The following is a 57,671-nucleotide window of genomic DNA, read 5'->3' as shown; positions in this document are numbered from 1 at the left end:
CCATGTACATATAAGCCGTGATTGGCAAACATAACAGCTGTCGGTAAACCTATATATCCTAAACCAACTACACACAATTTCTTTGTCATTGCAGAAAATCTCCTTTATATGACATGCTTAATAAATAAAACCTATCTGATATTATATCGAAAAATGTCATTTCATGATAGCATTTATATAAAAACATGAAATAATTTCTTTTACTTATTATGTAACATTTTATGAGAATTCATCAATAAACGATATAACCATCTTTTATACAACGAGCTCTAACCCAAAAGAACTATTGAAAATCTCCTTGATTCCCAATAGTTCCCCTAGTAAATATATTTTACATATGCCCTTCTTTTCCGACAATTTCTCTAAAATAGCTCACTAACTGTTCTCGCAGCGGTTCTCTTTGCAGAGCTAAATCAATTGTTGCTTTAATGAATCCAAATTTATCTCCAACATCATAACGTTTTCCTTCGAAATAATAAGCAAGAACACGTTGAAATTCATTCAGGCGTAAAATAGCATCTGTTAATTGAATTTCTCCTCCTGCGCCAATCTCTTCTCTGCTCAAGATATCAAAAATTTCCGGTGTTAAAATATAGCGCCCCATAATTGCATAGCCTGAAGGGGCCTCTTCTGGATTCGGTTTTTCAACGAGCGTTTCTACGTCTAATAACCCTTTTTCAAGAGGCTCTCCTTTAGGACCTACAATTCCGTACTTTGAAGTTTCTTTTCTAGGCACCTCCTGTACACCAACTACAGCGCATTCATATTTTTCGTATACGTTCATCAACTGTTTCAAACAAGGTGTTTCTGATTGAACTACATCATCGCCTAGCATAACAGCAAAAGGCTCATCTCCGATAAAACTTCTTGCACAGTGAATGGCATGACCTAACCCTTTAGGTTCCTTTTGACGAATGTAGTGAACATTAGCCAAATTCGAAATCCCCTGCACTTCTTCGAGCATGTCCCACTTTTCCTTTGCAGCCAATGTTTCTTCTAACTCATATGATTTATCAAAATGGTCTTCGATTGCTCGTTTTCCTCGACCGCTTACAATTAAAATATCTTCAATACCTGATGCTACTGCTTCTTCCACAATGTATTGAATCGTTGGTTTATCTACAATTGGCAGCATTTCTTTAGGCTGTGCTTTTGTAGCCGGCAAAAAGCGTGTCCCTAATCCAGCTGCTGGAATAATAGCTTTACGAATTTTCACTTGCTTTTCCTCCTGTCAATGTCAATCGTGCTTATTGGTTATAGTATAGTAAGTCTGCGATTGAGTATGTACACAAAGTCATGTTGAATCCATTTCTTTTTATAAAGAGTCATGTTGGATTCTGCTTTATCATAACAAAAGATTTTGTATAATTCTATTTTTATCATTTATAATGAAAAGAAAATTAATCACTTATAAATATAATTTTATGCTCCACTTATGTATAGAAAGGAATGGGATTATGAGTTCGTTTTCAGATCACTTACAGCACCAATTTATACATCATTTCCCGTACAGTGATGCACGCTATCGCATGAATGCCCAAGCAGGGCTAGACCTTTACCGTACCCATTCATTCTTCATTTTGCACAATGATGAACAGATATTAAATGTTAAAATCGATTCGTTTTATGTGGAACTAAACAAGCAGCTGCTCCCTGAAAGTACCTGTTCTTGTCAGCATAACGGATTTTGTGAACACTGCTTTGCAGCGTTTTTTTATATGTACTCATTAATAGAACCGCTTGCGCCCCTATTCAAAGAATGGCGAAACCATGAAAAAGCAGCTTTGACTATGCTATCTGCCAAACAAGTGTTAAAAAAGCCGAAGGCAACTTTTCAAGAGTGGAGACAAACTTTTGAGGAGCAGTATACGCTTTTTATGCAGGGGCGGAACGAAAATGACCGTTCCATTTATCATGAATATTATCAGTACTATTACCGTGCTTTAGTGAAAAAGGCTCCTGAGCACCCATTTCTTTATGCTTTATTTTGTATGTATGGAGCGGTTCATACATTCTATAAACTATCAGCTCAATTACAGGCACATCAGCTTTCTACTAACATCGAGGAATCATTCGTATATAGTCACGTCTACAAAATAACAAATGAAATTTATGCTACCGCTGATTCATTAAAGCAAATGAAATACGATGGAGATGCATTATCTATTATAGAGGATAGTATTCCATACATCCGAGAATTATTGCATAAAGATATGCCTTTACAATATGAACGCATTGAGATTTATCGCGTTATTTGGCAAAAAATCTTCACGTTAGAAAAGTGGCGAAAAACTGAGGAAAGCAAATTAAAAGCTAAGTACGGTTCTTTTATAAACAATACAGCTCTTTCCTATCTTTTATTCCTTCAAGAAAAAGATGGGGAAGCAAAAGAACGTTTGAGCGATGAAACACTACAAACAATTCCCTATCTTATTCCTTGGTTAAATGATTTATTGCATGAAAAAGAAACTGACCGCTTTGCTCAGTGGGGCTCTTATATAATGACCTATATAGGAGATTACGTACGCACCGTTCCGACTACTTATCAAGGAAGCCGAAACATGGTCTCCATGATTGTAAATTTATTTCAGCACTATAAAGACTTAACGAACGATCAAACTTTGTATATTGAAGCATTGCAAACATTACTTCCCTATAGTTTTATTGAATACAGTGATTTTCTATATGCTTCTGACCAATTGAAAAAGTGGGTTGAATTACAGGTGCTTCTTCAATATGACAGCATCAAATATGACGAGCAAACGATAGAATCCTTAAAACAAAAAGATGAAAAGCTGGTTATTCCTCTTTATCATCAAATGATCTCAAAGCTGATTTATGAAAAAAAGAAAAGCAGTTACCAAGAAGCCTATATCTACTTACAAGAATTAAAGAGACTTTATCTACAAATGAATCGCTCTCTACTATGGGAACATTATATGGAAGAATTAGCAATAAAAACAAAGAAACAACGCTCATTTCAACAACTATTAGAAAAAGGAGATTTACTGAATGTTTGATTTGTTTCATTTAACACTTGAAGTCGAACCTGTACACGGTGACTTTTTTCTCTACTGTGTATCACCTAGCGGCCAAATTTTGCTCCCTGATACATGGAAAGATGCGCTGTTTCTATGGCATGAACAGACCTATTACGGAAGCGAAGCCACACAGGTTGAGATTAATGGAAAAAAAGGAATTCTTCTTCCTGCATGGCAAATGTTCACTTTCATACAATTACCTATTCAACAGCATGTGTTGAAACCGGCTTTGTCCGCTTCAGCGGAAGCTTATCAGCAAATTGCAGTCGATATGACAAAGAGGATTATCAAAGGGAAATTTCATTCTCTTCCTTTTAAAAAACAAATGACTGGCTCGCTTTCACAAGCTGATGAGCAAGAGTGGCGAGCACAAATTAAAGAGAGCCTATTAAAAAAAGAAGGAAAGGACTTTTTAATAAGCATAGAAGGCGAGAGCTATAATCCTCCCTTTGACCTTTCATTGCGTATTGTAGAGCCAACGACTGATGGAGATGTATGGACGGCTGAAACATTCGTGATTCCCCACGATGAAGCCAAAGAACCTTTTATACTGGGAAGAACGCTTCCTAAAGAGTGGAATCACTACGAATCATATATCGCTTATGAACACGAGCGATGGAAAGCATTGGCTCCTGCTTTATATCAAAAAGGAGCGTTTATTCAGTCTGTCCTAACAGATGAGGAAGTATGGGAATTTCTAACTCAAGATAGTGCAGCATTGATTAAACAAGGTGTCTCTATCCATTTGCCAAGCTGGTGGGAATCATTAAAAAAAGCCACCATAAAAGTATCTGGCACTATAGAAAATACTTCATCTGCATTATTTGGTAAACAAGCTATCAGCAGCTTCCGCTGGTCATTTTCTATTGGCGATCAAACTTTCTCAGAAGAAGAGTTTCGGAAATTAGTCGAACAAAAACGCCGATTATTATCTATTAACGGACAGTGGATTCAACTGGATTCTAGATTAATTAAACAAGCGCAGAAAATTGTTAAAGAAGCTAGTAAAAAAGGCGTCTCAATTCATGAAATTTTAAAAACGAAGCTAACCTACATGGCAGACAGTAAAACCGATGAAGAAGAGGTAAAAGTTGAGTTCCAACTACCCGCTTCCTTTCAATCATTCATTACATCCTTAACGGATTTAGAACGGCTACCGGAAGTGCTGCCTCCCTCTGAATTTAAAGGTGCATTAAGACCTTATCAGCAGCAAGGTTTGAATTGGCTCATGTTTTTGAGAAAGTTTAACTTAGGAGGATGTCTAGCAGATGACATGGGGCTAGGTAAAACCATTCAATTAATTAGTTATTTAACAAATATTCATCCGTTACATAGCTCTCCTTCTCTTATCGTTTGCCCAACTTCTTTAATTGGAAACTGGGAAAAAGAATTACAGAAATTTGCCCCTTCTCTTCGTGTTCATGTTCATTACGGGCCGAAAAGGACCAACGGATACGCATTTGAGAAGATATGTGAAAGTACTGACGTTGTGATCACGACTTATCAAGTTGCTCTTTTGGATGTCGAATTGTTGAAAGGGTTTATGTGGAACAGCATTTCCTTAGACGAAGCACAACATGTTAAAAACCCGCAGACTAAACAGGCGAGAGCCATCCGTCAGCTGCAAGGAAGACACAAAATTGCGCTTACTGGAACTCCAATTGAAAACCGTCTGCTGGAACTATGGTCATTATTTGAATTCATCAATCCTGGTTATTTAGGAACAATTAATTCATTTAAAAACCGATTTGTAGCAGGTATTGAAAAAGGCGAGAAACCTGAACGAACTGTTGAGCTTAAAGCACTCATTCAGCCTTTTTTATTGAGAAGAACGAAACAAGATAAAAACATCGCCCGCTCACTGCCTGATAAACAAGAACAAAAAGAATATATCCCGCTGACAGCGGAACAAGCTTCACTTTACCAGGAGCTAGTTCAAGGAATGCTTCAAGAAACAGAGGAAAAAACAGGATTTGAACGAAAAGGCATAATTTTGCAAACACTAAATAAGCTAAAATTATTATGCAACCATCCAGCTTTGTACTTAAAGGAAAGTGCAGCTAAACAAACGGTACGGCGATCTCATAAAAGTGAAAAAATTATTGAACTCGTAGAGAGCATTCGCACACAGCAAGAAAGCTGTTTAATCTTTACTCAGTATATTGAAACAGGACTCATGCTGCAAAGAACCTTAGAAAAAGAAATCAACGAGCCGGTTTTATTCCTCCACGGAAGTTTGTCAAAAGAACAACGAGATGAAATGGTTGCTCAATTTCAGGCAAGGAACAAAGCCATCTTTATCCTTTCTCTTCGCGCAGGTGGAACTGGATTGAATTTAACAGCTGCAAATCACGTTATTCATTTTGACCGATGGTGGAACCCAGCTGTTGAAAACCAAGCAACCGATCGCGCCCATCGAATTGGGCAGAATAAATTTGTTCATGTTCATAAGTTTATTACAAGAGGAACGATTGAAGAAAAAATTGATGAAGTGATCAATCAAAAACAACATCTAAACAATGAACTCATACAAGGAGATCAATGGGTAACAGAACTTTCTAATAAAGAACTACAAGAGCTTCTTGCATACAGAAATGAATAAGAAAAATTATAAAATGTGTTACAACGTTACTGAAAAGAGGACTTTTTTACTTGTCCTCTTTTTTCATTAGATCATTCGACACAAAAAAATAAGCGTAAATCATTCTCCAGCTACTTATAAAGATACAAAAAACGCAATAAATAGCGTTTTTTGTATAAAAAGGTATTTTTATAGCGAAAAAGACCCTTTACTTTCTCTTTAAATTCCAGCATATTTATACATATAATATTTTTGTAATTTAATAGACATATTGGAAAAATAAACACGAAACATTTACATAATTAGGGGGATTTATTAATGAAAAAAAGACAGCTCGCTTTATCTCTAGGCGCTATTGTTGGCGGGACATTCTTATATCAAGCTTCGGCTGAAGCATCTGCTTCAACTGTTCAAGTGAAAGCTGGAGATACACTTTGGTCATTATCTACCAAATACCATACAACGGTAGAAGCTTTAAAAAGCGTAAATAAGTTATCTTCAAATACAATTCACATAGGACAAACGTTATCGATTCCTTCTGCTTCAACCTCTCAACCATCTAATAAGGAAGAACAGCCTTCAGCTCCTGCTACTGGTTCGACCTATAAAGTTCAAAGCGGCGATACCCTTTGGAAAGTTGCTACTCGTTTTAATATGAGCGTAGAAGAATTAAAACGTTTGAACGCTCTTTCTTCTAACATTATTTATATTAACCAAACGTTAAAAGTAAATGGAAGCAATAGCGCATCGACTCCAACTACGAGTAAACCAGCAGAAACTCCTTCTAAGGATGCAAACGGAACTTACAAAGTTCAGCGTGGAGATAGCCTATCTAAAATAGCTTCGACATTTCACATGAGCGTGAGTGAGCTAAAACAAATAAACGGATTAACGTCTAATACGATTTATGTAAATCAACAATTAAAGGTATCAAAAAGCAGCCAAACAACTACGCCAACAACAAAACCAAGTACATCCACACCTTCAACTTCTAACGGAACATTAAATGTATCGCAAATGATTTCAGATGCAAAACGTTATATAGGTGTTCCTTACAAATGGGGTGGCACAACTCCTTCTGGTTTTGACTGCAGCGGATTCATTTATTACGTAACGAAACAACAAATTTCTACAACGCGCTATACGACGGCTGGTTATTGGAGTGTATCAACACCCGTCAGTAATCCACAGCCTGGAGACTTAGTGTTTTTTAATACATATTCTAGCGGTCCTACACATATGGGCATTTACCTTGGTAATCGTCAATTTATTCATGCTGGATCTTCTACGGGTGTAACCATTGCAAGCTTAGATAACAGCTACTGGAGCAAGCGCTACTTAGGTGCAAAAAGATTTTCTAAATAATTGATAGAAGCTGAAACAAAAGTATTTTAGTTGAAGGAAGATCCGAACGAGTTTGATTCTTGATGGAGAATCAAACTCGTTCGGATTTTTTCATTGGTAGGGTGGAAGTAGTTTTCATATATGTAGGTGCTTCTAGCTGTTGAGCGGAAGGCAAAGCGAAGACTCCTGCGAGAAAAGCAGAATAGATGATCCTGCGCGCAAGTGACGAGGAGGCTCATCGGCCGTCCGCGGAAAGCGAAGCCTTGCACGGAAATCAACAGTGGTGTAACAAATGATCCATACTAGCTCATCCCATTTGTTTGTCTTTAGATTGCATTAATTCAGTTATGTCTCAATCTCTTATATACAGAAAAAAACCGTTAAATGATTTAACGGCTGAAATAGAGGAATAGTTCGGGGATAGTGAATACTTTAATTTTCTCTCTTGAGAACATAGAAAGAGCCTTGCTCTTAAAAAGGATCTATCTTCTATTATGATAGATAAGAGGAATTAAAACCTTAGCTGAACTAATCACCCCCTTTCATACTAGATAACTTTATTCTTCTTGTTGATTTGAATCAAATGAAGAAAAACCGGATGGCTTTCCACTTAAAAACTTAACAGCATCAGCCACAACGTCGGTCATATATACTCGTTGCTGAAGATTATTTTCAAATGTTCGCGTTTGTACACGCCCTACTACACCTACAACCGCTCCTTTATCACAGTAAGCAGCCGTATTTTCTGCATTTTTTCTCCACAGAGTAATGTTGACAAAATCAGCATCATATTCACCTTCAACATTTCGAAACGTTCGATTAATTGCTAAAGTAATAGTAGATACTGCAATCCCTTCATGGGTATATCTAAGCTCAGGTTTTTTTGTCAGTCTTCCTACAAGAACAACATGGTTAATCATAGTCTACCACTCCAACTGATTGAATAATGGGAATCTTTAAGCTCATTCATGTTATAATATGGATAACTTACTATTTACGTAAAGGAGGAAACATCAATGAAAACATTTAAACTTGTGTCATTTCAATTGGTTGATGATCAAGAAAAGCGTCAGTCTGTCTCACTCACTAATGGCCTTATTATTAATAAAGAAGACGGCGAAAATAACTGGATTTTAGAAGCAGTTATCGATAAGAAATGGTACGATGAATTTCATGTTTTGTTGAAAGATAAACAAAAAATAACGGTAGAAGCTAAAATTACGAAAGAAACAAATGATCCGGCTACCTTTATAGCTACCGTGGCTTCCATTACTTCAATTGGTGAAAATCGTATTAGTTTGTTGATGAAAGGTGTTTTAAAAGAACGGAGACTTCATTATGCTGAAATGCTCTTAGAGGATTTAATTAACCAAGGGTTATCAGGTCAAGATTTACTTCAACAGTTCAAACTGCAGCTTCGAAACAGACCGATAAAAAGTACATCTAAAAAATAAGTCAAGTCATCTCAAGGTGTCTGGATTTAAAAGAGAGGATTATTGTTTGCGGTCTTTTTCGTTGGTCCATGAGAAGGGTAAAGAAAAGAGAACTCACTGGAGAGGTACCTTTCTTTTTTTCCTAAAAATAAATGAGCACAACTAGAACGTTTGAAGCGATTATCTCTTATGCGAGCGCCTTGCCTTTTCAAATAAAAATTTGTCATTTTTTCACTCCCTTTTCTTTGTAATTCGTATATTAATGCATTTTTCCTCATTATTCAACCATTTTTTTCAATATACCGAACAAAAAATAGGATTTTTTCACTATAAAAACCTCTATTTTTGTTCTTTTTTTTATATCTATGCAGAAAAATGAATCTTTTGAGAGAAAAAAAAGAAATAAAAACAGGTTTTATTCCCTTTATTGCAGAAGGTAAAGTGTATATGTTTCATATTGTGCGAATTCAGCATGTTACAAAGAATATGAACTACATTCGAACAATAAGACATATATTTATCTTTACGAAATCAGGTGAGGCATATGAAGGATTTTGGAGAAAGAATTAAACAGTTCAGACTAAAAGGAGGATTTTCACAAGAAGAATTAGCAAATCAGTTGAATGTTTCTCGTACAACTATTTCAAAATGGGAATGTTCGAAACAAACGCCTTCCATTTTTGATTTTTTATCTCTATGTAATTGTTTTCAAATTACGCTGGACCAACTTATTGAGCCTTCCTCTTATAAACAAGATCATTTACATGACTTCCAACTTCTTTACTTAACAAGAAAATGTGAATCGGATTCACACGACGAGACCATTTTAACCCTCATAGATAAACAGCCCTTATTGAAACATGTGCTCTTACAATTTTCATCTCTGTCACCAACACTTCAAAAAGAGTTGCTAACGGATATTATACCTTTATTAAAGAAACTTTTTTCTGCTTTGCAACGCCAATAAAAAAAGCTGCATCAGCAGCTCTTATGTACTATTCTTTTTTATCGCCTAAAGCAAACATAATATCTGTTTCGCAGACTAACTCTCCATCTACAGTTGCGATACCTTTTCCTTTGCCAATAGATCCACGCGCACGTACAATTTCAACCTCTAAACGCAGTTGATCACCAGGTCTTACTTGCTTTTTAAAGCGGCAGTTGTCAATGCCTGTAAAAAATGCTAAACGTCCTTGATTCTCTTCTTTTTTTAGCATAGCTACTGCTCCTACCTGAGCCAAAGCTTCTACAATTAAAACCCCTGGCATCACAGGATAGTCAGGGAAATGCCCGTTAAAAAATTCTTCATTGGCAGATACGTTTTTTAAACCAACTGCTTTTTTTCCATCTTCCACTTCTAAAATACGATCGACCAATAAAAATGGATATCGGTGTGGAATAATTTCTTTAATTTGTTCAATATCAAGCATAAATAAGTCTCCTTTCAAACCGCATGTAACATACGATACTATTATCAATATACAGAATGCTCAATTGAGAAGCAACTACTTGCTTAAGCTCTGATTCCATTAACCAAGCCCATCATTTGATCTGCAATTGAAATAGAGCGGGAATTAAATTGATACGCACGTTGAGCAATGGACATATCAGTAAGTTCTTTACTCAAATCTACATTTGACTGCTCCAAGTTCCCTTGCTCTACGCCTGCTGTTTCTCGAGCTTTTCCAGTCAAATCTGTAAACATATTCGGTTGGTTCATTTCTGCTGGAAAGGCAAATAGATTTTCTCCTTTAGCTTCTAGCACCTGTGGCTTTTGGACATTTGTTAACCCAAGTGTAAACTGGTCAACGCCCTTATTCGTAGTAACCGTTATCGTTCCACTTCCATCAATTTGTATATCTTTGAACGCGTTACTGAAAATAATAGCTTGACCATTTTCCCCCAGCACATCCTGACCAGAACCGTTTACTAATTTAACATTGTTCGGGCCTTCAGGGCTAAGATGAAAAGAACCATCTCTCGTATATTGTACAGGCTGTTGGGAATCGTTTACGGCAACTTGAAAATAAACGTTTGGATTTGATGCAGCTGCATCTAATAGTTTATCTGTATTCTGAAAAGAACCCTGCGTCATATTCAAGCTCGTTTGATCTAAATAAGCGCCTGTGCCTTGCCGAATTCCAGCTGGCGTAAGCCGCTTTTCTGTTCCCTTATCTTCTTGATTGTTTACTTGTTGATACAGCATATCATTAAATGAAGTATCTCTCGCTTTATATCCTGTCGTATTTGTATTAGATAGATTATGGCCAATGACATCAAGCTGCTGCTGCAGCTGTCCCATCGTATTAGCCGCTGTTATCATTGTACGGTTCATCCTTCTCATCTCCCCTGTTGCTTTTAGCGCACACGCCCAATTTCATTTGCCGCTTTATCCATGCTTCTATCGTAAGCTTGCATTATTTTTTGATTTGCCTCAAAAGCTCTGTAAGCCGTTAGTAAATCAGTCATACTTTGAGCCGCATCTACATTGGAACGTTCAACAAATCCTTGCTTTAACTGATAAGAAATGCCTGGATTATTCCTAGCTGAAGGCAAGGGCTGATTGCTCAGCGTTTCATACAATCCATTCCCTGCCTTTTTAATCGTTTGTAAGTCACTAGCATAAGCAATATCGATTTGTGCAACCTGCTGATTATTTTCCGTTACGTTACCTTGTGAATCAACTGTAAAGTTTTCACTTTTTAGTTGAATTGGCTGATTATTTGTATTTAATACATAAGCTCCGGTAGACGTAGTTAAAAACCCTTGCTGATCTAATGTAAAATTACTGTTTCTTGTATATTGAGGCGTATTATCAGGGCTTTGTACCACAAAAAATAGTCCGCCCTCTTTTGTAGGCATATTTTGCTCCATCAATGCAATATCAGTTGATTGAGACGTTTGCTGAAGATCACCTTGTGTAAAATTTGGAACTGTTTCTTGCATATACACGCCCGTATTAATCGCACCTATTTCTTTTTTGTTCTGAACAGAGATGCTACGGTCAGTAGGTAAATCTTCAGATTCCATTCGCTGCAGCAACATATCAGGAAATGCCTTTAACGTACCTTGATCTGCTTTAAATCCCGGCGTATTAGCATTTGCTATGTTATTCGTTAATAAGTCAGTTTGACGCTGTTGAGACAGCATACCCGCTGCTGCCGTGTAAAACCCTTTAAACATACTTCATCCTCCTTACAAGTAAACGTTGCTCGTTATAGCCAGCTCACAGAGTATAATAGATAAAAGAAGAGACTCCTCTGTATGAAACGAGCCAATAGAGGAGTCTTCATTTATTTAAACAATATTGCGACGAGATAGTTTATCAATATTATCGAGCATAATACCTGTTCCAACAGCTACACAACCCATTGGATTTTCTGCAATTAGCACAGGCACCTTTAATTCTTCCGCTAACAGCTGGTCCATACCGTGAAGCAATGCTCCACCGCCAGTTAAAATAACGCCTCTGTCTATAATATCGGCAGAAAGTTCAGGAGGTGTACGCTCTAATACACTTTTCGAAGCTTGTACAATGACGCTGACAGACTCTCTAAGTGCCTCCTCTACTTCTTCAGAATAAACAGTAACCGTACGAGGTAGACCTGAAACCATGTCTCGCCCTCGAATGTCCAATTCTTCATTACGAGCTTTAGGAAACACCGTACCAATTTTCACTTTAATTTCTTCTGCTGTACGCTCTCCAATTAAGAGCTTGTATTTTTGCTTAATGTACTGCAAAATTTCGGCATCAAAACGATCACCAGCCATCTTAATAGAAGCTGCTGTTACGATATCGCCCATTGAAAGGACAGCCACATCAGTTGTACCTCCACCAATATCTACGACCATGTTTCCGCTCGGCTGAAAGATATCCATTCCAGCGCCAATAGCCGCGACTTTGGGTTCTTCTTCCAAATAAATGGTTTTTCCACCGCTCTTTTCAGCAGCTTCGCGAATGGCTTTTTGTTCAACAGAGGTAATATTTGTTGGACAACAAATTAAAATGCGAGGCTTGGATAAAAAACCTTTTACATTTAATTTGTTAATAAAGTGTTTGAGCATAGACTCTGTAATTTCGAAGTCAGCGATAACACCATCTTTTAAGGGACGAATGGCAATAATATTACTGGGCGTTCTTCCTACCATACGTCTCGCTTCTTCCCCTACTGCTAGCACTCTATTTGTATTTTTATCAATCGCCACAACAGACGGTTCATTTAACACAATTCCTTTGCCTTTAACGTGAATTAAGACGTTAGCTGTACCTAAATCGATACCAATGTCTTTTGCTAACATACCTTAAATCCTCCTTCTATTTACATATCTTTGCATGATAACCATTCTTTTTTCCTAATTTACTATTTTATCACAATTTGTATATGTATGTTGTTATTAGCAAAAATATTTATTATATACCTATTTTATCCAAAAAATAAAATGCCCTATACTACCTCTATAAAAAAGGCAATATTGGGCATTTTTTCATTTTACAGTTTCTTCTTCCTTTTTGTACTTTAATTTTGTTGCTTCTCCTCCACGCAAATGCCGAATAGATTTATGATAATCAAGAATTTCTTTTACTTCATTTGCTAACTCAGGATTTATTTCTGGTAGACGCTCTGTTAAATCTTTATGGACAGTACTTTTCGAAACGCCAAATTCTTTCGCAATTACACGAACTGTTTTCTTTGTTTCTACAATATACTTTCCAATCTTGATAGTTCTCTCTTTGATGTAATCGTGCACACTACTCGCCCTCCCCAAATTGGATATGAGAAGTATCCAAGGGAATGTATATATTATCCCTTTTCTAACATTCTCTTTATAGGTTTGTAACAGTTTATTAGCTTGTGTGCAGATATATGCTAGAAAAGTCAGTAAGGACAAGTGATTTCTTATATTTTTTTGAAAATTTAGTGTTTTTTATTTACTTTTTTAACATAATGCATCTCATTTTAGAAAAATTCATAAAAAAAGAAGCTCGATTTTATCCAGCTTCTTTTCGTATTTATGGTCTTGACTTATGCATTTGGTTTAGACGTATCTGTTGAAGGTTGTTTTGAATCTTTATCTTCTTTAGTCTTTTCATCAGATGATTTTTCGCTATCCTTTGATTCTTCAGAAGAAGAGTCGTCTTTTGGTTCTGTCACTTCAGCTGCTTTAACTTCTTTGATAGAACTAACAGATTTTCCAAAATAACTGCTTGGATTAATTGCTACACCATCTTTACGAACTTCAAAATGTACATGTGTTTTTGCTTCTTGATTATATAAGCTTTTTCCAGCTTTTGCGATCGTTTGGCCTTGTTTAACAATATCTCCTACTTCTACATCAGCTTTCTCAAGAGATTGATACTGTGTGACTAAACCATCTTTGTGATCAATTTCCACTACATAACCTAGTAAAGGATCTTTTGTTGCTTTTGTTACTGTACCGCTAGCTGCTGCTACAACATCAAATGATTTATCTCCCTTAACAGCCAAGTCAACACCTGTGTTTGGATGATACGTATTGTTGTAGAAAACTAGTGCTTCTTCTTGCTGTTTTTCAGATGCTTGATCGTCGTAGAAAGGCTTTTTCACGATAGCTGATGCTTCACTAGCAACTGGCATTTTTAAATTTTCAAGCGAAGCATTTACCTCTACAGCGTCGTCTCGATAAGCCGTACCGTCTTGGCTATAGCCGCTTTTGTCTTCTTTGCTAATATCGTTTCCATTAGCTTGAAACCAAAGGACTGCTGTAAGAATAATTGCTGCACTCGCTAAATAGATAGCCGGGAACACCCAACGCTTTCTAACTAATTTTTGAACTTTCGATTTTGGAGAAGTACGTTTCTTTTCTTCCTCTCTCATATATCATCACCTCAGCAATCAGTCTGAACACAATTGAATGAATATATACACAGCGATAAAAATTTTTTTCGATTATTTTCCAACAGATGAATCTAAAATATACATTTTATTTAAAAAAAGTGAAAAACATAAAAAAAGACCCTGCTATAAGGGTCTTTGAATTAGCGTTTAGCTGTTAATTGTGCAACAAACTGATCGTTAGGGGTAATCGCAACACCTGTATAATAATGAGTAACAATATCTTTATAGGTTTTTCCTTCTAGTGCCATACCATTTGCTCCGTACTGACTCATCCCAATACCATGTCCATATCCTTTTGTGTTGATGATAATTTCATTACCTTTTTTTGTCCAATGAAAGTCGGCTGACGATAAACCCAGTTTTTCCCGAACATCTTTTCCCGAGAGTTCTTTACCGTTTATCTTTACGTAATCTACGCGCTGCCCCGGCGTTCTAGAGACGATTTCACCTACTGATCCACTGTTTGTTAATTTCACTCCAAGCCTCTGTTCAAAGCTAGCAACAGACATTACTTTCTGATTTGTAAATTCAGGGGACTTTTTATCCCATGGACTAGCTACACTTTTTAGATAAGGAATGGAATTCTTCCAATACGCTTCTGAATTTTCAGTGTAACCATTGCTGGTAGAAAAGAACGTAGCATTAATTGGCTTATTTTTATACGTAAGAATTTGACCTTGGGTGTCCTTCACTGCTTCTTGAATTTTTTTGATTTTCCAATCATAGTCTTTGTTCCATCTGCTTCTTAGCTCATCTTTATTTAAATATACTTGGTACTCTACGGTATCAGTCACATCCGCTCCTTGGGGAAGATGACTATTTCCATTCATCATAGTTTGCACAATATAGGTTCTGGCTGCCAAACTTTGAGCCTTAAGTGCTTCAAGCTCAAAAGTAGCAGGCATTTCAGCTGCTACTACCCCTACAAGATAGTCTTCGAGCGGCAGTTTTTCTACTTTTTTCGTTTCCGTACGATAAACACTGACGTCAAGAGGAGACGCTGTCACTTTTTGTAGTTTTTCGGTTTTTGGGGTCTGTTTGACATTTTCATGTAGCTTTCCATCTGTCTTTTCAGTAAAAGGAACAACGAGAAGTGTTGGGATGAGTAACACAACGAAAAAAAAGATGACTCCTAGTACGACGATTGGCTTTGCTTGTTTCATGAACGCCTAGCCTCCATATCTATTATTTTGACAAGGAACACCTATATCCCTATATCCCATATGTATGGAGGTGGACAACCTTTTATGACAGCAAACCGGCCATAAGGGTCGTCCAACGACAAAAAAAGCATCTCGCTATGAGATGCTTTTTTTATGACATATTTACTTGACGTCTGAAGCCTGTTGAGTTTGTTCTACTTGCTTTGTTTCATCATTTACACGTTCAATATCAGCGCCTAAAGCGGCTAATTTATTGTGGAAATTTACATAACCACGATCAAGGTGTTTTAATTCCGTTACACGCGTATAGCCGTCTGCTACAAGTCCTGCTAATGTTAACGCTGCTGCTGCACGAAGATCTGTTGCTGCTACTTCAGCGCCTTGTAGTTGAGTAGGTCCGTTAATAATAACAGAGCGCCCTTCAATTTTAATATCAGCGTTCATGCGGCGAAACTCTTCTACGTGCATAAAGCGGTTTTCAAAAACTGTTTCTGTAATCATACTTGTGCCTTCTGCTGCTAATAATAATGCCATCATTTGAGATTGCATATCCGTAGGGAACCCTGGATGAGGCATTGTTTTAATATCTACTGATTTTAGCTTTTCAGGTCCTACAACACGTAAACCGTCGCCTTCTTCAGTAATTTCAACACCCATTTCTTCCATTTTAGCAACAAGGGAACTGATGTGCTCTGCTACTGCACCGCGTACAAGTACGTTTCCACCTGTAATAGCTGCTGCTACCATGAATGTTCCAGCTTCGATACGATCTGGAATAATTGCATGTTCTGCACCATATAATTTATTAACACCTTCAATACGGATCGTACCAGTTCCTGCACCGCGAACTTTAGCGCCCATTGCGTTTAAGAAGTTTGCTAAATCGACAATCTCAGGTTCTTTTGCTACGTTTTCCATAATTGTAGTGCCTTCCGCTAATGCTGCTGCCATCATAATATTTTCTGTGGCTCCTACACTTGGGAAGTCTAAATAAATTTTAGCACCTTTTAGTCTTCCTTCAACTTTTGCATCAATAAAACCATTTCCTACTTGAACTTTAGCACCCATTGCTTCAAAGCCTTTAAGATGCTGATCAATCGGTCTTGATCCAATCGCACATCCGCCAGGTAGAGCTACACGAGCCTCACCTGTACGCGCCAATAAAGGACCCATTACAAGTACTGAAGCGCGCATTTTTCTTACATATTCAAAAGGTGCATCTGTTTTTAACTCTCTTGATGCATCTACAACTACACGATTTGTTTCAAAATCTACTTCTGCATTCAGATGTCTTAAAACTTCGCCAATCGTAAATACATCGGAGAGAGCTGGTACATCATTTAGAATTGTTTTTCCTTCACTAGCTAATAAGGTTGCAGTGATAATAGGTAAAACGGCGTTTTTTGCTCCTTCAACTTTAACTGTACCGCTTAATCTATTTCCACCGCGGACGATGATTTTTTCCAAGGTATTCCCCTCCGCGTCCATTTTCTCTATATTAATATTCAGACGTAATGATAGGTGTGCCAACAACTATGGTTGTTTGACCGCCCATTCTTGTCTTGCGTAATGCAATTTGTAAGTTCATTTCCTGCTTTTTCGTTTGAAGAGCTTCTTTCCACAGTCCAGTATATGCTGAAACAGAGGTAAATGACTCTTCCACTAGAGATTCCACTGGTTTAGCATTGAAAGCTCGTAATAGGTCTTGAATTTCAACAGACAAAACACTTTCCATCTTATCATTGATTTCCCCAGTTGCACAAGAGAAAATTATGGGTTCTGATAGGAAAATTTTTTCATAATTTGTCTGAAATACATTTTGAAAATGGGTCATATTTTTTTCTTTCAAACCTTGTCCCGTTACATGATACGATATGTACGCATTGCTGTGTTCATCGATCGCATAAGTTAACAGAATGACTTCGTTCACATCTTCACTTTTGCGTGTACCTATTGCTTTCCATAGGTCTCTTTCCCTCTTCACTTCCCATTTAAAACCTCTAAAATTACTTTTAATACTTTTAGCTTGCGAATAAAAGGTTTTTTGGTCAGTAACAGCTTTTACTTCTTCTCTTGCATACAACGATACTTCAGTTAACGAAACATGCTGCTTATTTAAGGTGTGAACAATCTTCTCAATAGTAGTTTCATTGTTTTGGGCATTGCTCACATAACTTCCATGATATACGAATAAGCCAGTAATGAAAATAGCCAAAAAGACACTAATTTTTTTAAACATTTCGCCACTCCCTCTCCGTACTCATCAGTCTTTCCAGAAGGCGATGATACATACATGAAAAGGGTCGTCATATTTAGACATAGCGACATACATTAGCGTATAAATTCGTATATCTTCAATGAATGAACGTCTATTTTATCATAGACTCATAGCTTGCCAATCATTGAAAAAATGAGGGAATGCGCTGTGACCAAAATAAATAATCCAAAAAGAAATTACTTACTGTTGATGAAATCATAATGGTCAATAAAATAAGCATTAATTTTGCTTGAAACACATGATTAGGTTTCATCAGCTTTTCAATTTGAAAGCCTTGTAAAGCATACCAAGTAATCACAATAAAAATCAAATGTGAAATCATGGTTAGTAACGTTTGCTGTTCAATTCCTCCAAACAATAAAAGCACTCCTTTTAAACACCATATGAAAAGAAGAGACGATCATCGTCTCTTCTTTTCATATTAAAGCACACTTATGCAAATTCGTAAACGGTAACATGAAAAACATTTATTTTATTCCCTATTTTAAGATCCTTTTCCACTATTGAGCAAAATAAAGAAGATAGAGGCGCTTAGTTAAATGGAATATATAATCATAGATCAATGCTATTTGCTCTTCCCTTTTTGTATAATAGAGCAAAAAAGCCCTCTCATTCGTTTGAGAGGGCTTTTTTTAGAACTTACGTTGACTAATATCTAAACGATTGACTGCCCGTTTTAAGGCAATTTCAGCACGCTTAACATCAACGTCATCTTGTTTGCTATCAAGGCGCATTTCAGCGCGCTTTTTCGCTTCTTCTGCACGAGCTATGTCAATCTCTTCAGCTGTTTCAGCAGCCTGTGCAAGAATTGTTACTTTGTCAGGTCTTACTTCAAGAAATCCTCCGCTAACAGCCACAAGTTCTGTACTGCTTGCTTTCTTCAAGCGGACGGCTCCAATTTGTAAAGGAGCAACCATCGGAATATGGCCATGTAAAATACCAAGCTCACCACTCTGTGCTCGGGTACTTACCATTTCCACTTCTGATTCGTAAACTGGGCCATCAGGAGTCACTACACTGACATGGATTGTCTTCATTTAAAAAACCTCCTATGTCCCTTAAATTAAACTTCTACTCCCATACGTTTCGCATTTTCAATAACTTCTTCAATGCGACCAACTAAACGGAACGCATCTTCAGGTAAATGATCGTATTTACCTTCCAAGATCTCTTTAAATCCTTTAACAGTTTCTTTTACAGGAACATAAGAACCTTTTTGACCTGTAAATTGTTCTGCTACGTGGAAGTTTTGAGATAAGAAGAATTGAACGCGACGAGCACGTTGTACAACAAGTTTATCTTCATCAGATAACTCATCCATACCTAGGATTGCAATGATATCTTGTAACTCTTTATAACGCTGTAACGTTTGTTGAACTTGACGCGCAATTGCATAGTGCTCTTCTCCAACAATTTCAGGAGATAAAGCGCGAGATGTAGATGCTAATGGATCTACCGCAGGGTAAATACCCATCTCTGATAATTTACGCTCTAAGTTTGTTGTTGCATCTAAGTGAGCAAATGTTGTCGCTGGAGCTGGATCCGTATAGTCATCGGCTGGTACATAAATCGCTTGAATCGATGTTACAGAACCTACGCTTGTTGACGTAATACGCTCTTGAAGCTGACCCATTTCTGTCGCTAATGTTGGCTGATAACCTACTGCTGATGGCATACGGCCAAGTAATGCTGATACTTCTGAACCCGCCTGTGTGAAACGGAAGATATTATCAATAAAGAATAATACGTCTTGACCTTGTTCGTCACGGAAGTATTCTGCCATTGTTAATCCTGTTAATGCAACACGTTGACGTGCACCAGGTGGCTCATTCATTTGTCCAAATACCATAGCCGTCTTCTTAATAACACCAGAATCTGTCATTTCATGGTATAAGTCATTACCTTCACGCGTACGCTCACCTACACCAGCGAATACTGAAATACCGCCGTGCTCTTGAGCAATGTTATTGATTAATTCTTGAATTAATACTGTTTTACCTACACCGGCACCACCGAATAGACCGATTTTTCCACCTTTAATGTAAGGAGCTAATAAGTCTACTACTTTAATACCTGTTTCAAGAATTTCAGCTTGTGTAGATAGATTTTCGAACTTTGGTGCTTGACGGTGGATTGGATCACGACGTGCACCTGCATCGATTGGGGCGTCTAAGTCGATTTTTTCACCTAATACGTTAAATACACGACCTAACGTAACGTCACCAACTGGTACTGAGATTGCTGCACCTGTATCTTCTACTTCTAATCCACGAACTAAGCCGTCAGTGGATGACATTGCTACTGTACGAACTGTGTTATCACCTAAGTGAATCGCAACTTCTAATGTTAATTCGATTGCAACTTCACTTGCACTGCTCGGTTTATGTGAAATTTTAAGGGCGTTATAAATTGCCGGAAGGTGTCCGTTGTCAAACTTTACGTCTACAACTGGACCCATGATTTGAGTAACGCGTCCTTTTGTCATCGTGTTCCCTCCTAACTTGCTTTTCCATTAAACTTTCTATTCTAACGCTGCCGCTCCGCCAACAATTTCCGTAATTTCCTGGGTAATTGCCGCTTGACGTGCACGGTTATATGACAATGTAAGATTATTGATAAGATCTTTTGCGTTGTCTGTTGCACTTTTCATCGCTGTCATACGAGCAGCATGCTCACTTGCTTTTCCATCAAGTAGGCCGCCGTAAATTAAACTCTCTGCATACTGAGGAAGTAATACTTCTAAAATCTCTTCTTGTGATGGTTCAAATTCATAACCAACAAGTTTACCAGAAGGTTGAAGATCTGTTAGAGGCAATAGCTTCTTCTCCGTCACTTCTTGTGAAATCGTATTGATAAAGTGATTGTAGTATAAGTAAAGTTCATCAAACGTACCGTCTGCAAACATTTGAACTGTTTGTGAAGCGATTCCTTGAATGTCAGCAAAAGCTGGCTGATCTGCTAAGCCTGTGATTTCAAGCAAAACCGGAATGCCGCGTTTCACGAAGAAATCTCTCCCTACTCGTCCAATTGCAATCACACCGTATTCATCAGGTGATTGATGGCGTTCTTCAATAGCTTGAGATACTTTTCGCAAAATATTACTGTTATATGCTCCTGCTAGACCGCGATCTGAAGTGATTACGATGTAACCAGTCTTCTTCACATTGCGCGCAGTTAGCATTGGATGTGAAGCGCCTCTGCTGCCTAGGGCTACGCTTGAGACTACTTCTTGAATTTTTTCCATGTATGGAACAAACGATTTTGCATTTTGTTCCGCTCTATTCAGCTTTGCAGCTGAAACCATTTCCATTGCTTTCGTAATCTGGCTCGTTTTTTTCGTCGATGTGATTCGAGTTTGTATATCACGTAATGATGCCAAAGGTTTCACCACCTTGTTTTAGAAGATCACGTGGTATGAAAGGTGAACAAATGTTCACCTTCACCTTATTGAAAGATTGTCTTAACATACCATGCTGACAATATATTATTCAGATGCAATAAATGTTTTCTTGAATTCTTCAAGTGCTGATTCGAATACGCCAGCTTCAGGAAGTCCACCAGTTGTACGGATTGATTCAAGTACTTCTTTACGGTTTGACTCTAACCATGTTAAGTACTCGTCTTCAAAGCGCGTAATATCTGATACCGGAACATCATCTAAGAAGCCTTTTGTTAATGCGTAAAGCACAGCTACTTGTTTTTCTACGCGAAGCGGTTTGTGTAAACCTTGTTTTAAGATTTCAACTGTACGCGCTCCTCGATTTAATTTTGCTTGAGTTGCTTGGTCAAGATCAGAACCGAACTGAGCAAACGATTCAAGCTCACGATAAGATGCAAGGTCTAGACGCAGTGTACCTGCTACCTTTTTCATCGCTTTAATTTGTGCAGATCCCCCTACACGTGATACAGAAAGACCAGCATTAATCGCAGGACGCACGCCTGAGAAGAATAGATCTGACTGTAAGAAAATTTGTCCGTCTGTAATCGAAATTACGTTCGTTGGGATATAAGCAGATACGTCTCCTGCTTGCGTTTCAATAAATGGAAGAGCTGTTAATGAACCTCCACCTTTTGCGTCCGATAACTTTGCCGCACGCTCTAATAAACGAGAGTGCAGGTAGAATACATCCCCTGGATACGCTTCACGACCTGGAGGACGGCGTAATAGTAATGAAAGTTCACGATAAGCTGATGCTTGTTTTGTTAAGTCATCGTAAATAACAAGTACGTGCTTACCGTTATACATAAACTCTTCACCCATTGTTACCCCAGCATATGGCGCTAAGAATAATAGTGGAGCTGGTTGTGAAGCTGATGCTGTTACAACGATTGTGTAATCTAGAGCACCGTGTTTACGTAATGTCTCTACTACGTTACGGACTGTTGATTCTTTTTGGCCAATCGCTACATAGATACATACCATATCTTGATCTTTTTGGTTTAAGATTGTATCGATTGCTACCGATGTTTTACCCGTTTGACGGTCACCGATAATTAACTCACGCTGTCCACGACCGATCGGCACAAGTGCGTCAATCGCCTTGATACCTGTTTGAAGCGGCTCATGTACTGATTTACGATCCATAACGCCAGGTGCAGCACCTTCAATTGGACGTGTTTTTGTTGTTTCTACAGGGCCTAAGCCGTCTACTGGCTGACCTAATGAGTTAACAACACGACCGATTAACTGCTCCCCTACTGGAACTTCCATGATACGTCCTGTACGGCGAACTTCGTCACCTTCACGAATTTCCGTATATGGTCCTAAAATAATGATACCTACATTGTTTTCTTCTAAGTTTTGTGCCATTCCCATGACACCATTTGAAAATTCAACCAGTTCTCCAGCCATGACATTGTCGAGGCCATGAGCACGTGCGATACCGTCCCCAACTTGGATAACAGTACCTACATCACTCACTTTAATCTCAGACTGATAGTTTTCAATTTGCTGCTTGATCAGCGCACTAATTTCTTCAGCTTTGATGCTCATGAATTTCACCCCTATCTACGATCTGTGTGCAAGAAGTCCTCGGTGGATCGTTTCTAATTTGCTGCTAATGCTGCCATCATAGATACGATTACCAATGCGAAGCTTCACGCCGCCGATTAGGCTTTTATCTACTATATTTGAAATATTTAACGTATGTTTTCCAACTTTAGAAGCAAATGATTGTGAGATTGCTCTTTTCTCATCTGCACTTAAAGGTTTGACAGAATAAACAGTTGCATCTGCCACGCCACGTACTTCGTTCGCTAGGAAACGATACTCTTTTACCATTTCGCTAACAATTTGAATGCGGTGACGCTCTAATAATAGAAGAACCGTATGTTGAACAGTTGGTGAAAGTTCAGCAAATGCCTCACTTACAAACTGTTTTTTTCGCTCAATTGTAATTTTTGGATGAGTTAATACATCCATTAATTCAGGTGTTTTAGCAAACACCTCTTCAACGATTTGTAGCTGGTCTTGCATTTCATCGATCATCTGTTTTTCTGTTGCTAATTGAAAAAGAGCTAGTGCATAGCGTTTGGCTACAGCTGGTTGACTCATCGTACATCCCCTACTTCTTGGATATATTCATGAATTAACTTCTCTTGATCTTGTTCAGAAAGTTCTTTTTCAATAACTTTCGACGCAATTAAAACAGATAATGAAGCAACTTGCTCACGTAACGCAGCAACTGCTTGATCTTTTTGCTGTTCGATTTCTTGTTTTGCTGCAGCTTTTAGACGCTCAGACTCTTCGCGTGCTGCCGCAATGATTTCTTCTTTTTTATCTTCTGCAGACTTTCTAGCGTTTTCCATCATTACTTGCACTTCTTGACGAGATTGCTTTAAGATTTCACGTTGCTCTTCAACAAGCTTCTTCGCTTCCTCATTTTGCTTTTCTGCTTCATCAATCTCACCGGCAATATGCTCTTCACGTTTTTTCATGATTCCCATTACAGGACCAAACGCGAATTTTTGAAGTAACGCAAGTAGGATAAGGAACATCACTAATTGGAAAAGAATATCTCCACCATTAATGCCTGCTGCTCCTAACACAAACATGTTCGACACGGCCATGTTCACTCCCTTCAGAGACTCCACATATATAATTTACTTATTAAAGACATAAAGTAATGGCGAAGGTTCTTTTGAATGATCTTCGCCACATGTAACACATTATTATTTACCTTGTACCATGAATGCAATAACTACGGCGATAATTGGAAGCGCCTCAACTAAGGCAACCCCAACGAACATCATTGAAGTTAATGTACCACGTGCTTCTGGTTGGCGAGCTGTGCCTTCAATCGTCTTAGAAACGATAAGACCGTTACCAATACCAGCACCTAGTGCCGCTAAACCAATCGCAATTGCAGATGCTATTAAACCCATTTTATAAAGTCCTCCCTTAATATATATGATTTTGTTTAACTAAGTTTTGTTTTGTCCAAATTGGGTATTACTTGAACAAAGCTTTATAAATTAATGGTCGCTACTCACTTTGTGAGATAAATAAACCATCGTTAACATTGTGAAAATGAAGGCCTGAATTGCGCCTACAAAAATACTGAATCCTTGCCATAAAAGCATTGGAATAGCAGCTCCAATTGTACCTAGGAAGCCTGTTGTTGCTAAACCAGCTAGCAAGCTTAACAAAATTTCCCCAGCATAAATATTACCGTAAAGACGAAGGCCAAGCGTTAACGTATTGGCAAACTCCTCGATAATCTTAAGCGGGAATAAAAATGCCATTGGCTTGAAGTAATCTTTCGTGTATGCAGAGAAACCTCGCATTTTAATACCATAATAATGTGATAGTACAACTACCATAACGGCTAACGTCAGCGTAATTGCTGGATCAGCGGTTGGCGATTTCCACCATAAGTTATGGTCAATCACGATGGCAAATGGAAGACCCAACATATTTGACACAAAAATGTACATAAGTAAAGTTACACCTAGCGTCAAAAAGCGGCCACCTGTTTTCCAATCCATATTGCTATTAACGAGTCCTTTAACAAAATCTAAGACCCATTCAATAAAGTTTTGTGCACCGCTTGGCTTCATAGCAAGAGTACGAGTACATAAAACTGCAATTAAGAATACAATAACAGAAGCTACGGTAACCATAAGCAAGTTACTTTGACTAAAAGTAAGGCCTAGAAACTCTATAGTTGGTGATTCATGACCCAACTGTGTTCACCTCTCTTTCTATCTTCTACGCATATTTTGAACAACTAAATCTATGATAATGACAACATAATACGTCATTAATCCCACAACTACACTAATAATATGAAAGGTTTTTGGATAAGAGATGGTAATCACAACTGCGAGAGCAGCTGTTGCAAATCTTACAACAGTCCCAATTGAACGGGGCTTTTTCCCCTCATCCAACGCCTGTCCAAACTGCTCAAACTTTCTTACTAAGTTCCACAAATTATACAAACTCAGGGCGGTTCCTAAAATTAAACCTGCAAAAACAGCCTTATAACTTGTAAATCCCCAGCCGAGAACGTATAATGCTAACAAATACAATATGTATGAACGAAGTCTTGGAAAAACGTGCTGCAAATCCTGCATGAATTATTAATCTCCTGAAAAAAAATGGTGGACTGTCCGCAGCATCATAAAAACACCTGCTGCTAGCCCTGAAAGAAGGCCTAAAATCAAAAATAGTGGTTCGGTGTCAAGCCATTGATCAGCCCATCTTCCAGAGAATAAGCCAATTAAGACTGAACCTGCTAACTGTGATAGAATGATTGACACTAATGCCATCGCTTGCAAAGGATGACGGTTGCGATCTTTCATAAGCTCATACCCCTTTTGCAAAATTTTCTTTTTTCCGAATTCTCTATCGTTTTTATAGCTCAATATATGATAGAAAGGCAAAAAAAATTGCTAAAAAAGGTAAAAACAGCTAATAAAATACGCAGAAATATCAACGGTTTTCACAGGTTGAAAACCTTATCATTTATATTCCCTGTAAGCATACAATAGCGTATATTTAATGTCAATGTGTTTAAGCTAAAAACTTCACAATCTCTTCTTATTGTTCACATTTCTGCCACACATAAAACCTCTTCAAATGAAAACATTTAAAGAGGTTCATTCAATCGTTATTGTACTGTGTACAACCTGCTCTTGTCTATGCTTTTTCACAAATGCAAATATTTGGTATGCCCCCGGTACAAGCGATTCATCGATCGTTATTTTCCGTTTTCTCATGCCTCTTTCTACATCAACGTCAACATCTAAATACGATATAAACTGTAAGGACTGCTTATCAAAAAGAGCAACGCCTAACTCATCTGCTCCTTCGGGCAAAAACAGTTCATAGCTATACGTATTTTTCTCTTTTTCCGCTGCTACTTGCAATCCCATGACACGGGGATAATCTGGAATGCTAACCATGTACATATAAGGAAGCGAAAATGTTTCACGTGAATCATTTATTTCCAAATATCCGTCATATATACCTTTATTTTTAAAACGGGGCTGCACCGATAAAGTGACAGCTATTTCTTTTGTCTGATGGGGCTGCACCGTGACGGGTAATGGAACATCCCAGTTCACTCCTTCATCCCTTCTCGGAACGTTTAAGCGATACGTTTTTGCTTTATCAGACTGGTTATCAATTTTAAATGATAAGACTTTCTTTGATGGGCGCGTAAAAATACCGAAAGATAAAGAAGATGGATAAAATAAAGAGTCTGCTGTGACAGCTTTTGCTATTTGAATTCTCCCAGCTCCTTGTTCATATACGCGATACGTTTGACCATTTAGCTGCTGCATTACTTTACTTGTGTTCATCAATGAAGCTTTGACTTGTTCAGGAGACCAGTTCGGGTGAGCTTGTAAAATAAGAGCGCACGCTCCAGCTACATGGGGCGCAGCCATACTTGTTCCATGCATGCGTTCATATCCGCCGGGAACTGTACTATTAATGAAATAACCAGGTGCGACGACGTCCGGCTTGATTCCCCAAGTAGTCGTTACAGGTCCTCTTGAACTGAAAGATGTGAGCAAGTCTTGCACCACTTGCTTGCCAGTGCGTAAGTATGGCTGTTGAGACTGAATGTATTGATTAATGGTATCACCGTTTTTTTTACTTATCCATATCACTGGAATATTTACTGACTCTTGTAGTTTACCGATTATGCTTTTTTCAGTCGGGCTATATAAAATAACGGCTTTTGCTCCTGCCTGTTCAGCTTGTTTAATCTTTTTTTCAACGGTATTTCCTTCTGCTTTTAGCAAAATGACGTTACCCAACGCATGCTTTTGCTCTTTGAAGTATTCTTCATTTATTACACGCAGCGTTTGATTAAACGTCCATGGACGAGACCCTTCTACTGGAGCCATCATAATTTTTTCTTTGTTAAATCCAATTGTTAGAAATTGAACTGTTGTCGGGGAAACAGAAGCGCCAACCGAAATAGCTTTTCCCGCTGTACCTGGAGAGCCCACGGTCCATAAACCTGGACCTGAATTGCCGCTGGATGTAACCGTTACAATTCCTTTTTCAACAGCTCGATCTAATGCTAAGCTTGTTGGTAAATCAGGGCCATTCACATCATTTCCTAATGATAAATTAATAATATCTACATCATCTTGAATTGCTTTTTCGATAGCTAGAATAACACTTTCAGACGTTCCAGCTCCACCAGGTCCAAGAGCTCGGTATGCGTAGATCTCCGCTTGAGGTGCTACACCTTTAATATTTCCATTTGCTGCAATAATACCAGCTACATGAGTGCCATGCAGAGTAGGCTCTCCTTGCTCCCGAGTGGTTTCCATCGGCTCATAATCTTTATCTATTACATCATACCCTCCCCTGTAGGTTTGTTTTAAATCGGGATGAGAATAATCAACACCCGTATCGATGACGCCTACTTTGATCCCTTTTCCTGTTAAGCGCTGATTATAAGTATCAAATAAGCCTCTTACCTGTTCTGAGCCAATGAAGGTTACGCTATTTTCTTCTGCAACCTGGTAGTTTTTAATAGAATGTGAACCAATAATAGAAGGATTATGAGATAGTTTTTCCAAATCCGAGATGGAGCCATTTAATGAAAGCCCTCTAAATACCGTGTGAAATTCGCTCTTAATCTTTATATTAGGATAATTTTTTTGTAGCTGACTTTTAAATTCCGCGAATTTTTCTTTTTCAACCATGACAATTATTGATTTTTCCTGATGATTCATTTCTTGTTTTATAGAAGGAAATGTCGGATTGAGGGACATTTTCCCTCCCCCGCTCCCTAATATAAAGCTAATCATTAACCATTTAATCCACATAAAAAAACACCTCTCACACTATCGTGTCTCAAAGAGACACTTTTCATGTGAAAGGTGTTTAGAAATCTTACGAAAGCGGATTAAAAGCTTCCGGTCTGTTTTCACGGCGGTTAAAATAGTAGCTAATAGCATCACAAATACGTTTAGAAGCTAAGCCATCTCCGTAAGGATTCGATGCTTGTGACATTTGCTTATATACGTCCTCATCTATTAACAGCTCTTTTGCTAGCGTATAAATTGTTTCTTCTTCCGTTCCTGCTAGCTTGAGCGTTCCTGCTTCAATTCCTTCCGGTCGCTCTGTTGTATCACGAAGTACCAATACAGGTACGCCTAATGAAGGAGCTTCTTCTTGAACACCGCCCGAATCTGTCAAAATAATATGAGCGCGCTCAGCGAAGTTATGGAAGTCAATTACATCTAACGGTTCAATTAAATGAATGCGTGGGTCATTTCCTAAGATATCGTTTGCTGTTTCTCTAACTACCGGATTCAAATGAACAGGATACACAACTTGCACATCTTCATGTTCATCCACAATACGTTTAACAGCATGGAACATGTTTTTCATTGGTTGGCCTAAATTTTCGCGGCGATGCGCCGTTAATAAAATAAGACGATCATCTCCCAATTTCGTTAACACTTCATGCTCATATGTTTCTTTTACTGTCGTTTTTAACGCATCGATAGCTGTGTTTCCAGTCACAAAGATTCGCTCTTCTTTTTTATTCTCTGCTTGCAAATTAGCTGCAGACTTATCTGTCGGAGCAAAGTGCAAATCAGCGAGAACGCCTGTAAGCTGACGGTTCATTTCTTCCGGATATGGAGAATATTTATTCCATGTGCGCAAACCTGCTTCAACATGTCCCACCTGAATTTGATTATAAAAAGCTGCTAGTCCGGCAATAAACGTCGTAGTTGTATCGCCGTGTACAAGTACGATGTCCGGCTTTACTTTTTTCATTACGTCGTCCAAACCTTCTAATCCTCTGGTCGTTACGTCCATAAGAGTTTGGCGATCTTTCATAATGTTAAGGTCATAGTCAGGCTGAATGTCAAAAATGCTCAATACTTGGTCTAACATTTCACGGTGCTGAGCCGTTACCGTAACAATCGCTTCGAACTCCTCCGGTCGCTTTTTAAGCTCTAGCACTAGAGGGGCCATTTTAATTGCTTCTGGTCTTGTCCCGAATATCGTCATTACTTTAATTGGCTGCTTCATGTTCATCACCCGAATCTACAAATTATTTTGTACCGAATAAACGATCCCCTGCATCACCTAAACCTGGAACAATATATCCATGGTCATTTAACTTTTCATCTAATGCCGCAATGTAAATATCTACGTCAGGGTGTGCTTCTTTTACGATTTCCACGCCTTCAGGAGCAGCAATTAAACACATAAATTTAATGTTTTTGGCGCCTCTTTTTTTAAGAGAGTTGATTGCTTCTACAGCTGACCCTCCTGTTGCAAGCATAGGATCTACTACAATAAAGTCACGCTCTTCTACATCATTAGGCAGCTTTACATAATATTCAACAGGCTGTAATGTTTCTGGATCACGATATAAGCCAACGTGTCCAACTTTAGCAGCTGGCATTAGTTTTAAAAATCCATCTACCATGCCGATACCAGCACGAAGAATTGGAACGATACCAAGCTTTTTCCCTGCAATAACTTTTGACTTTGTTTTACAAACCGGTGTTTCGATTTCAACGTCTTCTAGCGGTAAATCACGTGTCGCTTCAAAAGCCATTAAGCTTGCCACTTCATCAACTAATTCACGAAACTCTTTCGTTCCCGTTTTTACATCGCGTATGTAAGTTAATTTGTGTTGAATAAGCGGGTGATCAAATACGTATACTTTGCCCATTGATATCTCTCCTTATATATAAAGATGTACACATTAAAATACCATTCAACGAATTGAATGGTACGTACTAGTAAAAACATATCTCTTGCTAATTAAATTTATACATTGCATTCATTTTACAGAAAAAAGTTTTTGAGTTCAAGCATTATTCAAAAAATGATTGAATTGCTACCACTTTCTCCATAAAAAAACAGGCACAAAGGCCTGTCTCTCTTAAAGTGATTTATACATCTCAAACTTGCTTGTTAAAGCTTCAACGCGTGTTTTAGCTTCAGCTAGCTTTTCTTCATCTTCAATATTTTTAAGCGTTAATCCGATGATAGAAGCAATTTCATCCATCTCTTCTAAGCCAAATCCGCGAGTTGTAACCGCAGCTGTACCAATACGGATACCGCTTGTTACAAATGGGCTTTGCTCATCGTAAGGAATTGTATTTTTGTTTGTTGTAATACCTACATCATCAAGTGCTTTTTCAGCTACTTTACCTGTCAAATTCATTGAACTTACGTCGATTAACACAAGGTGATTGTCTGTTCCTTCAGATACAAGAGCAAATCCTTCTTTCTTTAATCCTTCTGCTAAACGATTAGCATTGTCGATGATATTTTGAGCATAGTGCTTAAATTCATCTTGTAATGCTTCGCCAAATGCTACTGCTTTTGCAGCGATAACGTGCATCAATGGACCACCTTGAATACCAGGAAAGATTGACTTATCAATCTTTTTCGCAAATTCTTCTTTACATAAAATCATACCGCCGCGTGGTCCGCGCAGTGTTTTATGTGTTGTAGTTGTAACGAAATGAGCATGTGGCACAGGATTTTGATGAAGTCCTGCAGCTACTAGACCAGCAATGTGAGCCATGTCTACCATTAAATAAGCGCCTACTTCATCAGCGATTTCACGGAAACGCTTGAAGTCGATTGCGCGTGGATATGCGCTTGCACCAGCCACAATTAATTTTGGTTTATGTGTACGAGCTTTTTCTAATACATCATCGTAGTTAATACGATGTGTTTCACGATCTACGCCATATTCGATGAAATTGTACTGAACACCACTAAAGTTAACAGGACTTCCGTGCGTTAAGTGACCGCCGTGCGATAAATTCATACCAAGTACTGTGTCTCCAGCCTCTAAAACTGTGAAATATACAGCCATGTTTGCTTGTGCACCTGAGTGAGGTTGAACATTCACGTGCTCTGCTCCGAAAATTTCTTTTGCACGATCACGAGCTAAGTCTTCTACTACATCTACATGTTCACAACCACCGTAGTAACGTTTAGCTGGATAGCCTTCAGCATATTTATTTGTTAAAACTGAACCTTGTGCTTCCATTACCGCTGTTGTTACAAAGTTTTCTGAAGCAATTAGCTCAATCTTAGTACGTTGTCTTTGTAATTCATCCTTGATCGCATTATAAACTGCTGGATCTTGTTGCATTAGTTGTTTCTCCATCAAAATCCTCTCCTCGTTTCGTATTCGCAATGTTCGTTATTTGTTGATTCAACTACATTGTAACATGATTTATTTAGAATAAAAAAGAAAAAATGTGTATTATTTTAATATATTTAATTACGAAAGTTCGTAAAACGCTCTCATTCCACCAATTAGTTTTGGACGCGTCTTTGCTAAAGTAACATGAGCGTGTCCAACTGCGTTTAACGTACAACGAACGGGTACTGCGACATGCTTTAAATGCATACCAATGAATGTATCTCCAATATCAATACCGGCATCAGCTTTAATAAACTCCACCAAAACAGGATCTTTAAGCTGGCCATAGGCCTGTGTAGCCATCGCTCCACCTGCTTTATGAATAGGCACAACACTAACCATTTCTAAACGCTCTTTGCGAGCTAATTCTCTTTCTACTACCAGGGCTCGATTGAGATGTTCACAGCATTGAAATGCTAAGTGAACACCCGTCTTTTTTCGAAAATCTGATAGTGTATCAAAAATCATTTCTGCGACTTCCATTGCGCCTGCGGTTCCTATTTTTTCACCAATTACCTCGCTTGTACTGCATCCAATGACAAGTGTATGTTCTGAAGACAACTGCACTTGTGCTAAAAAATCAGATAAAACTGTTTCCAACTGCTCTTTCCATTTCGTAAGTTCAGACACGTTTTTCTTCCTTTCTTTCATTGAATACGTTCACATTATACAGTTAATGTTGCATCACTTTGCTGCTCATACTGTTTAATTTTATTCACGCGATTTTCATGTCGGCCGCCTTCAAATTCTGTCATTAACCAAATTTTCGCAATTTCACGTGCAAGTCCCGGCCCAATGACACGTTCACCCATTGCCAAAATGTTGCTATCATTATGTTCTCTTGTCGCTTTTGCACTAAATGTATCATGCACTAGAGCACAGCGAATTCCTTTTACTTTATTAGCTGCTATACTCATACCGATGCCTGTTCCACAAATAAGAATGCCTCGACTTACTTCTTGGCTCGCCACTTTTTGAGCAACGGGAAGTGCATAATCCGGATAGTCTACGGACGCTGTGCATTCACACCCTAAATCCACATATTCAATATTTAATTCTTCCATTAAAGAGATAATTTCCTGTCGCAAATTTATACCGCCGTGGTCAGATGCAATAGCTACTTTCATCTTTGTTTCCTCCTCATACGTACCTTCGTCTTATATTAAATTTCTGTTCATTTTAAGTCAGCAAAAATTTATGGGACCTTTTATAATTTGTCGACTATTTTGTTAATCATACGCTCTAACTCTTCTAAAGTCTGTTCGTACGTCTGTAATGATCCGCCAAACGGATCAGATACTTCACCTTGCTCGTCGGCAAATTCTTTTAGCGTAAATAATTTATCACTTACGTATGGAGCTTGGTTCAAAATCAGCATTTTATGCTGCTCCGTCATCGTAAAAATATAAGTAGCCCACATCAATTGTTCTTCCGTTAATGCTGCCGAAGCATGAGAACAAGCTATGCCTTTCTGGTGAAGGGCAACTTGTGCATGAACAGAAGCTTCACTTCCATTTGAAGCGAATACGCCTGCAGACTTCACGTTTATTCCATCTATCTCTTTAGCTCTGAGCAACGCTTCTGCCATAGGGCTGCGGCACGTGTTTCCTGTACATACAAATAAGATGTTTTTCAAGATACATCCTCCCTTGCTTTCACTATGTTCGACTATGTTGATATTCCACCCTATTGTATCTCTATTGCCTGCATAAATCCAGTTAGCTTTTTCAGGTATTTTTTATCCATTATCGCTTCATGCATCTCGAAAAAACGACTTCGCTTTCCTTCTTTTATCACTACAATCCAAAAGAAGCAAAAAAAGACCATAACCTGCATGGTCATGATCCTTTAACTATTTATATATAGTTAAAAAGGTAATAACAATTTGATTCCAAAAGCTAATAAAATGCTCCCGCCCAGTGCCTCACTATATGAACCAATCCAACCTTGTACTCTTCTGCCTAGCAGCAGTCCTAACCAAGTTAATAGCATACTCACTACGCCAAAAACAATAATGGTCAAAAACGTTCTTGCCCCAAAAATACCTAAGCTAAGTCCAACAGAAAAACTATCTAGACTCACGCTGAGCGCAAAAAATAACAGTCCAAAGCCAACTGGTTTGATAAACGGCGTATCGTCATGCTTAAAGGATGAATAAATCATCTGCGCCCCAAGAATCAACAATAAAATTCCACCGCCATAGGTAGCAAACATTCCAAGTTTATCAGACAAAAGTCGTCCAATAAACATGCCTAACAGCGGCATCCAAATATGAAATACACCGATAACAACACCAATGTAGAAAATTTGGCGAAAGCGTAAACGAATTAATCCCATTCCCAAACCAACTGAGAAAGCATCCATTCCTAAGGCAAACGCCATAATGACTAACGTGATCATTTCACTAATTAACTGAGATACATTCATCTTTACCCTCCTCGGACGTGCTCCTATTTCAAAATATGCACATTCGAAAAGGTTTAGAAGATGAATTTTATTGCTTAATCACGTGATGTCCTGCAGCTTTCATTAATCGGTTCATAACAGCATGACCGACTCCTTCTTCAGAAAAACTTTCACTAACGATAACATCTACGTCACACTCATTAAATGAACGAAGCGACTCGTATAAGTGGCTAGCAACCGTCTCTAAATTTGAACGAGATCCACATGTGATAACCGCATCCGCTTTATACGCATCTTCATGTTCAGATGTCGTTAATACTCCCACTCGCTTACCCTGATCTTTATAGCGATCGATAATAGATTGGAAAAAATCTGAACTGCCGTCAACAATGACAAGCGGTGCATCAGGTGCGTAATGCGTGTATTTCATACCTGGAGATTTTGGCGCTTCTTTATCACTTAGTAACGCTCGATCTACTTTTACGGGACCAATGACATTTTCCAACTCTTTCTGAGTAATGCCGCCCGGACGTAAAATAATAGGAATCTCTTCGGTACAATCAAGGACAGTCGACTCTACTCCTACCCCTGTTGCTCCTCCATCTACAACTCCGCTAATACGCCCTTCTAAATCATTCATCACATGATGAGCTAGAGTGGGACTTGGCTTACCGGAAAGGTTTGCACTAGGAGCCGCGATAGGCAAAGCCACTTTTTTTAATAATGCGAGGGCTACCGGATGTGATGGCATTCTCACTGCAATGCTGTTTAAACCAGCCGTAACCTTATCTGAAACTCGATCTTTTTTGGGTAATATTACTGTAAGAGGACCCGGCCAAAAAGCATCGATCACTTTCTCTGCTTTTGAAGGAATCGACTCTACAAATGTATGAAGCTGCTCTTTATCTCCAATATGAACAATAAGAGGGTTATCACTAGGACGTCCTTTCGCTGCAAAAATTTTATCCACAGCTTTATCCGATGTTGCATCTCCTCCTAGTCCATAAACCGTCTCTGTAGGAAAAGCAACCACTTCGTGATTGCGCAGCAAATCTGCTGCTTCTTCTATCTGTGGACAAATATCTTTTTCGTTCGTAAAATTATCCACAACCCATAACTTAGTTTCCATCTTCTTCAACTCCTTTTTCTTTCTATATCTAGGTTTTTTTTACTTTAAAAGTACAATATGTATCAAAGATAGTAAAATACCTGCATTCATTATATCAACAAACAAGCTTTATCCACAAAATGTGGATAAAGCTTATGTTTTTGTGAATAACATTGTGGATACCCAATTAAAATGATTTATCCACATTTTCTTTTAACTAGCTGCATAAAACATCACATAGACATCCCGAGGGTTTGGTAACTTTTTTAAATAAGAATGTTCTTTTAACAACTCAGGCAGTGCACTGTAAGATATTTGCTGAAAATTCATCATTTGAAAAAAATGTAGAGAAGATGCCTTATTTGTTAGTAAATATAGTTGCTTCACGCCATGCTTTTGAGCCAGCTGGACGATGCTTTTAAATAGCAGCAGAATATCAGATTGCATTAAAGAAGGAGACACGACAAGGGAGCGGAGAATTCCATCCACACCTTCTTTTTCAAACCCAACTGTTGCTAGCAGCTCGCCTTCTTCGTTTTCCATTATGACAAATTGATGAATATGCTCTTCCACGCCAGCTGTGCTGATGCCCGCTTTTTGTAAGAACTGCTCAATTCGAATATAATCATTTTCACTAGCAATTTTTAATTGTTCTCTCATTTTAATCACCTCAACTTGTTTTCTAGTAACAAATCTATGAGATGATTAAAAAAAGTAGAACTGAATTTTATTTTTAATGATTCTATTAATTAAATACTGACGATACCCATTCTACTACAAAAAACTTAACTTCTACGGAATCTTCTTTTGATTTAGAATCAGCTTTTTTCTTAGATGAAACAGACTTTTCAGCTTCTTTACTTTCCTTTTTTTCAGCCTTAGCACTTGTTTCTTCCTTTACTGTGCTGCTTGTATCTTTTGCAATTTCTTCTGTAGAAGATACTGTTGGTTGAGAAGATTCCTCAGCTTTCTGCTCAATAGAATCCGATGTAATAGTTGCAGATTGAATTTCTGTTTTCACTGCAGGTTCTTTACTTTCAGCCGATTTGTCATCTGTTTTGTCTGCAGATTTTGATTCAGAAGCTGCTAGTTTCTCTTTTTTCTCCTTTGGCTCTTCTTCAGATGGCTCCGGCGCTTTTACGGCTTCACCGTTTGAGAAATCTAAGAAGCATAAAGGAGGAAATAGTACGCACCACCAGTTTGCTCCCTCTCCTTTGCCAAGAGTAATAAGCACGGCTTCATACTCACCTGCTGGATATAAGAACTGACCGTACAACTTAGTAGGAAACTCTACTTTTCCGAATTTAACATGAACAGATTCATTTACGCCTTCTTCTTTTAGCACTTCTTTCGCAATTGTTTCAAGCGCCGGCAAATTTTCTTTAATTGTTTTTCGAGCTACAGTTACAGATGTTAAATCTTTTACCCATTCTGTGATTTGTTCGTTCACGCGGTCACGAATCAGACGTTTTACGTACTGGTCTTTTTCACCGTCGCTGTTTGCTAAAATGCGCAGTCGAATTGCCTCGTCTGGAATGACTGCAGGCTGATCTGCCTGCACTTGGTTATGTGTATATATAAGTTGAGCATTTGCTCCAATAATTAATAAAATAAAATAAATGATAGCATATTTCTTCATTTCGGCCACCGCCCTTTCATAGGAACAGTATGGCCGAAAGCAAGATATCTTAAACTAGTAATTTAGTAAAAAAATGCATGTTTTTCAAAAATCAAAGGGAAAATCATTCCCTCTGATTTTTTTAGTTCTCGCGAAGTTGTGCAAAAACCATTCGATCTTTTCCATTAATATCATATACACATTCTACAAAAGCTGTCGGAAACGTTTTTTGCAGCATCTCAGCTACATCTTTTGTCTGTCCGGCCCCGACTTCAAATCCAATAATACTATTTGACTTCGTCACATATGGCAACTCTTCCATGAAACGTCGATAAAAATCCAGGCCATCTTTTCCACCAAAAAGAGCTCGGTTTGGCTCATGATCTTTTACCACTGTGGACAACTCATCATCTGCTGGAATATAAGGCGGATTAGACACAATTACATCAAATTTCTGATTCGATAATAAAAATGGTTGTAATAGATCTCCCTGTATAAATATGACAGCAGCGTCCAGGTTTTGAGCATTTTCTTTGGCTACGCTTAAAGATTCTATAGCTATATCTGTTGCTGTAACTTCCACTCTGTCAAGCTCCAAAGCTAAAGTGATAGCAATTGCCCCACTTCCCGTTCCAATATCTACAAGCTCAATAGGCTGGTGTTGAAATTCTTTTTTTATTCGAGAAATCATTCCGTATACCAGCTCTTCCGTTTCGGGTCTTGGAATTAATACATGTTCGTTTACAATAAATGAACGCCCGTAAAATTCTTCTGTCCCGATTAGATATTGTACAGGCATACCTGCTTTATGAGCATGGACATCTTGTTCAAATCTTTTTAGAATTTCTTCTTCTAGTTCTTCCTGCAGAGCACCTAGCAAATGAGTTCTCGTCATCTGCAAGTGATGGCGAAGCAAGAGTTCTCCCGCGTTTTCATCTCGCTTTGCCTCTTTCAAAAAAGAAGAAGCCCACTTAAGGGCTTCAAATACTTTCATTAGTTCGAATCTTCCATTCGGCGCGCTTGGTCTTCCATGACTAATGCATCGATAATTTCATCAAGCTTGCCTTCTAAGATTTGATCTAGCTTTTGAATCGTCAGACCAATACGGTGGTCCGTTACGCGATTTTGCGGGAAGTTATACGTACGGATACGCTCGGAGCGATCTCCAGATCCAACTGCTTGTTTGCGCGTTGCATCGTACTCTGCTTGTGCTTCTCGCTGGAACTTATCGTACACGCGAGCACGTAATACTTTCATTGCTTTTTCTTTATTTTTAATTTGAGACTTTTCATCTTGACATGATACCACTGTATTTGTTGGTAAATGCGTTAAACGAACGGCTGACATCGTCGTATTAACACTTTGGCCACCAGGTCCACTTGAAGCAAATGTATCTACACGGATGTCTTTTTCATGAATGTCCACTTCGACTTCTTCCGCTTCAGGAAGACATGCTACCGTCGCTGTAGATGTATGAATACGACCGCCTGATTCTGTTTCAGGAACTCGTTGAACACGGTGTGCACCGTTTTCAAATTTCATCTTTGAGTACGCACCTTTACCGTTAATCATAAAGATAATTTCTTTATAACCGCCTACTCCAGTAGTCGTTGCTTCCATTACTTCTGTTTTCCAGCCTTGGGATTCAGCAAAGCGCGAATACATGCGGTACAAATTAGCTGCGAATAATGCTGCTTCATCTCCACCAGCCGCTCCACGAACCTCCATGATTACGTTTTTATCATCGTTTGGATCTTTTGGAATTAATAAAATACGTAGCTTTTCAACTAGCTCTTCTTGCTGCGTTTCTAACTCGGCAATTTCTTCTTTTACCATGTCACGCATATCTGCATCAAGCTTATCTTCAAGCATCGTTTTCGCTTCTGATAACTGCTCTTTTACATCTTTGTATTCCTGATAAGCCGCTACCGTTTGTTGTATATCTGATTGTTCCTTCGAATATTCTCTCAACTTAGAGGGGTTGTTTACGATCTCAGGGTCACTCAGAAGTTCGTTTAACTTCTCATAGCGCGCCTCTACCGCTTCTAAACGATCAAACACGTCATTCACCTCATTCTTTATCCATAACATTGTAATTATAGTATAGCTTTAAAATAGAGTCAAAACCTTGTTAATACACGTATATGAACAAAAAAACAGAACTGCGCGTTCTGTTTTTATCATCATAAAATTCTTGCTTTATTTTTCGACCATTTCGCTTGAGTCCACAGACACAGCTTGTCCTTTAGACTTTTGCACAACGTGGCAATGACGACATCTTGGTTCGTACGATTCAGACGCACCGACTAAAATAATAGGGTCGTCATAAGAAGCAGGCTCACCGTTAATCAAACGCTGCGTACGGCTCGCAGGAGAGCCACATGAAGCGCACACAGCCTGTAGCTTTGTTACCGACTCTGCAATAGCCATTAACTGCGGCATTTGTCCAAAAGGTTCACCTTTGAAGTCTTGATCTAACCCCGCTACAATCACACGAAAGCCTTGATCCGCTAAAGATTGAACAATTTCTAAAATATCTGTGTCAAAAAACTGTACTTCATCTATCGCTACTACGTCTGTCTCTTCATCTACTCGCTTTAAAATATCGCGCGATGCCGAGATTGAATAAGCCATAACAGATGTACCATTATGTGAAACGACCGCTTCTTCGCTATATCGATTATCGATTGCAGGCTTGAACACTTGTGCTTTTTGTTTAGCAAACTGCGTGCGGCGCACACGTCGAATTAACTCTTCTGATTTCCCTGAAAACATACTGCCACAAATTACTTCTATCCAACCGCTTTGTTTCATTACGTACACCACTGCGGGACTCTCCCTTCTTCTCGTTCCGTTTCTGAGCGAACCGCTACTAACTTAATCTACGTCTTCTATGTAGATCTTATTCCTATGATAAAGTACCCACTTTTTTATCAAGCAGACACTGTTTTTCTACTTTTATAAGCAAAAAAACAGGCAAGAAGTTAAGCTACTTGCCTGTTTGTTTCGACAATGTGATTATTTAAGACCGTATTTTTTGTTGAAGCGATCAACACGGCCACCAGCTTCAGCGAATTTTTGACGACCAGTGTAGAATGGGTGACATTCAGAACAAGTCTCAACGCGGATCTCTTCTTTTACAGAACCACTTTCAAATTCGTTTCCGCAAGTACATTTAACCATAACTGTTTTATAGTTTGGATGAATTCCTGTTTTCATTCGTTTCATCTCCTTCCGCCCTGAATCATTCTGAAACAGAGTTTATTGATAAAGATAGTGATGAAATAATAACTATTTCACTGTGTACTTTATCAACACACATGATGAAATTATAACAAGGGTTGTATGCTTTTGCAACCACATGTTTTATAACTTATCGTTTATTTGCTAGAAGCGTTTTTTTCTCTTCCGTTAACATCGAGAAGAATTCTTCATTTGTCTTTGTTTGACGTAAACGTTTTAAGAATTTTTCTACAAAATCAGGAGCATCTGCCATTGATTTACGAATTGCCCATAAGTGGTCTAAATGCTCTTTTGGAATTAGCAGCTCTTCTTTACGTGTGCCTGAGCGACGAATGTCAATCGCAGGGAAGATACGTTTTTCAGCTAGTGAACGATCTAGATGCAGTTCCATGTTACCTGTACCTTTAAATTCTTCATAAATAACATCATCCATACGAGAGCCTGTATCAATTAAGGCTGTTGCTAGAATGGTTAAGCTGCCTCCATCTTCAATGTTACGAGCAGCTCCAAAGAATCGTTTTGGACGGTGAAAAGCAGCCGGGTCAATACCCCCTGATAGTGTACGACCGCTCGGTGGAATAACTAAGTTATAAGCACGAGCAAGTCTTGTGATGCTATCCATCAAAATGACAACATCTTTTTTGTGTTCGACTAATCTCATCGCACGTTCAAGTACAAGTTCCGCTACTTTAATGTGGTTTTCTGGCACTTCGTCAAATGTAGAACTGACAACATCACCGTCAACCGAACGCTCAATGTCCGTCACTTCCTCAGGACGCTCATCAATAAGAAGAACAATCAATTCTGCATCAGGATGATTCGTTGTAATGCTATTGGCAATTTCTTTTAACAGCATCGTTTTACCCGCTTTTGGCGGCGCGACAATTAGTCCCCTTTGCCCAAATCCAATTGGTGAAATCAAGTCAATAATACGCGTAGAGAAACTTCTTGGCTGAGTTTCTAGCAGCATTTGTTCATTTGGATAAATAGGAGTTAGCGCTGGAAAATGCACGCGATCTTTTGACGTTTCCGGATCTTCTCCGTTTACCGCTTCTACATGTAATAATCCGTAGTAACGCTCATTTTCTTTTGGAGGACGAACTTTCCCCGATACCTTGTCTCCATTACGCAGATCGAAGCGACGAATTTGTGAAGCTGAGATATAAATATCTTCTGAACTCGGTGAATAGTTAATTGGTCGTAGGAAACCGAATCCTTCTGACTGAATAATTTCAAGAACGCCTTCCATAAATAAAAGCCCATCTTGTTCAGCTTGAGCCTTTAAAATAGCAAAGACAAGTTCTTTTTTCGTTAATTTACTATAGTACGAAACTTTATACTCACGAGCATGTTCATACAGCTCTTTTAATTTCATATTTTCTAAACTGGATAATGTTAAGTTCATTAGGACACCACGCTTTATAATGAATAATTTTTAACCGTTCCTCCCATATTAAATTCAAATATAAAATTGAGAGATGATATGGATGGAATAAATCTGTGAAAATGGAGAATATAACCTTTGAAGTATAATAAGTAGAATCAATTGATTAACTATACACTTTTAGAAGAATAATTCCGACATAAAACTATTTATATTATCTTGATAAATTTAACGTAGCAATTTATATTCTAACCTTTTTCTATCTTTTTAATCAATCTTTTTTTACTTTAGAAGATGAATAAAAAAAAGGAAATTTAATAGCTTACGAGAAGCGAGGAAAACCTTTTCATAATTTCACATTAAAGGAAATAAACTGGACGTTAAAATAAGAAGTGAAATTTACCTTTTAGTTTCCCTTTTTATCTATTTACCCTATTCATAAATATATAAGCTACACAGAGATAGAAGAACGCTCCTACGCCTGTGTAGCTTATTAAAAAGCTCATTTCTAAACTTTGCTTTCATGACTGTGGCACCGATTTGCCTTTATGAATTTTGAAATTGCTCAATTTCCTCTTGAGTCATCTCTTCACGCCAAATCATTGCCCCTAAATCCGATAGCTTGTCTACTAAATGACTGTAACCTCGGTCAATGTGCTCTAAACCCGTTACCTCTGTAATCCCTTTGGCCATTAAGCCAGCGGTTACGAGAGCTGCTCCTGCTCGTAAGTCCGACGCTTTCACACGTGCACCTTGTAAGTGAATGGGACCATTAATAATAGCAGAACGTCCTTCTACCTTAACAGATGCATTCATTCGTCTCAGCTCATCAATATGCTTAAACCTTGCACCGTAAATTGTATCTGTCACAACGCTTGTACCAGACGCTCTTGTTAGAAGCGTCGTAAATGGCTGCTGTAAATCAGTTGGAAAACCTGGATATACTAGCGTCTTAATATCTACGGGCTTCAATAGCTGACGAGTCGCTACAAGAATCTGATCTGAGCTTGTTTCGATATGAATACCCATTTCACGCATTTTAGCCGTTAATGACTCCAAATGCTGAGGGATAACGTTGTCCACAACAACTTCTTTTCCCATACTCGCTCCCATGATCATATACGTGCCTGCTTCAATTCGGTCTGGAATGATGGAATGACGGCATCCTTTTAATTGATCTACTCCATCAATTCGAATAACATCCGTACCTGCACCTTTAATACGGGCACCCATACTTGTCAGCAACGTAGCTACATCAATAATTTCAGGCTCTTTAGCAGCATTCTCAATAACGGTACGCCCTTTTGCTCTTACAGCAGCGAGCATAATATTGATTGTTGCTCCTACGCTAACAACGTCTAAATAAATTCGAGCACCAATCAGTTCCTCAGCTCGAATGTAAATAGCTCCTTGTTCGTTTGTTACTTTAGCGCCAAGAGCTTCAAAGCCTTTAATGTGCTGATCGATTGGTCTAGGACCAAGGTAACAGCCTCCTGGAAGCCCAACTACCGCTTTTTTAAAGCGTCCCAACATTGCCCCCATTAAATAATAAGAAGCGCGTAATTTTTTTACTTTTCCGTTCGGTAAAGGCATTGCAACCATTCCGGATGGATCTACTGTTAATTCGTCGTTATCAATGGTTACTTTCCCACCAATTTCTTCAACTAAATCCCCTAATAACTGCACGTCTGAAATATCGGGCAGACCTTCAATTGTAACAGGTGACTCGGCTAAAATTGTTGCTGGAATAAGCGCAACGGCACTATTTTTAGCACCACTGACGCGGACGGATCCACTTAAGGTAAAGCCACCTTGTATTTTTAACTTTTCCATTTATAGCTCCCTTCTAGTGAAAGAAAGTTTCTCACCTAGTAATTGAGGAAAATTTTGGTACAAAGAATACCTAAAAGAATGGTTATTTTTCCTATTACCTACTAGTGTACACGAAAATGAAAAAATCATGTATAGTTTCGACAAGATAAAAGAAAAATATGGCATTCACCTGTCAGGATGGTAAACGCCACACAAATTTATACATGTTTAGACATTTCGCTTTTCCCAATCTGCCAAAAATTGGTCAATTCCTGCGTTTGTTAACGGATGTTTGAACAATTGCATTAAAACTTTGTAAGGAATTGTCGCAATATGTGCTCCATTTTTTGCAGCTTCTGTTACGTGCATCGGATGACGAATAGATGCTGCAATAATTTCTGACGGAATGTCATGAATCGCAAAAATATCTGCGATATCTGAGATTAAATCGAGACCATTAAAACCAATATCGTCTAATCTTCCTAAAAAAGGCGATACGTAAGTAGCACCTGCTCTTGCTGCCATTAACGCTTGGTTAGCTGAGAAAATAAGCGTAACGTTTGTCTTAATACCTAAACTAGTAAATTCTTTTACTGCTTTTAAGCCATCTGGAGTCATCGGTACCTTGATTGTGATATTCGGCGCAATCGCAGCAAGCTCTTTTCCTTCGCGAATCATGCCTTCTGCATCAAGCGCAATCACTTCTGCACTTACAGACCCTTCAACGAACTCTGTAATTTCACGAAGACGATCTTCAAACGTGATGTTCTCTTTAGCTACTAAACTAGGATTTGTTGTAACCCCCGCTAACAAACCCAATGAATGCGCTTCCTTAATTTCGTCTAAATTAGCCGTATCAATAAAAAACTTCATGAATGCCATCCCCCTGTGTTATGTATTCAGAATGATAAGAAAATTATAGTAAAAACAAAACCGCCTTACAATGAAAATAAGACGGTTTTATTTTTCAGACTCAACTAACTGCAAACAGGCAATCCGAAGATTTCAAATTATGCTTTGTTAGAAGAACCGAATTCACGCATTTTACCTTGAACCGTTTCTTTGATTGCTTCGCGAGCAGGTCCTAAGTATTTACGTGGATCATATTGTTCAGGTTGCGCAGCTAATACTTCACGAACAGCTTTAGCTGAAGCAATTTGGTTTTCAGTGTTTACGTTGATTTTAGCAGTACCTAAAGAAACTGATTTTTGGATATCTTTTGTTGGAATACCAGTTCCACCATGTAAAACTAATGGTAAGCCTGTACGATCTCCGATTTCTTTCATTTCAGCAAAACCTAGGTTTGGTTCACCTTTGTATGGTCCGTGAACTGATCCTAACGCTGGAGCTAAGCAATCGATACCTGTACGGTTAACAAGTTCTTCACACTCGTTAGCATCTGCATAGATAACGCCCTCAGCAATAACGTCGTCTTCTTGTCCACCAACAGTTCCTAGTTCTGCTTCTACAGATACTCCGTGGAAGTGAGCTAGTTCAACTACTTTAGAAGTAATTGCAATATTTTCTTCAAATGGATGGTGAGAAGCATCGATCATTACAGAAGTGAATCCAGCATGGATTGCTTTTGCACATGATTCAAAGCTTGAACCGTGGTCTAAGTGAATTGCAACTGGTACTTGAACGTCGTAATCTTCGATTAGAGCTTCAACCATTGCTACAACAGTTTTGAAACCGCCCATGTAGCGTGCTGCACCTTCAGATACACCAAGAATAACTGGAGAGTTTTCTTCTTTTGCTGCTTGAAGAATAGCTTGAGTAAACTCTAAGTTATTTAAGTTAAATTGACCTACTGCATAGCCTTGTTCTTTTGCTGTAATAAGCATTTCTTTCATTGATACTAAAGGCATATTGAAATCCTCCTTAAAATCAACCTTAGATTAGATGCTAACCAAAAGGCACACTCAAATAGTATGCTCTTGAATTGAGTGTTTCATGTAGAAACAACGCGCATCTTTACATAATAGATTGTCGAATTATGAATACAGTAATTAGGATACCAACTAACAATGAAAACAGCAACATTTTTAGGCTGATATTCAAAATTTGTTAGGATGAAAACCCTACCAAAACCTTAATTCGACTTTACTGGTATATATTCCCTAACAACTTTTCGGATTTCATCAATATCAAACGGTTTTGCAAAGTGTGTTAATGCTCCTAAATCTTTTGCTTCTTGAATCATATCCAATTCACCATAAGCGGTCATAATAATGACTTTAATCGTTTCATCGTGCTGCTTTAACCTTTTTAAAATTTCAATTCCATCCATTCCTGGAATTTTCATATCTAATAAGACAAGATCCGGTGCTTGCTCTTTTGTAATATCAATCGCCTGGAAGCCATTCGCCGCTTGAAATGTCGTATAGCCTTCTTTTTGCAGCACTTCCGTTAATAAAATACGTATACCATACTGATCATCAACAATTAAAATTTTCTCTGCCAATATAATCCCACCTTTTATATTCCTCTTCTACAGACAAAACTAACATATGTATTTCGCCTTTAAAACAAAAATCCCTGCTTATTAGAGAAATTGTTACAAAACATAGCTTTTTTTGTCATCCATCCAACTTCATTGCACTTTACTTTCATTGTAGCTCATTTCAAGATAGAATACAGATAGCTTTTTTCGTTATAATGTGTAGATAGACGGCTTTAGCCGCTTAAATCGAAGGGAGATTCTATGCTTAAAATTTTCACAACTCAACTTTCAGGTTTTTTTAAACGAATTGAAGAACAAGAAGAATTCCAATTTGAAGATGCCGCGCGTATTTTAGCACAGGCCTCTGTCGGAGAAGGATTTATCTATATTTATGGTATAGAAGAAATGCACGCCATTACGCTTGAAGCACTAAGCAGTGCAGAACCTTTAAGTCAGGCAAAAGCTTTGCCTTTACATGAATTAGATCAGCTGACTAGCGTTGATCGCGTACTGCTTGTCTCTCGATTTTCAACAGATAATAAAGCAATGGAAATAGCTGAACGTTTAAAGAAACGGGATATTCCATTTGTTAGCATTGCGGCTGTTCCTAAAGAGATAGCCGAACCTTCTTTAACAGCACTCGCAGATGCTCATATTGATACAAAATTGTTAAAGCCGCTTATTCCTGGAGAAGACGGCTCAAGATTTGGTTTTCCAGCAATGATGGTCGCTTTATACGCGTACTACGGTTTAACTTTCACACTAAAAGAAATCGTAGAAGAATATGAATAAAAAACACGCTGTCTAAAGACAGCGTGTTTTTTATTTCACTTATTTGTTTTGGCCTGACTCCATTGATGCGCGAATAAATTCTCTGAACAATGGTTGCGGTCTTGTTGGACGAGAAGTAAACTCTGGGTGGAATTGTGAAGCCAAGAACCATGGGTGGTCTTTTAGCTCTACAATTTCAATTAAACGGCCGTCTGGGCTTGTACCAGAGAAGATAAAGCCTTTCTCTTCCATTTGTTGACGGTATTCGTTATTAAATTCATAACGGTGACGATGACGCTCATATACCACTTCATCTTGATATGCTTCATATGCAAGCGTATCTTCAGACAATTTACAAGGGTATAGTCCTAAACGCAATGTACCGCCTAGGTCCTCTACGTCTTTTTGTTCTGGTAATAAGTCAATAATTGGATAATTTGTTCCAGGTGCAATTTCCGCTGAATGTGCGCCTTCTAAGCCTAATACATTACGCGCAAACTCAACTGATGCCAGCTGCATACCTAAGCAAATACCTAAGAATGGAACCTTTTGCTCACGTGCATATTGTGTTGCTACAATTTTACCTTCAATTCCACGATCACCAAATCCACCTGGAACTAAGATACCATCTACATCACCAAGTAAATCTTGAACATTTTCTTTTGTTACAAATTCAGAATTTACCCACTTGATGTTTACATCTGCATCGAATGCATATCCAGCATGTTTCATTGCTTCCACGACAGAAATATAAGCATCTTGAAGCTCTACATACTTACCAACCAATGCGATTTTTGTCGTATTTGAAAGTCCTTTTACTTTCTCAACCAGTGCTTTCCACTCAGTCATTTCTGCTTCTTTGCAATCTAATTTCAAGTGATCGCATGTGATTTGATCTAGGTGCTGCTCTTGTAAAGATAGTGGAATTTCATATAATGTTTCAGCGTCTGCACACTCAATAACCGCTTTTGGATCAATGTCACAGAATAAAGCTAGCTTGTCTTTCATATCTTCAGAAATTGGCATTTCCGTACGAACAACGATAACATTTGGCTGAATACCTAAGCTACGTAATTCTTTTACACTATGCTGTGTTGGTTTTGTTTTCATTTCACCAGCAGCTTTTAAATATGGCACAAGTGTACAATGGATATACATAACATTGTCACGGCCAATATCACTTTTGATTTGACGAATAGCTTCTAGGAAAGGAAGTGATTCAATATCTCCTACCGTTCCGCCGATTTCAGTAATAACAACGTCCGCATTTGTTTCTTTACCTGCACGGAAAACGCGTTCTTTAATTTCATTTGTGATGTGCGGAATAACCTGAACTGTTCCGCCTAAATAATCACCGCGACGCTCTTTTTTCAATACTGTTGAATATACTTTACCTGTTGTTACGTTGCTGTAGCGATTTAAGTTGATATCGATAAAACGCTCATAGTGACCTAAGTCTAAGTCTGTTTCCGCGCCGTCATCCGTTACGAATACCTCACCGTGTTGGTATGGACTCATTGTTCCTGGGTCTACATTAATGTATGGATCAAACTTTTGAATCGTTACGTTCAACCCACGGTTTTTTAATAAACGGCCTAAAGAAGCTGCTGTAATCCCTTTTCCTAGAGATGATACAACACCGCCTGTTACGAAAATATACTTTGTCATCTATACTTCCCCCTCTAAATAATTTGAACTGTACAATATTAAAAGTTTTCACATAAACAATCACAATTCATTCATTGTGTATGCGAAATTATAAGAAACCTTATGAATGTGAAACGTTCAAGAACCAAAAGAAAGTTTCTATCAAGGATTTATAAGAACATATCGGGGTGTAAAACATGGATAGATAAAATAAAAAAATTGCTCCCAATACCAAAACTGGATTGGGAGCAATAGTCTATTTTAAATAAAAACTTTTTAAATGCTTGTTTAAAGAGCCCAAAAAAGATTCTACCTACTTCGCTTGAAAAAGTCAAGAAGGATTATTTTTCTTTGTCGTCCTCATAATCTTCTTCTTCATCTTCATCATCATCGTCTAGATCATCTTCTAAATCGTCAAAATCGTCTTCTGCAAGATCATCTTCATCTTCTTCTAGCTCGTCAATGTCCTCAAAATCTTCTTCTTCGTCTAAATCATCAACATCTTCATAATCCAAATCTTCTTCTAAATCATCAAAATCTTCAACTTCTTCAACAACAGCTTTTTTCGCTTTTTTCTTTTTAGGTTTTGCAACCGGAATAACTTCTTCTTCAGCTTGGTCAAAAGGATACCATCCACGAAGACCCCAGTGGTTGTCCCCTACTGTTAAAAAGCGACCATCAATATTAATATCTGTATAAAACTGAGCTAATCTCGTTTTTAATTCTTGATCTGACATTTCAGCTGCTGCTTTAATTTCAGCAATAATTTCTTGGAATGACATTGCTTGACGATCTGTTTTTTCTTCTAGAAGCGCATAAGCAATCTCAATCATCGACATTTCTTTTAAATCCGTTTTTGAGTACTGTGCTAAACTCAAATCTGGCACATCCTTTCTATGGCTATGTATATCGAAAATCTATTAAATCAATTCATCATATGTGTAAATGATGGAAACGAATAAATACATACCATTCATTATAAACAAATTCAATACATTTATGCTAGCCTCGTTTCTAAAATTCTCGAGAATTTCGCATAAAACAACGAAAAAATAGACATTTTATCACTATAATACATTCTACTTAATACGCCAACAGCATCCTTTAATCAAAAGGAATTCACCATCAGTTATTCTGACTCCGCTAGGGTTAGGTCTATAAAAGCCGAGATGACCCACAAACGGTCATCTCGGCTTTTAATATATCACTATATACTAACGATACATTATTACATATTCCGGCGATATTGCCCACCGCATTCATATAAAGCTCGCGTAATTTCTCCTAAGCTGGCTACTTTAACGGTCTCCATTAACTCTTTGAAAATGTTCTCTCCTTCTGTTGCAGCTTTCTTTAACCTTTTCAGCGCATCTTCTCTTTTTTCTTCATGCTGCTGTTGAAACTTCTGAAGCTGATTAATTTGATGATTTTTTTCTTCTTTTGATGCGCGGGCTAACTGCATGTCATCAACTGAGGAATTTTCCTCTTCATTTGGATTAATATACGTATTTACTCCTATAATAGGTAAATCTCCCGTATGTTTTTGCATCTCATATTCCATCGATTCATCTTGAATCTTACCTCGCTGATACTGCATTTCCATCGCACCTAAAACGCCGCCTCGATCATTTAAGCGTTGGAACTCAGCCAATACCGCTTCTTCTACCAAGTCTGTTAGTTCATCAATAATAAAAGAGCCCTGTAGTGGATTTTCATTTTTAGTTAATCCATGCTCTTTTGTAATGATTAATTGAATGGCCATCGCTCTTCGTACAGATTCCTCTGTCGGCGTTGTAATTGCTTCATCATACGCATTGGTATGAAGAGAGTTGCAGTTGTCATGAAGGGCCATTAAGGCTTGCAGCGTCGTACGTATATCATTAAAGTTAATTTCCTGTGCATGAAGCGATCGGCCGGATGTTTGAATATGATACTTAAGCTTTTGACTGCGTTCATTCGCGCCGTATTTATCACGCATCACAATTGCCCAGATTCTTCTCGCTACACGTCCAATAACTGTGTATTCAGGATCAAGTCCATTACTAAAGAAAAACGATAAATTAGGAGCAAAATCATCAATGTGCATGCCTCGACTCAAGTAATATTCCACGTACGTAAAGCCGTTGGCCAATGTAAAAGCTAGCTGAGAAATCGGGTTAGCCCCTGCTTCAGCTATATGATAGCCTGAAATAGAAACAGAATAATAGTTGCGCACTTTCTCGTCAATAAAGTACTGCTGAATATCTCCCATCATTTTCAATGCAAATTCCGTGGAAAAAATACACGTATTTTGCCCTTGATCTTCTTTTAAAATATCCGCTTGAACGGTTCCTCTCACTTGTTTCAACGTACTCGATTTTACGTCCTCGTATTCCTCTTCTGTTAAAGGACGCTTCAGCTCCTCTTCCTTCTTCTCCACCTGCTGACAGATAGCTGTATTCATAAACATAGCTAGTAATATTGGAGCCGGCCCATTGATCGTCATCGAAACGGAAGTCGACGGATGGCAAAGATCAAATCCCTTATACAAGAGTTTCATATCATCAAGCGTACAGACATTTACGCCGCTTTCGCCAATTTTCCCGAAGATATCCGGCCTTGGATCCGGATTTTCTCCATAAAGCGTTACAGAATCAAACGCTGTACTTAAACGCTTAGCCTCATCATCTTTTGACAAATAGTGAAAGCGGCGATTCGTTCGTTCTGGTGTTCCTTCGCCTGCGAATTGGCGCTTAGGATCTTCTCCTTTTCGTTTAAACGGAAAAACACCTGCTGTATAAGGAAAAGCACCTGGCACATTTTCTTTATAAAGAAAACGAAGAACTTCCCCGTATTCTTCAACTTTTGGAAGGGCCACGCGCGGAATACGCAGTCCGGATAGGGTATCAACTTGCAGAGAGGTTTTAATTTCTTTATTTCTTATCTTTGTAATAAGTTCTTCTTGCCGATACTGACTTTTTAATTTAGGCCAGTTTTCCAGCTTTTCAATCGATTCAGCCGTTAGCTGTTTTTGATATTTCTCCTTTAGCTGAGTGAGCTCTTGCTTGGCCGTTTCTGTTTCCACTTCTTCCAAAGCACCCTCTAGCTGATAAAATTTACGCGCTGTTTGCACTTGAACATCCGTATTGCGGTGATAAGAGCGAACGCTGTTTACAATCTCCTGTAAATATTGCTGTTGATCATTAGGAATGATGGTATATTTCTTTTCACTTACGCGCTCTGATGATTTTTCTACGTGCCAAGACGTACGGCATGTTTGATGCAGATGATTTACAAGATCTTCAAATAAAATATTTGTTCCCCCGTCGTTGAACTGACTCGCAATTGTTCCGTAAATTGGCATCGTAGAGAGATTATTTTCAAACAGCTGATGATTACGCTGATATTGACGCTGCACTTGTTTTTTTGCGTCTTCGGAACCTTTTTTTTCAAATTTATTGATTACAATAAAGTCTGCGTAATCAATCATTTCAATCTTTTCTAACTGCGACGGCGCGCCAAATTCGCTTGTCATTACATACAGAGAGACGTTTGCAATATCTTTGACTTGAGCATCAGCTTGCCCGATGCCGCTTGTTTCGACAATGATAATGTCGAAACCCGCTTTTTTCACGACGGCAATTCCATCTCGAATGGCCGCCGATAGCTCATGTCCAGATGAGCGCGTGGCCAAACTTCTCATATACACACGAGGAGACGCTGCGATGTTCATGCGAATCCGATCCCCAAGAAGCGCTCCTCCGGTTTTTTGTTTAGTTGGATCGACGGATAAGACAGCTACATGAATATCTGGAATATGTTCAATAAACCTTCTTACTAATTCATCCGTAAGTGAACTTTTCCCCGCTCCACCCGTTCCTGTGATTCCAATAACCGGTATTTTTTGATCCGTCTCGCTTTCGATTACACTTCCTCGGATTTCTTCAAGAGCGGCTGCATGCTCTTTTGTGTATTCATAGGCTTCATTTTCAGCGCATGTAATAAGCTGGGCAATTAAACGGTTATTAGCCGGCGTTAAGGTTCGATCCTTCGGCAGTGCAGGGGGATTTGTGTAATAACAATCATCGATCATGAATTGAATCATGCCTTCTAACCCCATTTTTCGTCCATCTTCCGGAGAAAAGATTTTAGAAATGCCGTAATCATGAAGCTCTTGAATCTCACTCGGAATAATGACCCCTCCTCCTCCTCCATAAATTTTAATATGAGAAGCCTGTTGTTCTTGGAGTAAATCATACATATACTTAAAATATTCTACGTGGCCGCCTTGATAAGAAGAAATAGCAATCCCCTGAACATCCTCTTGTATGGAAGCGTTAACAATTTCTTCAACAGATCGGTTATGCCCCAGGTGAATGACTTCTACCCCCTTGGCTTGAAGAATTCGTCTCATAATATTAATGGACGCGTCGTGGCCGTCAAACAGGCTAGAAGCGGTTAAAAAACGAAGCGGTCTTTTGCTTGTATTCAAACTGTCTCCCCCTCACACAGTTGTTGAAATGAAAAATTTTTAAGTAAAAAATCTAACTGCATATTTGTATATTCTTCTAATGAATAATGCTTTTGCAGCCACCATCTGCGAAATGCCCACATCTGACCTTGAACAAATAAATGATGAGCAAACAGCGAAATTTCTTTATCCGTAAGTGCAAATTGATTGTTATCTACGCAGCCTTCGATAATAACCTTAAACATTTCAACCATATCCAGCTCTTTTTTTAATACATATGGAAGCGCATCTTTAGACAGCGATTTCGCTTCTTGGTACATGACTAATACTTCATCTTGAAGCTCATCCACAACTTTAAAATAGTGCTGAATCGCTTGTTGAAGCTCAGAGATTGTATAACGATCCACTACCATCTCTTCTAATCGCTCTCTCACTTCATCATAAATATTGTCACATACAAGATATAAAACATCTTCTTTAGACTGAATATATTCGTAAAGCGTACCAATGCTAAACCCAGCGGCTTTGGCAATCTCCCTTGTTGTTGTTCGGTGAAAACCTTTTTCCTTAAATAGCGTGACGGCCCCTTTAATCATTTGATTACGACGCTCTACAATCAGCTTTTCATCTTTAATGGATGTGAGAACTTCTCTCTTTTTCATTTTTTCACCTCTCCTACAACAAGTGTTTTATTTAGCAAGATACCTAGAAATGACGAGACGCTGAATTTCTTGTGTGCCTTCATAAATTTGCGTGATTTTTGCATCTCTCATAAAACGTTCTACTGGATAATCTTTTGTATAACCGTATCCTCCAAATACTTGAACAGCTTCTGTCGTTACTTTCATTGCTGTATCCCCGGCATATAATTTTGACATGGCTGATTCTTTGCCATATGGCAGCCCTTGAGACTCCAGCCAAGCAGCTTGATAGGTTAACAGTCTTGCAGCTTCTATACTCGTGGCCATGTCAGCTAGCTTAAAAGCAATTCCTTGCTGAGAAATAATTGGCTTACCAAATTGCTGACGTTCCTTGGCATAAGCTACGGCCGCATCTAATGCCCCTTGAGCAATTCCTACAGCCTGCGCTGCAATGCCATTTCGGCCGCCATCTAGTGTCATCATCGCAACTTTAAATCCTTCTCCTTCATTTCCCAGCAAATTTTCTTTTGGAACACGGCAGTCCTCGAAAATAATTTCTGTGGTAGGTGAAGAGCGAATGCCCAGTTTCTTTTCTTTTTTACCAACTGAAAATCCCGGCATATCTTTTTCAATAATAAAAGCGCTCGTGCGTTTTTCATTGGGGTCGATGCGAGCAAATACGACGTAAATATCCGCTTCGCCGCCGTTTGTAATAAAGATTTTAGAACCATTTAAAATATAATCTTCTCCGTCCTTTACAGCGAGCGTTCTCATTCCTCCTGCGTCTGATCCAGCACTCGGTTCGGTTAATCCATAAGCACCTATTTTCTCACCCGTTGCCATAGGTTTCAGGTATTTTTGTTTTTGTTCTTCTGTTCCGAATGTATAGATTGGCCAGCCGGCTAGAGAAGTATGAGCCGACAAAGTAACGCCTGTCGATGCACATACTCTAGACAGTTCCTCAACGGCAATGCAATATGCTAGATAGTCACTGCCAATTCCTCCGTATTGCTCCGGCCATGGAATACCTGTTAATCCTAGATCAGCCATTTGCGTAAAGATTCCTCTGTCAAAACGTTCTTCTTCATCTCGTTGTGCAGCTGTCGGAGCCACTTCGTTTTTGGCAAAGTCCCGCACCATTTTTCGAATCATTTCGTGTTCCTCTGAAAGTTTAAAAAACATGATTATTCCCCCTATAATTGACTGCTAATGACGATGCGCTGAATTTCGCTTGTACCTTCGTAGATTTCGCATACTTTGGCATCGCGAAAATACCTCTCTACTGGATAATCTTTCATATAACCATAGCCTCCCAAAACTTGAATCGCATCGATTGCTACATTCATCGCTGTTTGGGAAGCAAACAATTTCGCCATTGAGGCTTCTTTTTTACAAGGAAGTTTTTGATCATATAAAAAAGCCGCTCTATACATTAAAAGCTTCGCTGATTCAACAGCCGTTTCCATATCAGCCAGCTTAAAGGCAATACCCTGCTGAGATAAAATCGGTTTTCCGAATTGATATCGTTCATTTGCATAGTTTTTAGCTGCCGTTAACGCACCTTCAGCAATTCCTACCGCCTGAGCAGCAATACCAATTCTTCCGGCATTTAAATTAGCCATCGCAATTCGAAAGCCTTCACCTTCTTCTCCGAGACGATTTTCTACAGGCACCTGCATATTTTCAAAGTGCAGTTGAACCGTTCGAGAACCGTGAAGACCCATCTTATGTTCATCTTTTCCTACTGAAAATCCCTCCATCGTCTTTTCAACGATAAAAGCGCTCATCCCTCTCGACCCGCGTTCGGGGTTCGTTTTAGCAAATACAATATACGTATCCGCTTCTCCACCGTTTGTAATGAAAAGCTTTGAGCCATTTAAAAGATAGTGGTCTCCTTTTCGTTCTGCCTTTGTTTTTAAGCTTGCAGCATCAGACCCTGCACTAGGTTCTGTTAAACAAAAAGCACCTAAATATTTACCTGTCGCTAGTTTTTTTACATATTTTTGTTTTTGATCTTCCGTCCCAAATACGACAATAGGATTCGTACCTACAGAAGTATGAACAGACAAAATGACGCCGAGGGCTGGACTTACTTTTGATATTTCGTGGATGGCAATCATGTACGACACAAAGTCCAGTCCGCCCCCTCCGTATACTTGAGGAACGGGAATGCCCATCAGGCCCAGATCAGCCATCTGCTTTAATAAACCTCGAGGAAATTCACCCTTTTCCATGTTTGGCACAGCCGCAGCGACTTCTTTTTCACTAAAATCAGCTACCATCTTTTTAATCATGTGTTGTTCAGACGTAAAAAAGATCATTTCGCCACTCCTTTATGTTTCGTACGTAAAAAATCCTTTTCCTGTTTTTCGACCAAGCCACCCTGCCTTTACATATTTCCTAAGCAATGGACAAGGCCGATATTTGTCATCACCAAATCCTTTATGAAGCGTTTCCATAATAAACAAACATGTATCGAGGCCGATGAAATCTGCTAATGTCAAAGGTCCCATTGGATGGTTCATTCCTAGTTTCATCACTTGATCAATATCCTCTTCGTTTGCTACACCTTCATAGAGCGTAAACACAGCTTCGTTAATCATTGGCATTAAAATTCGATTTGAAACAAACCCTGGAAAATCATGAACTTCCACCGGGGTTTTATTTAATTTTTTCGTTGTTTCATAGACTGCTTGATACACTTCATCGGTAGTAGCCAGCCCTCTAATAATTTCAACGAGTTTCATCACCGGAACAGGATTCATAAAGTGCATGCCAATTACTTTTTCAGGTCGAGTGGTCACAGCTGCAATTTCAGTAATAGGAAGCGAAGACGTGTTGGTTGCTAAAACAGTATGATTCGGGGCTAACGAATCCAACTCCGCAAAAATGGCTTGCTTGACTTCCATCTTTTCCACAACCGCTTCGACAATTAAATCTGCTTTTTGTGCTGCTGTTATTTCGTTTGCCAGGTGAAGGCGCTCCATAATTTCTTCATATTCCTTAGCTGAGAGAGAACCTTTTCCCACCTGCTTTTTCAGACGTTTATCAATACCTTCTATTCCTTTTTGTGTATTTTTTTGATCAACGTCATACAAAGAAACTTGATATCCGCTCGCAGCAAATACTTGCGCAATGCCTGCTCCCATCTGACCTGCTCCAATAACCATAACTGTTTCAATATTCAAGTTGGTATCCCCCTTTTATACTTCTACCATGATGGCATCACCTTGGCCGCCGCCGCTGCAAATAGAAGCAATGCCTAGTCCGCCGCCTCGTCGTCTTAATTCATGAATGAGCGTTACAACAATACGGGCGCCGCTTGCTCCAATCGGATGTCCAAGTGCTACAGCCCCGCCGTTGACATTTACTTTTTCAGCCGGAAGCCCTGCAATTTCCATACTCATCAACGCTACTGCTGAAAAAGCTTCATTGATTTCAAACAGCGCAATATCGTCTACTGTCTTATTTGTTTTTTGCAATAGCTTGTTAATAGCAAACCCAGGCGTTTTCGGAAATTCCCTTGGCTCCATCGCAAGAGAAGTATGGTTTACAATCGTAGCCAACGGCTCATAGCCATTTGCTTTTGCCACTTCTTCATCCATTAGCATGAGCGCAGCTGCTCCGTCATTCACGCTAGGTGCATTTCCTGCTGTAATGGTTCCGCTGTGACCAAATACAGGCCGAAGAGAAGAAAGTTTTTCTAACGACGTGTCTTTTCTTGGTCCTTCATCTTTTTGAACCGTTATCGTTCCTTTTTTAGACGGAATATCAACTGAAATTCTTTCTGCGGTCCATCTCCCTTTCTCTTCTGACTCTACTGCTAATTGATGACTGCGAAGGGCCCATTCATCCTGCTTTTCTCGGGAAATATCCATTTCAGAAGCTATTTCATTTCCATACGTACCCATTTGAACCCCTGTAAAGCTGCATGTCAAACCGTCATGAACCATCAAATCCGTCACAATGCTATCTCCCATACGGAACCCCCATCTTGCTTTTGGAAGAAGGTACGGTGCATTACTCATCGATTCCATTCCACCTGCAATGATTGTTTTTGCTTCTCCTAATCGAATCAGCTGGTCAGCAGTTGTAATACTGCGCATGCCTGATGCACAAACTTTATTAATGGTTTCCGTCTCTACTTGCCACGGTAAACCTGCATAATGCATGGCTTGCCTAGAAGGCAGCTGTCCTTGGCCCCCTTGCAGCACGCATCCCATAATAACGGAATCAATTTCTGTACGTCCCTTTGACGCTGCTTGAATCGCTTTCCCGCCTAGCTCTGCCGCTTTTAGTCCACTTACGATGCCACCTAATTTTCCAAAAGGTGTTCGAACTGCACTCACAATAACTGTTTTCCCCACTATTGTTTCCTCCTCTTTTTCCTAATCTTTGGCCTTGCCGATTGAACGCTTGCTCAATTCCCTTTCTGTAAAAAGTAGAGATGAAGACCATCTCTACTTCTCCTTTATGAAACCTGTTCTTGCACGTCGCCATAAATTGACTTTTCAAGCAGTTCTGCTACGTCATACGTATGAACCTTTTCTTCTACTTCTTTTGCTTTTGTTCCGTCACTTAGCATCGTTAAGCAGTACGGGCAACCTGAACTGATAATGCTTGGGTTAACGGCTAAGGCTTGTTCCGTGCGCGCTACATTAATGCGCTGGCCGGTCGTTTCTTCCGTCCACATTAACCCTCCTCCTGCTCCACAGCACATGCCATTTTCACGGTTGCGATCCATTTCAATCAAACTAACACCTGGAATCGC

The 57,671-nt window shown here is 38.7% G+C and carries 58 protein-coding genes (2 of these 58 running past the window's edge); 6 read left to right on the top strand and 52 right to left on the bottom strand.

Annotated features, from left to right (window positions below):
- Both POF52_RS19105 and galU read right to left on the bottom strand, forming a co-directional pair.
- A protein-coding gene (locus tag POF52_RS19105) for a nucleotide sugar dehydrogenase (RefSeq protein ID WP_013059780.1) crosses the window boundary here: on the bottom strand, positions 1 to 89 show its 5' portion. It extends 1,195 nt beyond the left edge of the window; only the first 89 of its 1,284 coding nucleotides appear in the window; the start codon lies at positions 87 to 89; the stop codon falls past the left edge of the window.
- 242 nt (positions 90 to 331) lie between these two features.
- On the bottom strand, positions 332 to 1,216 hold the full coding sequence (gene galU, locus POF52_RS19100) for a UTP--glucose-1-phosphate uridylyltransferase GalU (protein WP_176585215.1): 885 nt from the start codon (positions 1,214 to 1,216) through the stop codon (positions 332 to 334).
- 241 nt (positions 1,217 to 1,457) lie between these two features.
- Here galU and POF52_RS19095 point away from each other — a divergent pair, with 241 nt between their 5' ends.
- The 3 genes from POF52_RS19095 (at position 1,458) to POF52_RS19085 (ending at position 6,987) form a co-directional block, all read left to right on the top strand.
- The gene (locus POF52_RS19095) at positions 1,458 to 3,020 is read left to right on the top strand and encodes a replication initiation protein (RefSeq protein ID WP_271994139.1); all 1,563 of its coding nucleotides are present in this window, start codon (positions 1,458 to 1,460) and stop codon (positions 3,018 to 3,020) included.
- Positions 3,013 to 5,643 carry a DEAD/DEAH box helicase gene (locus POF52_RS19090; RefSeq protein ID WP_271994137.1) on the top strand — a complete coding sequence of 877 codons (2,631 nt, stop codon included), beginning with the start codon at positions 3,013 to 3,015 and terminating at the stop codon, positions 5,641 to 5,643. Before POF52_RS19095 ends, POF52_RS19090 begins: the two co-directional genes overlap by 8 nt.
- A 297-nt stretch (positions 5,644 to 5,940) precedes the next feature.
- Positions 5,941 to 6,987, top strand: coding sequence for a C40 family peptidase (locus POF52_RS19085; protein WP_074896269.1), 1,047 nt, complete (start codon positions 5,941 to 5,943; stop codon positions 6,985 to 6,987).
- Positions 6,988 to 7,523: 536 nt separating this feature from the next.
- Here POF52_RS19085 and ssb read toward each other — a convergent pair.
- Positions 7,524 to 7,886 carry a single-stranded DNA-binding protein gene (gene ssb, locus POF52_RS19080; protein WP_176585212.1) on the bottom strand — a complete coding sequence of 121 codons (363 nt, stop codon included), beginning with the start codon at positions 7,884 to 7,886 and terminating at the stop codon, positions 7,524 to 7,526.
- A 96-nt stretch (positions 7,887 to 7,982) separates the two neighbouring features.
- Between ssb and POF52_RS19075 the strand changes: the two genes are divergently transcribed.
- Together POF52_RS19075 and POF52_RS19070 are read left to right on the top strand one after the other, a co-directional pair.
- Complete coding sequence (locus POF52_RS19075) at positions 7,983 to 8,420, top strand: YwpF-like family protein (RefSeq protein WP_013085451.1); 438 nt, start codon at positions 7,983 to 7,985, stop codon at positions 8,418 to 8,420.
- Positions 8,421 to 8,943: 523 nt separating this feature from the next.
- Entirely contained in the window at positions 8,944 to 9,366 is a 423-nt protein-coding gene (locus POF52_RS19070; RefSeq protein WP_034648293.1) for a helix-turn-helix domain-containing protein, read from the top strand.
- Between the two features lie 28 nt (positions 9,367 to 9,394).
- Here the strand turns inward: POF52_RS19070 and fabZ are convergent, their stop codons facing one another.
- The 40 genes from fabZ to POF52_RS18870 form a co-directional block, all read right to left on the bottom strand.
- Positions 9,395 to 9,829, bottom strand: a complete 435-nt coding sequence (gene fabZ / locus POF52_RS19065) for a 3-hydroxyacyl-ACP dehydratase FabZ (protein WP_271994111.1) — start codon at positions 9,827 to 9,829, stop codon at positions 9,395 to 9,397.
- An 83-nt stretch (positions 9,830 to 9,912) separates the two neighbouring features.
- Complete coding sequence (locus POF52_RS19060) at positions 9,913 to 10,734, bottom strand: flagellar hook-basal body protein (RefSeq protein WP_271994109.1); 822 nt, start codon at positions 10,732 to 10,734, stop codon at positions 9,913 to 9,915.
- Positions 10,735 to 10,757: 23 nt separating this feature from the next.
- Positions 10,758 to 11,582, bottom strand: coding sequence for a flagellar hook-basal body protein (locus POF52_RS19055; RefSeq protein WP_176585209.1), 825 nt, complete (start codon positions 11,580 to 11,582; stop codon positions 10,758 to 10,760).
- A 114-nt stretch (positions 11,583 to 11,696) separates the two neighbouring features.
- A complete protein-coding gene (locus tag POF52_RS19050) occupies positions 11,697 to 12,698 on the bottom strand; it encodes a rod shape-determining protein (protein ID WP_013059791.1) in 1,002 nt (333 codons plus the stop codon).
- A gap of 186 nt (positions 12,699 to 12,884) precedes the next feature.
- Positions 12,885 to 13,148 (bottom strand): sporulation transcriptional regulator SpoIIID, encoded by a 264-nt coding sequence (gene spoIIID, locus POF52_RS19045; protein ID WP_013059792.1) that lies wholly within the window; start codon positions 13,146 to 13,148, stop codon positions 12,885 to 12,887.
- 275 nt (positions 13,149 to 13,423) lie between these two features.
- On the bottom strand, positions 13,424 to 14,254 hold the full coding sequence (locus POF52_RS19040) for a M23 family metallopeptidase (RefSeq protein WP_028409695.1): 831 nt from the start codon (positions 14,252 to 14,254) through the stop codon (positions 13,424 to 13,426).
- A 161-nt stretch (positions 14,255 to 14,415) separates the two neighbouring features.
- Positions 14,416 to 15,438: a stage II sporulation protein D gene (spoIID, locus tag POF52_RS19035; protein ID WP_013059794.1), complete on the bottom strand. Its 1,023-nt coding sequence runs from the start codon at positions 15,436 to 15,438 to the stop codon at positions 14,416 to 14,418.
- A gap of 162 nt (positions 15,439 to 15,600) precedes the next feature.
- Positions 15,601 to 16,905: a UDP-N-acetylglucosamine 1-carboxyvinyltransferase gene (gene murA / locus POF52_RS19030; RefSeq protein ID WP_013085458.1), complete on the bottom strand. Its 1,305-nt coding sequence runs from the start codon at positions 16,903 to 16,905 to the stop codon at positions 15,601 to 15,603.
- A gap of 31 nt (positions 16,906 to 16,936) precedes the next feature.
- Positions 16,937 to 17,677, bottom strand: coding sequence for a YwmB family TATA-box binding protein (locus tag POF52_RS19025; RefSeq protein ID WP_013059796.1), 741 nt, complete (start codon positions 17,675 to 17,677; stop codon positions 16,937 to 16,939).
- Between the two features lie 160 nt (positions 17,678 to 17,837).
- Positions 17,838 to 18,074, bottom strand: coding sequence for a DUF1146 family protein (locus tag POF52_RS19020; RefSeq protein WP_271994102.1), 237 nt, complete (start codon positions 18,072 to 18,074; stop codon positions 17,838 to 17,840).
- 274 nt (positions 18,075 to 18,348) lie between these two features.
- The gene (locus POF52_RS19015) at positions 18,349 to 18,753 is read right to left on the bottom strand and encodes a F0F1 ATP synthase subunit epsilon (protein WP_013085460.1); all 405 of its coding nucleotides are present in this window, start codon (positions 18,751 to 18,753) and stop codon (positions 18,349 to 18,351) included.
- Positions 18,754 to 18,779: 26 nt separating this feature from the next.
- Positions 18,780 to 20,201 carry a F0F1 ATP synthase subunit beta gene (gene atpD, locus POF52_RS19010; RefSeq protein WP_013059799.1) on the bottom strand — a complete coding sequence of 474 codons (1,422 nt, stop codon included), beginning with the start codon at positions 20,199 to 20,201 and terminating at the stop codon, positions 18,780 to 18,782.
- A gap of 36 nt (positions 20,202 to 20,237) precedes the next feature.
- The gene (locus POF52_RS19005) at positions 20,238 to 21,095 is read right to left on the bottom strand and encodes a F0F1 ATP synthase subunit gamma (protein ID WP_271994099.1); all 858 of its coding nucleotides are present in this window, start codon (positions 21,093 to 21,095) and stop codon (positions 20,238 to 20,240) included.
- A gap of 105 nt (positions 21,096 to 21,200) precedes the next feature.
- Positions 21,201 to 22,709, bottom strand: a complete 1,509-nt coding sequence (gene atpA, locus POF52_RS19000) for a F0F1 ATP synthase subunit alpha (RefSeq protein WP_013085461.1) — start codon at positions 22,707 to 22,709, stop codon at positions 21,201 to 21,203.
- Positions 22,710 to 22,724: 15 nt separating this feature from the next.
- Positions 22,725 to 23,270 carry a F0F1 ATP synthase subunit delta gene (locus tag POF52_RS18995; protein WP_013059802.1) on the bottom strand — a complete coding sequence of 182 codons (546 nt, stop codon included), beginning with the start codon at positions 23,268 to 23,270 and terminating at the stop codon, positions 22,725 to 22,727.
- Positions 23,267 to 23,785 (bottom strand): F0F1 ATP synthase subunit B, encoded by a 519-nt coding sequence (locus POF52_RS18990; RefSeq protein WP_013085463.1) that lies wholly within the window; start codon positions 23,783 to 23,785, stop codon positions 23,267 to 23,269. The genes POF52_RS18995 and POF52_RS18990 overlap by 4 nt, the downstream gene beginning before the upstream one ends.
- A 102-nt stretch (positions 23,786 to 23,887) precedes the next feature.
- Positions 23,888 to 24,100: a F0F1 ATP synthase subunit C gene (atpE, locus tag POF52_RS18985; RefSeq protein WP_013059804.1), complete on the bottom strand. Its 213-nt coding sequence runs from the start codon at positions 24,098 to 24,100 to the stop codon at positions 23,888 to 23,890.
- A 90-nt stretch (positions 24,101 to 24,190) separates the two neighbouring features.
- Complete coding sequence (atpB, locus tag POF52_RS18980) at positions 24,191 to 24,901, bottom strand: F0F1 ATP synthase subunit A (RefSeq protein WP_013059805.1); 711 nt, start codon at positions 24,899 to 24,901, stop codon at positions 24,191 to 24,193.
- Positions 24,902 to 24,919: 18 nt separating this feature from the next.
- Positions 24,920 to 25,291 carry an ATP synthase subunit I gene (locus POF52_RS18975; RefSeq protein WP_013059806.1) on the bottom strand — a complete coding sequence of 124 codons (372 nt, stop codon included), beginning with the start codon at positions 25,289 to 25,291 and terminating at the stop codon, positions 24,920 to 24,922.
- A 6-nt stretch (positions 25,292 to 25,297) separates the two neighbouring features.
- Positions 25,298 to 25,519, bottom strand: a complete 222-nt coding sequence (locus POF52_RS18970) for an AtpZ/AtpI family protein (RefSeq protein WP_013085464.1) — start codon at positions 25,517 to 25,519, stop codon at positions 25,298 to 25,300.
- A gap of 297 nt (positions 25,520 to 25,816) precedes the next feature.
- The gene (locus tag POF52_RS18965) at positions 25,817 to 28,009 is read right to left on the bottom strand and encodes a S8 family serine peptidase (RefSeq protein ID WP_271994094.1); all 2,193 of its coding nucleotides are present in this window, start codon (positions 28,007 to 28,009) and stop codon (positions 25,817 to 25,819) included.
- Positions 28,010 to 28,076: 67 nt separating this feature from the next.
- A complete protein-coding gene (wecB, locus tag POF52_RS18960; RefSeq protein ID WP_271994092.1) occupies positions 28,077 to 29,228 on the bottom strand; it encodes a non-hydrolyzing UDP-N-acetylglucosamine 2-epimerase in 1,152 nt (383 codons plus the stop codon).
- A 22-nt stretch (positions 29,229 to 29,250) separates the two neighbouring features.
- Complete coding sequence (gene upp, locus POF52_RS18955; protein WP_013059810.1) at positions 29,251 to 29,880, bottom strand: uracil phosphoribosyltransferase; 630 nt, start codon at positions 29,878 to 29,880, stop codon at positions 29,251 to 29,253.
- Between the two features lie 213 nt (positions 29,881 to 30,093).
- Positions 30,094 to 31,338, bottom strand: coding sequence for a serine hydroxymethyltransferase (gene glyA / locus POF52_RS18950; protein ID WP_013059811.1), 1,245 nt, complete (start codon positions 31,336 to 31,338; stop codon positions 30,094 to 30,096).
- A 117-nt stretch (positions 31,339 to 31,455) separates the two neighbouring features.
- Positions 31,456 to 32,007 carry a TIGR01440 family protein gene (locus POF52_RS18945; protein WP_016765924.1) on the bottom strand — a complete coding sequence of 184 codons (552 nt, stop codon included), beginning with the start codon at positions 32,005 to 32,007 and terminating at the stop codon, positions 31,456 to 31,458.
- Between the two features lie 35 nt (positions 32,008 to 32,042).
- Entirely contained in the window at positions 32,043 to 32,504 is a 462-nt protein-coding gene (rpiB, locus tag POF52_RS18940) for a ribose 5-phosphate isomerase B (protein ID WP_013085468.1), read from the bottom strand.
- 80 nt (positions 32,505 to 32,584) lie between these two features.
- On the bottom strand, positions 32,585 to 33,013 hold the full coding sequence (locus POF52_RS18935; protein WP_271994087.1) for a low molecular weight protein arginine phosphatase: 429 nt from the start codon (positions 33,011 to 33,013) through the stop codon (positions 32,585 to 32,587).
- A 230-nt stretch (positions 33,014 to 33,243) separates the two neighbouring features.
- Positions 33,244 to 33,804, bottom strand: a complete 561-nt coding sequence (locus POF52_RS18930; RefSeq protein ID WP_013085470.1) for a manganese efflux pump MntP — start codon at positions 33,802 to 33,804, stop codon at positions 33,244 to 33,246.
- Positions 33,805 to 33,871: 67 nt separating this feature from the next.
- On the bottom strand, positions 33,872 to 34,912 hold the full coding sequence (locus tag POF52_RS18925; RefSeq protein ID WP_271994084.1) for an L-threonylcarbamoyladenylate synthase: 1,041 nt from the start codon (positions 34,910 to 34,912) through the stop codon (positions 33,872 to 33,874).
- Between the two features lie 192 nt (positions 34,913 to 35,104).
- A complete protein-coding gene (locus tag POF52_RS18920; RefSeq protein WP_013085472.1) occupies positions 35,105 to 35,551 on the bottom strand; it encodes a GNAT family N-acetyltransferase in 447 nt (148 codons plus the stop codon).
- Positions 35,552 to 35,636: 85 nt separating this feature from the next.
- Positions 35,637 to 36,530 carry a stage II sporulation protein R gene (spoIIR, locus tag POF52_RS18915; protein WP_271994082.1) on the bottom strand — a complete coding sequence of 298 codons (894 nt, stop codon included), beginning with the start codon at positions 36,528 to 36,530 and terminating at the stop codon, positions 35,637 to 35,639.
- Between the two features lie 121 nt (positions 36,531 to 36,651).
- Positions 36,652 to 37,503, bottom strand: coding sequence for a peptide chain release factor N(5)-glutamine methyltransferase (prmC, locus tag POF52_RS18910; RefSeq protein WP_074896253.1), 852 nt, complete (start codon positions 37,501 to 37,503; stop codon positions 36,652 to 36,654).
- Positions 37,503 to 38,570, bottom strand: coding sequence for a peptide chain release factor 1 (gene prfA / locus POF52_RS18905; protein ID WP_013059820.1), 1,068 nt, complete (start codon positions 38,568 to 38,570; stop codon positions 37,503 to 37,505). The genes prmC and prfA overlap by 1 nt, the downstream gene beginning before the upstream one ends.
- Before the next feature lie 138 nt (positions 38,571 to 38,708).
- Positions 38,709 to 39,323, bottom strand: a complete 615-nt coding sequence (locus tag POF52_RS18900) for a thymidine kinase (RefSeq protein ID WP_226897604.1) — start codon at positions 39,321 to 39,323, stop codon at positions 38,709 to 38,711.
- Between the two features lie 204 nt (positions 39,324 to 39,527).
- Positions 39,528 to 39,728: a 50S ribosomal protein L31 gene (gene rpmE / locus POF52_RS18895; RefSeq protein ID WP_013085477.1), complete on the bottom strand. Its 201-nt coding sequence runs from the start codon at positions 39,726 to 39,728 to the stop codon at positions 39,528 to 39,530.
- A 154-nt stretch (positions 39,729 to 39,882) separates the two neighbouring features.
- Positions 39,883 to 41,157 (bottom strand): transcription termination factor Rho, encoded by a 1,275-nt coding sequence (rho, locus tag POF52_RS18890; protein WP_013085478.1) that lies wholly within the window; start codon positions 41,155 to 41,157, stop codon positions 39,883 to 39,885.
- A 525-nt stretch (positions 41,158 to 41,682) separates the two neighbouring features.
- Entirely contained in the window at positions 41,683 to 42,969 is a 1,287-nt protein-coding gene (locus POF52_RS18885) for a UDP-N-acetylglucosamine 1-carboxyvinyltransferase (protein ID WP_013059824.1), read from the bottom strand.
- A gap of 207 nt (positions 42,970 to 43,176) precedes the next feature.
- Positions 43,177 to 43,821, bottom strand: coding sequence for a fructose-6-phosphate aldolase (gene fsa / locus POF52_RS18880; RefSeq protein WP_013059825.1), 645 nt, complete (start codon positions 43,819 to 43,821; stop codon positions 43,177 to 43,179).
- Positions 43,822 to 43,958: 137 nt separating this feature from the next.
- On the bottom strand, positions 43,959 to 44,816 hold the full coding sequence (locus POF52_RS18875; protein WP_013059826.1) for a class II fructose-bisphosphate aldolase: 858 nt from the start codon (positions 44,814 to 44,816) through the stop codon (positions 43,959 to 43,961).
- A gap of 224 nt (positions 44,817 to 45,040) precedes the next feature.
- A complete protein-coding gene (locus POF52_RS18870; RefSeq protein ID WP_087944205.1) occupies positions 45,041 to 45,415 on the bottom strand; it encodes a response regulator in 375 nt (124 codons plus the stop codon).
- Between the two features lie 237 nt (positions 45,416 to 45,652).
- On the opposite strand from POF52_RS18870, the gene POF52_RS18865 reads away from it, so the two are divergent.
- Positions 45,653 to 46,183 carry a DUF2529 family protein gene (locus POF52_RS18865; RefSeq protein WP_176585201.1) on the top strand — a complete coding sequence of 177 codons (531 nt, stop codon included), beginning with the start codon at positions 45,653 to 45,655 and terminating at the stop codon, positions 46,181 to 46,183.
- 39 nt (positions 46,184 to 46,222) lie between these two features.
- On the opposite strand, the gene POF52_RS18860 is transcribed toward POF52_RS18865, so the two are convergent.
- From POF52_RS18860 to POF52_RS18820, 9 genes are all read right to left on the bottom strand, one after another.
- On the bottom strand, positions 46,223 to 47,830 hold the full coding sequence (locus tag POF52_RS18860; protein ID WP_034648257.1) for a CTP synthase: 1,608 nt from the start codon (positions 47,828 to 47,830) through the stop codon (positions 46,223 to 46,225).
- Between the two features lie 320 nt (positions 47,831 to 48,150).
- The gene (gene rpoE / locus POF52_RS18855) at positions 48,151 to 48,687 is read right to left on the bottom strand and encodes a DNA-directed RNA polymerase subunit delta (protein ID WP_016765933.1); all 537 of its coding nucleotides are present in this window, start codon (positions 48,685 to 48,687) and stop codon (positions 48,151 to 48,153) included.
- Positions 48,688 to 49,037: 350 nt separating this feature from the next.
- Positions 49,038 to 52,280: a fused isobutyryl-CoA mutase/GTPase IcmF gene (icmF, locus tag POF52_RS18850; RefSeq protein WP_271994069.1), complete on the bottom strand. Its 3,243-nt coding sequence runs from the start codon at positions 52,278 to 52,280 to the stop codon at positions 49,038 to 49,040.
- Entirely contained in the window at positions 52,277 to 52,921 is a 645-nt protein-coding gene (locus tag POF52_RS18845) for a TetR/AcrR family transcriptional regulator (protein WP_271994068.1), read from the bottom strand. The genes icmF and POF52_RS18845 overlap by 4 nt, the downstream gene beginning before the upstream one ends.
- A gap of 27 nt (positions 52,922 to 52,948) precedes the next feature.
- On the bottom strand, positions 52,949 to 54,082 hold the full coding sequence (locus tag POF52_RS18840; protein WP_013059833.1) for an acyl-CoA dehydrogenase: 1,134 nt from the start codon (positions 54,080 to 54,082) through the stop codon (positions 52,949 to 52,951).
- Positions 54,083 to 54,093: 11 nt separating this feature from the next.
- Complete coding sequence (locus POF52_RS18835) at positions 54,094 to 55,221, bottom strand: acyl-CoA dehydrogenase (protein WP_016765936.1); 1,128 nt, start codon at positions 55,219 to 55,221, stop codon at positions 54,094 to 54,096.
- Between the two features lie 12 nt (positions 55,222 to 55,233).
- Positions 55,234 to 56,088: a 3-hydroxybutyryl-CoA dehydrogenase gene (locus POF52_RS18830; RefSeq protein ID WP_016765937.1), complete on the bottom strand. Its 855-nt coding sequence runs from the start codon at positions 56,086 to 56,088 to the stop codon at positions 55,234 to 55,236.
- A 15-nt stretch (positions 56,089 to 56,103) separates the two neighbouring features.
- Positions 56,104 to 57,267: an acetyl-CoA C-acetyltransferase gene (locus tag POF52_RS18825; protein WP_271994063.1), complete on the bottom strand. Its 1,164-nt coding sequence runs from the start codon at positions 57,265 to 57,267 to the stop codon at positions 56,104 to 56,106.
- Positions 57,268 to 57,371: 104 nt separating this feature from the next.
- Positions 57,372 to 57,671, bottom strand: the final stretch of a protein-coding gene (locus POF52_RS18820) for a (Fe-S)-binding protein (RefSeq protein ID WP_271994061.1). 1,812 nt of this gene lie beyond the right edge of the window; 300 of the gene's 2,112 nt are visible here — the last part of the coding sequence; its start codon lies beyond the right edge, outside the window; it ends in the stop codon at positions 57,372 to 57,374.

The sequence above is a fragment of the Priestia sp. AB genome (genome assembly GCF_028369225.1).
Taxonomy (GTDB): domain Bacteria; phylum Bacillota; class Bacilli; order Bacillales; family Bacillaceae_H; genus Priestia; species Priestia megaterium.
The sequence above is the reverse complement of the archived record's forward strand: the minus strand, read 5'-3'. Positions and strand labels throughout refer to the sequence as shown.

Coding starts and splice junctions, on each gene's coding strand:
- POF52_RS19040 (WP_028409695.1), bottom strand. CDS start 14,254: ATGAGAGAGGAAGAAAAGAAACGTACTTCTCCAAAATCGAAAGTTCAA.
- atpE (WP_013059804.1), bottom strand. CDS start 24,100: ATGGGTTTAATAGCATCTGCAATTGCGATTGGTTTAGCGGCACTAGGT.
- atpA (WP_013085461.1), bottom strand. CDS start 22,709: ATGAGCATCAAAGCTGAAGAAATTAGTGCGCTGATCAAGCAGCAAATT.
- POF52_RS18975 (WP_013059806.1), bottom strand. CDS start 25,291: ATGCAGGATTTGCAGCACGTTTTTCCAAGACTTCGTTCATACATATTG.
- POF52_RS18900 (WP_226897604.1), bottom strand. CDS start 39,323: ATGAAACAAAGCGGTTGGATAGAAGTAATTTGTGGCAGTATGTTTTCA.
- POF52_RS18835 (WP_016765936.1), bottom strand. CDS start 55,221: ATGATCTTTTTTACGTCTGAACAACACATGATTAAAAAGATGGTAGCT.
- POF52_RS18920 (WP_013085472.1), bottom strand. CDS start 35,551: ATGAGAGAACAATTAAAAATTGCTAGTGAAAATGATTATATTCGAATT.
- POF52_RS18860 (WP_034648257.1), bottom strand. CDS start 47,830: ATGACAAAGTATATTTTCGTAACAGGCGGTGTTGTATCATCTCTAGGA.
- POF52_RS19090 (WP_271994137.1), top strand. CDS start 3,013: ATGTTTGATTTGTTTCATTTAACACTTGAAGTCGAACCTGTACACGGT.
- POF52_RS19085 (WP_074896269.1), top strand. CDS start 5,941: ATGAAAAAAAGACAGCTCGCTTTATCTCTAGGCGCTATTGTTGGCGGG.
- spoIID (WP_013059794.1), bottom strand. CDS start 15,438: ATGAAACAAGCAAAGCCAATCGTCGTACTAGGAGTCATCTTTTTTTTC.
- POF52_RS18925 (WP_271994084.1), bottom strand. CDS start 34,912: ATGGAAACTAAGTTATGGGTTGTGGATAATTTTACGAACGAAAAAGAT.
- POF52_RS18990 (WP_013085463.1), bottom strand. CDS start 23,785: ATGGCCGTGTCGAACATGTTTGTGTTAGGAGCAGCAGGCATTAATGGT.
- POF52_RS18845 (WP_271994068.1), bottom strand. CDS start 52,921: ATGAAAAAGAGAGAAGTTCTCACATCCATTAAAGATGAAAAGCTGATT.
- POF52_RS19070 (WP_034648293.1), top strand. CDS start 8,944: ATGAAGGATTTTGGAGAAAGAATTAAACAGTTCAGACTAAAAGGAGGA.
- atpD (WP_013059799.1), bottom strand. CDS start 20,201: ATGACAAAAGGACGCGTTACTCAAATCATGGGTCCAGTTGTAGACGTA.
- wecB (WP_271994092.1), bottom strand. CDS start 29,228: ATGAAGCAGCCAATTAAAGTAATGACGATATTCGGGACAAGACCAGAA.
- POF52_RS18840 (WP_013059833.1), bottom strand. CDS start 54,082: ATGTTTTTTAAACTTTCAGAGGAACACGAAATGATTCGAAAAATGGTG.
- POF52_RS18875 (WP_013059826.1), bottom strand. CDS start 44,816: ATGCCTTTAGTATCAATGAAAGAAATGCTTATTACAGCAAAAGAACAA.
- POF52_RS18995 (WP_013059802.1), bottom strand. CDS start 23,270: ATGAGTCAACCAGCTGTAGCCAAACGCTATGCACTAGCTCTTTTTCAA.
- POF52_RS19055 (WP_176585209.1), bottom strand. CDS start 11,582: ATGTTTAAAGGGTTTTACACGGCAGCAGCGGGTATGCTGTCTCAACAG.
- POF52_RS19050 (WP_013059791.1), bottom strand. CDS start 12,698: ATGTTAGCAAAAGACATTGGTATCGATTTAGGTACAGCTAACGTCTTA.
- POF52_RS18930 (WP_013085470.1), bottom strand. CDS start 33,804: ATGAATGTATCTCAGTTAATTAGTGAAATGATCACGTTAGTCATTATG.
- glyA (WP_013059811.1), bottom strand. CDS start 31,338: ATGGAGAAACAACTAATGCAACAAGATCCAGCAGTTTATAATGCGATC.
- fsa (WP_013059825.1), bottom strand. CDS start 43,821: ATGAAGTTTTTTATTGATACGGCTAATTTAGACGAAATTAAGGAAGCG.
- ssb (WP_176585212.1), bottom strand. CDS start 7,886: ATGATTAACCATGTTGTTCTTGTAGGAAGACTGACAAAAAAACCTGAG.
- prmC (WP_074896253.1), bottom strand. CDS start 37,503: ATGAAAGTATTTGAAGCCCTTAAGTGGGCTTCTTCTTTTTTGAAAGAG.
- POF52_RS19025 (WP_013059796.1), bottom strand. CDS start 17,677: ATGTTTAAAAAAATTAGTGTCTTTTTGGCTATTTTCATTACTGGCTTA.
- POF52_RS19075 (WP_013085451.1), top strand. CDS start 7,983: ATGAAAACATTTAAACTTGTGTCATTTCAATTGGTTGATGATCAAGAA.
- POF52_RS19015 (WP_013085460.1), bottom strand. CDS start 18,753: ATGAAGACAATCCATGTCAGTGTAGTGACTCCTGATGGCCCAGTTTAC.
- fabZ (WP_271994111.1), bottom strand. CDS start 9,829: ATGCTTGATATTGAACAAATTAAAGAAATTATTCCACACCGATATCCA.
- POF52_RS18965 (WP_271994094.1), bottom strand. CDS start 28,009: ATGTGGATTAAATGGTTAATGATTAGCTTTATATTAGGGAGCGGGGGA.
- POF52_RS18970 (WP_013085464.1), bottom strand. CDS start 25,519: ATGAAAGATCGCAACCGTCATCCTTTGCAAGCGATGGCATTAGTGTCA.
- spoIIR (WP_271994082.1), bottom strand. CDS start 36,530: ATGAAGAAATATGCTATCATTTATTTTATTTTATTAATTATTGGAGCA.
- POF52_RS18885 (WP_013059824.1), bottom strand. CDS start 42,969: ATGGAAAAGTTAAAAATACAAGGTGGCTTTACCTTAAGTGGATCCGTC.
- POF52_RS18865 (WP_176585201.1), top strand. CDS start 45,653: ATGCTTAAAATTTTCACAACTCAACTTTCAGGTTTTTTTAAACGAATT.
- rho (WP_013085478.1), bottom strand. CDS start 41,157: ATGAACTTAACATTATCCAGTTTAGAAAATATGAAATTAAAAGAGCTG.
- POF52_RS19060 (WP_271994109.1), bottom strand. CDS start 10,734: ATGAACCGTACAATGATAACAGCGGCTAATACGATGGGACAGCTGCAG.
- upp (WP_013059810.1), bottom strand. CDS start 29,880: ATGGGCAAAGTATACGTATTTGATCACCCGCTTATTCAACACAAATTA.
- POF52_RS19095 (WP_271994139.1), top strand. CDS start 1,458: ATGAGTTCGTTTTCAGATCACTTACAGCACCAATTTATACATCATTTC.
- rpmE (WP_013085477.1), bottom strand. CDS start 39,728: ATGAAAACAGGAATTCATCCAAACTATAAAACAGTTATGGTTAAATGT.
- rpiB (WP_013085468.1), bottom strand. CDS start 32,504: ATGAAAGTAGCTATTGCATCTGACCACGGCGGTATAAATTTGCGACAG.